This is a genomic window from Micromonospora sp. NPDC004540 (assembly GCF_040610095.1).
Taxonomy (GTDB): Bacteria; Actinomycetota; Actinomycetes; order Mycobacteriales; family Micromonosporaceae; genus Micromonospora.
The window spans coordinates 1-47,696 of the sequence record NZ_JBEXLR010000047.1 but is presented as its reverse complement, the minus strand read 5'-3'; the positions used below and the strand labels follow the sequence as shown (position 1 = coordinate 47,696).

Sequence of the window (47,696 nt, the reverse complement as noted above, 5' to 3'; positions counted from 1 at the left end):
CAGGACATGCCGCTGACCGAGGCCGCGCAGACCGTGCAGGTCTCGGCCTACCCGGACGCCTACGCCCAGTGGGAGCAGCAGGCCGCCGACATCGTTGCCCACAACTGGAACAGCTGAGCCAAGAACCGCTGGCCGGCACCCCGCAACATGGGGTGCCGGCCAGCGGCGTCTCAGCGGACGATCTTGAAGTTGAAGGTGGCGGTGCCGAGATGGCCGTAGAGCCGCAGCCAGACGGGTAGCAGCATCTCTGTGCCGCGGGCGGTGGTGATGTCGCCCAAGTCGATCACGTCGGTGTGACCGAAGCTGGTCAGCAGCTCGGTGACCAGCTTCTTGGCGTCCGCGTCATCGCCGGAGACGAAGACGCTGTGGTCGCCGTCGGCGAGCCGCCGGGGGTACGCCATCAGATCGGCGGTGAGCGTGTTGAGCGCCTTCACCACCCGGGTGCGCGGGAACGCCCGCTGGATCCGCTCGCCGAGCGAGTCGTCGTTGAGCACCGACAGGGTGGGCGGGAAGCCCTTGCCGAAGTCGAGTGGGTTGGCGATGTCGAGCAGGATCTTGCCGGCCAGGTTCTCGTCGCCCGCTGCGGTGAGCGCGGGAAGTGAGCCGTCGCCGCTGGTGGCGTTGACGACCAGCTCGGCCTCGGCGGTGGCCTCGGCGTAGCCGGCAAGGCCGACCTGCGGGTGGGACGCGGCCCAGTCGGCCCAGTCACCGGCCCGGGTGGCCGCCGCGTCGCGGGTGCCGACGACGACCTCGTGCCCCAGCTCCGCCGCCCGGGCGGCGATCGTCCGGCCGACCATGCCGGTGCCCAGTACTGCGATGCGCATGTCGTTTCCGTCCTCCCGTGTTCGCGCGGCGCCGATGCACCACGCTCGATTCGGTCAGGCTAACAGACAGGTCTGTCTACTGCGCCAGCTCGAACTCAGGTGAGCGCCATCACGCGCTGTCGGAAGGGTGGACGGACCAGTCTGTAGACTCTGCTGGTCACCGAGGGAGGACTGATGACGCGTACGCCCGCCGGGTCCGCCCGGGAGCGCATCCTGGACACGGCGTTCCGGCTCTTCTACGCGCACGGGCCGCGCGGGGTCGGCGTGGACACCGTGATCGCCGAGTCGGGGGTCGCCAAGGCCACGCTCTACAAGCACTTCCCGAGCAAGGACGACCTCGTGCTGGCCTACCTGGACAAGGTCGATCAGGCGTGGTTCGGGGCGCTCCGGGCCGCCGCCCGGGACGCCGGCGACAATCCCCGGGAGCAGCTCGTCGGCATGTTCGACGCGCTGGTCGGGGCCTGCCGCCGGGAGGGGTACCACGGGTGCGCCTTCATCAACACCGCCGCCGAGTCACCCACCGGCAGCCCAGTGCACGCCCGCACGGTCGAGCACAAGAACGTGGTCCGGGCCTGGGTGACCGACCTGGCCCGGAGGGCCGGGGCGGCCGAGCCCGAGCTGCTGGCCCGTCAGCTCACCCTGCTGCTCGACGGCGGGCTGGCCGGCGGGGTGCTCGACGGGGACCCGGCGCTCGCCGAGGCCGCCAAGCGTTCCGCCCGGGCCCTGGTCGACGCCGCGCTCGGCTGAGCCCGCTGCCCCCACAGCTACGCCGTCAGGCCAGCCAGGTGTAGCGGCGCTCGGGGCGGCCGGCGGCGCCGTACTTCAGGGTGACCTCGGCCCGCCCCGTCCCGGAGAAGTGCTCCAGGTAGCGGCGCGCGCTCACCCGGGAGATGCCGACCCGGTCGGCGCACTCGCTGGCCGAGAGCGTCCCCGCGTGCTCGCGCAGGGCGCGCTCGACCAGCTCGGCGGTTTCCGGGCTGAGGCCCCGGGGCAGGGTCGCGGTGGCGGCCGGCGAGCCGCTGCGCGACAACACCCGGTCGACGTCGGCCTGGTCGGCGACGACCGTCGCGCGGAGCGCGGTACGGCGGGCGGCGTACTGCTCCAGCCGGGTGCGCAGCTCGTCGAAGCCGAACGGCTTGAGCAGGTAGTTGACCGCGCCGTAGCGGACCGCCCGGCGGACGGCCTCGGCCTCCCGGGCGGCGCTGATCACGAGCACGTCGCAGTCGTGCCGGGCGGCCCGGATCCGGGTCACCACGTCGAGGCCGAACATGTCGGGCAGGTAGAGGTCGAGCAGGACCAGGTCGGGGCGGAGCCGGTCGACCGCGGCCACCGCCTCCTCGCCGGTGCTGGCGGTGCCGACCACCCGGAAGCCGTCGATCCGCTCGACGAAGCCGCGGTGGATCCGGGCCACCATGAAGTCGTCGTCGACGACGAGTACGTCGATCATCGCGCCCCCTCCGGCACGCCGCCCGGCACCGACATCCGGGCGGTGAACATGGCGCCCTCGTCGGTGTTGGTCACCGCGACCTCGCCGCCGCGGCGGTGGCAGACCAGCCGGGTGAGCGCCAGTCCGATGCCGCGCTCGCCGGTCTCGGCCGCCTTGGTGGTGAAGCCGTGGGTGAACACCTCCTGTGCCAGCTCCGGCGCCACCCCGGGGCCGGAGTCGCGGACCACGATCTCCACCGAGGCGGCGTCCTGGCGCAGCTCGGCCTCGACCCAGGCGGGGCGGCCGGACGAGTGGCCGGCCACCGCCTCGATCGCGTTGTCCAGCAGGTTGCCGAGCACGGTGGCCACGTCCGCGGCGAGCTCCGGCGGCAGCCGGTCCAGCCCGGTCCGTTCGGAGATCCGCAGCTCCACCCGGCGCTCGGCGGCCACTGCCGACTTCGCCATGAGCAGCGCCGCGACCGCCGTGTCGTGGATCCGGCTGGTCACCGTGAGGTCGAGCGAGGCGCGGTGCCGGCTGAGCGCGTCGACGTAGCGGACCACCTCGTCGTGCTCGCCGATCTGGATCAGCCCGGAGATGGTGTGCAACTGGTTGGCGAACTCGTGGGTCTGCGCCCGGAGCAGCTCGGTGGTGCTGCGGAACCCGCCGATCTCCTGCTCCAGGCGGGCCAGCTCGGTCCGGTCCCGCAGGGTGGTGACGGAGCCGAGCGGGCGGCCGTCCTTGCGGACCGTCATGCGGTTCATCACGAGCACCCGGCCGCCCCGGACCACCACCTGGTCCCGGGCCTCCGGTCCGCTGCCCGCGCCGGCCAGCACGTCCCGCAGCCGGCCGTTGATCCGCAGCTCGGCGAGGCTGCGGCCGAGGCTGTGTTCGGGCAGGTCGAGTAACCGCCGGCCGACCGCGTTGACCAGGGTGATCCGGTGCTGCGGGTCCAGCGCGATCACCCCCTCGGCGATGCCGTGCAGCAGCGCCTCCCGGTGCTCGGCCAGCCCGGCGATCTCGCGGGGCTCCAGGCCGAGGGTCTGCCGTTTGATCCGACGGGCCAGCAGCCACGACCCGACCACCCCGAGGCCGCAGGCGATGCCCAGGTAGGTGAGCAGGTACGACGACGCACCGACGAGCCGCTCCGACCAGGTCGGGGAGGCCTCGCCGACCACCACCACGCCGAGGTACCGGCCGAGGTTCTTCTTCGTCTTCGGGTCGTCGCCCAGCACCGGCACCTGGGCCACCAGTTCCCGCGACCCGTCGATCTCCAGCTCGCCGAACCAGCTCCGGCCCTCCGCCACCTCGGGGTCGCCGAGCCGCACCCGGCTGCCCACCAGCGTCGGGTTCGTCGAGGCGACCACCCGACCCCGGGCGTTCGCGACGGTCACCGACGTGACGCCGTACTGGTCGGGGATGGTCTGCACCAGCGGGGCGATCGCCTCGCCGGGTGCGGGCTGGTCGAGCTGGTCGCGGAGCAGGGGGCTGCCGCCGAGCCGTTCGCCCAGGGCGGCGACGCGGCGCCCCTCGACCCGGTCGAAGGTCGCCGCCGACTGCGCCAGCGAGACAGCGGCCACCGCCACCAGCACCACGACGATGATCGCCAGCTGGAGGACGAGCAACTGCCCGGCGAGCGTACGGCGCCGGGACGTGACCGCGACCACAAAGACCTCAACTTCCGCTGGTGACACAACGCAGACAAGCTGCCCGGGTGGAGGCCACCATCTTGCCGCTGGACTCATTCGAAACGGAAGAGAAACAAGATGGCAACTAGGAGAAACGTGCTGGTCATGGGGGTCGCCGCCGCCACGGCGCTGGCCCTGGCTGCCTGTGGCGCCACCGCCGACAAGAACGAGGGCGGCTCCAGCAACGACGGCAAGCCGGTCAGCGGACTGCGGATCATGGTGCCGAACACCCCCGGTGGCGGATACGACACCACCGCGCGGACCGCCGCGAAGGTGATGGAGGACGCCAAGATCGCCACCGGCGTGCAGGTCTTCAACCTGCCCGGCGCGGGCGGCACGGTCGGCCTCCAGCGGACCGTGAACGAGAAGGGCAACGGCAAGCTGGCCATGCAGATGGGCCTGGGCGTGGTCGGTGCCTCGTACACCTCCAAGTCGGCGGCGACGCTCACCCAGACCACCCCGCTGGCCAAGATGATCGAGGAGGCCGGCGCCATCGTGGTGCCGAAGGACTCCCCGTACAAGACCATCAACGACCTGGTCGCGGCGTGGAAGGCCAACCCGAAGGGGATCGCGGTCGGCGGCGGCTCGTCGCCCGGCGGCCCGGACCACCTGCTGCCCATGCAGCTCGCGAAGACCGTCGGCATCGACCCCAAGCAGGTCAACTTCGTCTCGTACGACGGCGGCGGCGAGCTGCTGCCGGCCGTGCTCGGCGGCAAGGTGGCCTTCGGCGCCAGCGGCTTCGGCGAGTTCCTCGACCAGGTCGAGGCCGGCCAGATCCGGGTCCTCGCGGTGACCAGCGAGGCCCCGATCGAGGCGCTCAAGGACGTGCCGACGCTCAAGGCCTCCGGCATCGACCTGGTCTTCACCAACTGGCGGGGCATCGTCGCGCCGCCCGGCATCAGCGACGCCGACAAGAAGGTCTGGATCGACGTGCTGACCAAGATGCACGACTCGGACGAGTGGAAGGCCGAGCTGAAGAAGCGCGGCTGGACCGACGCCTTCGTCACCGGCGACGAGTTCGGCACCTTCCTCACCGAGCAGGACAAGGCCGTGGCCGACGTGCTCAAGCAGCTCGGGTTGGCATGAGCGGCATGACGACGCGACCGGACCGGGGCGGCGACCCGCCGCCCCGGCCCCCGGCCGTACCGGCCATCCCGGCGCAGCCGGTCCCGGAGGCCGCCGCGGCCGGACCGCCCCCCGCCCCGGCGACGGCGCCGGCAGCGGAGGAGCCACCGGCCGCCGACCCGGCGGTGGACGCCGTGGCGGAGCCGGCCCCGCGGCCCGACCGGGCGCAGTACGGCGTGGTGGCGTTTCTCGCCCTGGTCGGCGGGCTGGTCATCTTCGACGCGACGACCCGGATCGGGAGCGCGATCAACACGGCCGACCCCATCGGCCCGAAGCCGGTGCCGATCCTGCTCGGCGTGCTGCTGCTCGTCATCGCGGTGATCTACGCGGTGGACGTGGCCCGCGGCGGCGCCGGCGAGCCGGAGGCCGGCGAGGACGTCGACCTGAGCCTTCCGATCGACTGGCGCACCGTGCTGCTGCTGGTCGGCGCGTTCCTGGTCAACGCCGTGCTCATCGACCGGCTCGGCTGGGTGATCAGCGGGACGATCCTCTTCTGGGGTTCGGCCTACGCGCTGGGCAACCGGCACTACGTGCGCAACCTGCTGATCGCCGTCGCGCTGTCGTTGATCACGTTCTACACCTTCGCCATCGGGCTGGGTGTCGACCTGCCCGCCGGCGTGCTGCAAGGGATCCTGTAGATGGACAACTTCGCCAACCTGCTCGACGGGTTCGCCCACGTGCTGACCCCGATGAACCTGCTGTTCGCGCTGATCGGGGTGACCATCGGCACCGCCGTCGGCGTGCTGCCCGGCATCGGCCCGGCCATGACCGTGGCGCTGCTCCTGCCGGTCACCTACGGGATGGAGCCGGCCCAGGCCTTCATCATGTTCGCCGGCATCTTCTACGGCGGCATGTACGGCGGTTCGACCACCTCGATCCTGCTGAACACCCCCGGCGAGTCCTCGTCGGTGGTGACCGCGATCGAGGGCAACAAGATGGCGAAGGCGGGCCGGGCGGCCCAGGCACTGGCCACCGCCGCGATCGGCTCGTTCGTCGCCGGCACCATCGCCACCGTGCTGCTGGTGGTGGTCACCCCGCCGGTGGTGCAGTTCGCGATCAGCCTCGGCGCACCCGACTACTTCGCGCTGATGCTGCTGGCGTTCGTGTCCGTCACCGCGGTGCTCGGCGCGTCCCGGGTACGCGGCTTCGCCTCGCTGCTGCTCGGCCTGGTGATCGGTGTGATCGGCATTGACCAGTCCGGCCAGCAGCGGCTCACCTTCGGGCTGCCGCAGCTCGCCGACGGCATCGACGTGGTCGTGGTGGCGGTCGGCATCTTCGCCGTGGGCGAGGCGCTCTGGATCGCCGCGCACCTGCGCCGCAAGTCCGGCGAGGTGATCCCGGTGGGCCAGCCGTGGATGGGGAAGCAGGACTGGAAGCGGTCCTGGAAGCCGTGGCTGCGCGGCACGGCGTTCGGGTTCCCGTTCGGCGCGGTGCCGGCGGGCGGGGCGGAGATCCCCACCTTCCTGTCGTACGTCACCGAGAAGAAGTTGACGAAGCACCCGGAGGAGTTCGGCCGGGGGGCGATCGAGGGCGTCGCCGGGCCGGAGGCCGCGAACAACGCTTCGGCCGCCGGCACCCTGGTGCCGATGCTGGCGATCGGCCTGCCGACCAACGCCACCGCCGCGGTGATGCTGGCCGCCTTCGAGGGGTACGGCATCCAGCCCGGACCGCTGCTCTTCACGCGGGAGTCCAGCCTGGTCTGGACGCTGATCGCCAGCCTCTTCGTGGGCAACCTGCTGCTGCTGGTGCTCAACCTGCCGCTCGCCCCGGCCTGGGCGCGGCTGCTGCGGATCCCGCGCCCCTACCTCTACGCCGGGATCCTCTTCTTCGCCTCGATGGGCGCGTACGCGGTCAACGCACAGCCGTTCGACCTGTACCTCCTGCTCGCCCTCGGCCTGCTCGGCTTCGGCATGCGCCGCTTCGGGCTGCCGATCCTGCCGCTGATCGTCGGCATCATCCTCGGCCCGCGCGCCGAGCTGCAGGGCCGGCGCGCGTTGCAGCTCTCCGGCGGCGAACTGCACGGGCTGCTCGGCGGCTGGGTGTCCTGGCTGATCTACGCCACGATCGCCGTGGTGCTCCTCTGGCCGCTGATCGGCCGGTTCGTGGTCCGTCCGCTGCGCGGAAGGTTGGTGACGGCATGACGGTGCTGGTGGGGTACGTCCCCTCGCCGCTGGGCGAGGCGGCCCTGCGGGCCGCGATCGAGCAGGCCCGGTTCCGCGACGAGCCGGTGCTGGTGGTGAACACCTCGCGCGGCGACGCGTACGCCGACCCGCGGCTCGCCCCGGAGCCGGACCTGGACCGGGTGGTCCGCGAGCTGGTCGCCGCCGGGGTGCCGCACAACGTCCGGCAGCTCATGCGGGGGCGGGACGCGGTGGAGGAGATCGCCGAGATCGCCGAGACGGAGGACGTGTCGCTGGTCGTGATCGGCATCCGGCACCGCACCCCGGTCGGCAAGCTGATCATGGGCTCGACCGCGCAGGAGATCCTCCTCCGGGTGGCCTGCCCGGTGCTCGCCGTGAAGGCCGACTGAGTGGCGCCCGGGGACTCCGCGGTCCCCGGGCGCGCCCAGACCGGCCTGCTGCTCACGCACACCGTCGCCGTGCAGGCGGTCACCTTCATGCTCCGGCCGGCGTCCGCGTACCGGGCGTTGGAGCTGGACGTGCCGGGGGCCTGGCTGGGCGTGCTCGGGGCCAGCTTCGCCGTCGTACCTCTGGTGCTGGCCGTGCCCTCCGGGCACGCCGTGGACCGGCTCGGCGAGCGCCGCATCGCGCTCGCCGGGTCGGCCCTGCTGGTCGCCGCCGGCCTCGGCTTCGTGCTGCTCGCCGGCTCGGTGGTCGGCCTGGTCCTGGCCAGCATGGCGCTCGGCACCGCGCACCTCTGCGCGGTGGTCGCCCAGCAGGCGCTGGTCGCCAACCGCACGCCGGCCGACCGGTACGACGCCGCGTTCGGCTACTACACCTTCGCCGCCTCGCTGGGGCAGGCGCTCGGCCCCGGCCTGATCGTGCTCTTCGGCGGGGACCGCACGATCCCCGACACCCGGGCCATCTTCCTCGGCGCCGCGGTGGTGGCGCTGCCGCTGCTGGTCGTCGCGCTGTTCCTGCGCCCGTCGGGACACCACCGGCAGGCCGCCGACGCTGCCGGCGCCGGTGGGCTGCGCGACCTGCTCCGCCAGCCCGGCCTGGTCCGCGCCCTCACGGTGAGCTGCGTCGTCCTGGCGGCGGTCGACATCACCCTGGTCTACCTGCCCGCGCTCGGCGCGGAACGCGGCATCGCCGCCGGTTCGATCGGCATCCTGCTCGGGGTCCGGGCGGTCGCCTCGATGGCGTCCCGGTTGCTGCTCGGCCGGCTGGTGGCGGCCCTCGGCCGGCGGGTCGTGCTGGTCGGCACCGTGGCGCTCTCCGCCGTCGGGCTGGCCCTGCTGCTGCCCCCGCTGCCGTTCGCGGTCCTGCTGGTCGTGGTCGCGGTCGCCGGGCTCGGGCTGGGCGCGGGCCAGCCGCTGACCATGTCGTTCCTGGCCGAGGTGGCCCCGCCCGGGCTGCGCGGCCGGGCGATGTCGCTGCGGCTCACCGGCAACCGGCTCGGCCAGGTGCTCATCCCCAGCGCGGCCGGCGCGCTCGCGGCCGGCACCGGCGCGGCCGGCGTCCTCGCCTGCACCGCGGCCGGCCTGGCCGGCGCGGCCGCCGCCGCCACCCGCCTGCACCGCCCCGCGGATCCGAATCCCTGAGTGAGAGAAGGACGACCATGGAGACCCCCACCACCGCCGACCTCTACGACCGGCACGGCGACGCCCTCGGCTCGTGCGACACCCAGCTGCGCCAGTTCGGCGGGGTCCGGGACTTCGCCGGCCCGGCCGTCACGGTGCGCTGCTTCCAGGACAACGCCCTGGTCAAGTCGATCGTGGCCGAACCGGGGGAGGGCCGGGTGCTGGTGGTGGACGGCGGCGGCTCGCTGCACACCGCCCTGATGGGTGACCTCATCGCCGGCACGGCGGCGGAGAACGGCTGGGCCGGCGTGGTGATCAACGGCGCGGTCCGCGACGTCGTCGCCCTCGGTGCTTTGCCGATCGGCATCAAGGCGCTCGGCACGAACCCGCGCAAGAGCGCCAAGACCGGCGCCGGCGAGCGGGACGTGCCGGTGTCGTTCGGCAACTGCGTCTTCGCGCCCGGAGCGGAGGTGCACAGCGACGACGACGGCGTCGTCGTGCTGCCGGTCGCCGGGCGGGACTAGCCCTCGGTGGCCGGGTGCGGGGCGACCTGGCCCTGGCGGAGCCGGGCCGCGCAGAGCTCGGCCAGCTTCGCGTATGCCGGGGCACCGATCAGCGCGGTCAGCTCCGGGCCGTAGGAGATGTACATCGGCTCGGCGCCGACGTGCGCGTCGGTGGAGGAGGTGCACCACCAGTCCAGGTCGTGACCGCCCGCGCCCCAGCCGCGCCGGTCGAACTCGGTGAGCGTGGAGATCAGCACCTTGGTGTTGTCCGGCCGCTTGTGCCAGTCCTGGTCGCGGCGGATCGGCAGCTGCCAGCAGACGTCCGGCTTGTATTCCAGCGGGTGCACGCCGTCGCGCAGTGCCTGGGCGTGCAGCGCGCAGCCGCCCCCGCCGGGGAAGTCCGCGTCGTTGAGGAAGACGCAGGGCGCGTCGACGGCGCGGGTGGCCGTCCGCCGGGCCGGGTTCTTCCCGTCGATGGTGTCGTTCTCGGTCCAGTTCTTGAAGCCCCGGCGGAAGTGCTGCCAGGTCTCCGGGGTGAGCCGCCTGACCGCCGCCCGGACCCGCTTCTCGTCGTCGCCGTCGGTGAAGAACGCCCCGTGCGAGCAGCAGCCGTCCGCGGCGCGGCCGGCCACGATGCCGTGGCAGCCCCGGCCGAAGATGCACGTCCAGCGCGACAGCAGCCAGGTGAGGTCGGCCCGCACGACGTGCTTCGCGTCGGCCGGGTCGACGAACTCGATCCACTCCCGGGGGAAGTCCAGCCCGACCTCGCGGCTGCGCGGGTCGTCGGGGTCGTCCACCAGCACGTGAAGCTCGGTCTGCCCTGTCACCCGGACCAGCGTACGCGGGGTGACCCCGCCCGGCCGGCGAGCCGACGAAACGTGTTGGCCCTAGTGTCGTCACCATGCGACTGGGTGTCCTCGACGTCGGTTCCAACACGGTGCACCTGCTGGTGGTCGACGCCCACCACGGCGCCCACCCGTGGCCGGCGCACTCGGAGAAGGTGGTCCTCCGGCTGGCCGAGCAGATCGGCCCGGACGGCGCGCTCACCGACGCGGGCGCGGACGGGCTGGTCAAGGCCGTCGGCATGGCCCGGGCGGCGGCGGACGGGCTGGAGGCCGACGACCTGCTGGCCTTCGCCACCAGCGCGGTCCGCGACGCCACGAACGCCGGCGAGGTGCTGGCCCGGGTCCGCGACGAGTCCGGCGTACGCCTGGAGGTGCTCTCCGGCGCGGACGAGGCGCGGATGACCTTCCTGGCGGTGCGGCGCTGGTTCGGCTGGTCCGCCGGCCGGCTGCTCGTCATGGACATCGGGGGCGGCTCGCTGGAGCTGGCCGCCGGCATCGACGAGGGCCCGGACGTGGCGGTCTCGCTGCCACTGGGCGCGGGGCGGTTGAGCCGGGAGCGGCTGGAGGTCGACCCGTCCGGCACCGTGCCGCCGTCGCACGAGGCCGTCGAGGAGCTGCGGGAGTACGTCGACGCCCAGCTCGACCCGGTGGTCGAGCAGCTCACCGAGGTGGGCTGGGAGCGCCCGGTGGCCACCTCGAAGACGTTCCGGATGCTCGCCCGGCTGGCCGGCGCGGCGCCCTCCGGCGCGGGGCTCTGGGCCCGGCGCAGCCTGACCCGCACCGGGCTGCGGCAGGTGCTCGGGTTCATCCGGCACATCCCGCCGGCCCAGCTGCCCGAGCTGGAGGGGGTCAGCGCGCAGCGGGCCCACCAGCTCCTCACCGGGGCGGTGGTGGCGGAGGCGGTGATGCGCCGGCTCGACGTGGACTGCCTGGACATCTGTCCCTGGGCACTGCGCGAAGGGGTCATCCTGCGCCGCCTGGATCAGCTCACGCCGATGTGATCCCGGTCGGCTGTTTCAGGTGGTTTGCGGGTGCTCGTCCCGATGCTCGGTGGCGGGTACGGCTACCCTGAGGGGTGTGACTTCCCGCGTTCCGGTGCTCCTGTCCACGTCCTCGGTCTTCCCTGAGCGGACGGCGGCGGCGTTCCAGCTGGCCTCGACGCTCGGATACGACGGCGTCGAGGTGATGGTCTGGACCGACCCGGTCAGCCAGGACCCGGGCGCGCTGCGCGGCCTGGCCGACCACTACGGCGTCCCGGTCCTCTCGGTGCACGCGCCCTGCCTGCTGGTCACCCAGCGGGTGTGGAGCCCCGACCCGTGGGAGCGGCTGCGCAGGGCCGCCGAGCTGGCCGAGACGCTGGAGGCGCCCACCGTCGTGGTGCACCCGCCGTTCACCTGGCAGCGCGACTACGCCCGCAACTTCGCCGACGGGCTCGACAAGATCGCCGGCCGCTTCGGCGGGCTGCGCTTCGCCGTGGAGAACATGTACCCGGTGCGGATGGCCGGCCGGCAGTTCGTGCCGTACGTGCCGGGCTGGGATCCGACCGACACCGGCTACGCCGCCTACACGCTGGACCTCTCGCACTGCGCCGCCTCGCACACCGACGCGCTGGCCATGGCCGACCGGATGGGGTCCGGCCTGGCCCACGTGCACCTGGGCGACGGCACTGGCGAGGGGCGCGACGAGCACCTGGTGCCCGGGCGTGGCGGCCAGCCCTGCGCCGAGCTGCTGCGCTCGCTGGCCGGCCGGGGCTTCACCGGCTCGGTGGCGGTCGAGGTGACCACCCGGGGCGCGAAGAGCCGCGCCGTCCGCGAGGCGGACCTGCGCGAGTCGCTCGAGTTCGCCCGGGCCAACCTGACGGCCCCCTCCCCGGTCGACGCCTAGCTGACCGGGGCGAGCGGTTCGGGCTGCGCCGGCACGGTCACCTGCTCGCCGACGGCGGCCCGCTTGCGCGCCCGGTGCGCGGCCACGTGCGAGCGGGTGGCGCAGCGCTCCGAGCAGAACCGCCGGCAGCAGTTCGACGAGGTGTCCAGGTAGACGTTGCCGCAGCGCTCGTCGGCGCAGACCCCGAACCGGGCGCTGCCGTATTCGCAGAGCCAGACCGACAGGCCCCAGACCGCGCCGGCCAGGTATTCGGAGCTGACCGAGGCGCCCCGGCTGGTCACGTGCATGTGCCAGTCGGAGGAGTCGTGGCCGGAGATGCGCGGCTGCACGGGGAACGCCTCCAGCAGCGCGTTCAGCTCCGTCACCGCCTCGGCGTCCCGGCCCGAGGTGCCGTACTCGAAGACGTCGCGCAGGCGCTTCTGCGCCCGCCGGAAGATCGCCAGGTCCCGGTCGGCGACCTCGTCGCGCATCCACGCGTTGTCGTCGGGGAAGATGGCCCGCAGGTCGTCGAGGTCGTCCAGACGGGCGTTGACGAGATCAACGCCGGTCCGGGCGTACGCGTCGAAGTTCACGACACCAACGGTAGACGACTCACGGGGTGCGCGGCGCGTCGATGTAGTGGGGCAGGAACCGCGCGTAACCGTCCGTGATGAGGCTCTCGCTCTCCCGTAGGCCCGCGCCGGCCGACTCGCCGTCCACGACCCAGCTCCCCAGCACCATCCGGCTGCCCGCGAACTCGGGCAACGCGCGGAACTCCTGGAAACAGAAGCCCTCGTCGCCGTAGATCCCCGGGTTCGTGAACTCGGTGCCCGCGGTGACGATGCGTACCGAGCCGCCCTCCCGGCCGAGCAGCGGCTTCGCCACGTACTCGGTCATCCCGCGCGGCGAGTCCAGGTATGCGGGCAGCAGGTACTCGTGGCCCGGGTAGAGCTCCCAGAGCACCGCCAGCAGCGCCTTGTTCGACAGCAGCAGCTTCCAGGCCGGCTCGATCCAGGTGGTCGGGGTGCCCGGCTCCAGCGCCGGCGGCCCGTACGGCTCGGCGAGCATCCACTCCCAGGGGTAGAGCTTGAAGCAGGTGGTGACCGGCCGGTCCTCGGCGTCGACGAAGCGCCGCCCGTCCCAGCCGACCCGCTGGATCGGCAGGAGGGTGACGTCCAGCCCCGCCTGCCGGGCGGTCTCGGCCAGGTAGCCGGCGGTGATCTGGTCCTCGCCCGACTCCTCCTCGGCGGACCACACCACGTGCACCCGCGGGTCGTGCAGGCCGGCGCCGATCTTGGCCCAGGCGCCGACCAGCCGCTCGTGCAGGCTGTTCCACTGGTCCGCGTCCGGTCGGGTGTGCTCCAGCCAGTACCACTGCACGATGCTGGCCTCGACCAGCGCGGTCGGGGTGTCGGCGTTGTACTCCAGCAGCTTCGGCGGCCAGGTGCCGTCGTACCAGAGGTCGAAGCGGCCGTAGAGGGTCGGCGGGGCCTCCCGCAGCGACCGGGCGACCGCCTCGGCGGCCCACCGCGGGATGCCGAACTCGGCGTACCGGTTGCGGGCCACGACGTGCTCGGCGGCGGCCACCGACATCCGGTGCAGCTCCTCCGTCGCCTCCTCCAGCCGGAGCACCTCGTCCAGCTCGAAGGCGTACGCGGCGGTCTCGTCCCAGTACGACATGATCCCGCCGTCGGGCAGTTCGGTGTCGACGTACACCAGGCCCTGCGCGCGGACGGTGGCGTCCCAGTCGGGGCGTGGGGTGCTGGCCTCGCGCCGCACCTCAGCCTCCGCAGGAAGCGAGGTGGGTGCCGAAGCCGCCGCGCTCGGGCAGCGCCGCGGCGACGGGAGCCGGAACGTCCCGGGCAGCGGCCGGGGCGGGGAGCCGCAGGGCCACGGCGACGGTGTCGCCGCCCCCGCCGGCCGGGCCGAGCGCGCAGTCATCATCGTCGTCGTCGTAGCCGTTGTTGCAGCCGGAGAGGGCCAGGGCCAGCGCGGTCAGGGCGCCGAGCTGCACGGTGGCCGACCGGAGCCGGCGTCGGGGGCGTCGTTCCACGTGATCGTTGTAGCGGATCCCCGCCAGCCGGGCCGCCCCGCGGTCCCCGCCGGAACGCTGCGTGACGTTGGCCGCCGCCCCCCGGCGCGGGCCCACCGCCGGGCGTTACGCTCGGCTCATGCTCCGTTCCGTCATCCTCGCCGCCTCCCGGTCATCCCAGGTCGAGCGGCTCGTCGCGACGGCCCCGTTCACGCGGGACGTCGTCCGCCGGTTCGTCGCCGGCGCCGGCACCGACGACGCGCTGCGCGCGACCCGCGCACTCGTCGCCGACGGCCAAGCGGTCACCCTCGACCACCTCGGCGAGGACACCGTCACCCCGGAGCAGGCGAACGCCACCCGGGACGAATACCTCAAGCTGCTGCGCCTGCTGGGCGCCGCCGGGCTCACCCCGGCCGCCGAGGTCAGCGTCAAGCTCTCCGCGCTCGGGCAGATGTTCGACGAGCAGCTCGCGTACGACAACGCGCGGGCGATCTGCGCGGCGGCCGATGCGGCGGGCACCACGGTCACCCTGGACATGGAGGACCACACCACCACCGACTCGACGCTGGACATCCTGGCCAAGCTGCGCAAGGACTACCCGTCGACCGGCGCGGTGCTCCAGGCGTACCTGCGGCGGACCGAGTCGGACTGCCGCGAGCTGTCCGGCGCCGGCTCCCGGGTGCGGCTCTGCAAGGGCGCGTACAAGGAGCCCGAGTCGGTGGCGTACCAGTCCACCACCGAGGTGGACAAGTCGTACGTGCGCTGCATGAACGTGCTCATGTCCGGGGACGGCTACCCGATGCTGGCCACCCACGACCCGCGCCTGATCGCCATCGGCGAGGACCGGGCCCGCTGGTTCGACCGCGGCCCGGAGCGGTTCGAGTTCCAGATGCTGTTCGGCATCCGCCCCGAGGAGCAGAAGCGCCTCGTCGGCGACGGCTACACCGTGCGCACCTACGTCCCCTACGGCGACCAGTGGTACGGCTACCTGATGCGCCGGCTGGCCGAGCGCCCGGCCAACCTGATGTTCTTCGGCCGCGCGCTGATGTCGAAGAAGTGAGTCAGGCGTTCGACCAGGTCCGGGTGCAGAGCACCAGCCGGTAGCCGTCCGGATCGGCGAACGTCATCCCCCAACGGTCCCAGTACGGGCCGGCGGAGACCCTGGTCCCGCCGGCCCGTTCCAGTCGGTCGGCCAGTTCGTCGTCGACCGGCCCGTCGAGGTAGAGCACGAACAGGTCCTCCTCGGTGGGGCGCGGCGCGACGGCCGGCTGCCCGCCGCCGACCAGTTCCAGGTGCCAACCCGCGCCGGGCCAGCCGACCATCACCAGGTCGTGCTCGCCGGGCCCGTCGGCGGCGCCCCGGTAGAGCACGTCCAGACCCAGGCCGTCGGCCCAGAACCGTTCGGCGGCGGCCAGGTCGCGGCTGGGGCGGGCGAGGCGTACGTGGGTGTCTGCGGAGAGCGGCATGTGCAAGATCCTCCGACCTCCACTCGACTTGAGGTCAACCCTTGACCGCGAAAGCTAATTGGGTTAGCTTTATGGCTATGACGATTAGCCAGGTGGCGCGGGACGGCGGAACCATCGCGTACGAGGTGCACGGGGAGGGGCCGCTCGTGGTCCTCTCGCACGGCATGGGGGAGAACCGGGCGAGCTTCCGCCACCTGGTGCCCCGGCTGGTCGCGGCGGGCTACCGGGTCGCCTCGGTCGACGTCCGCGGGCACGGCGACTCCAGCCCACGCTGGCCCGGCTACGCCCCGGCCGAGGTCGGCGGCGACCTGCTCGCCGTGGTCCGGGCGCTCGGCGGCGGCCCGGCCACCCTGGTCGGCAGCTCGTCCAGCGCCGCCGCCGTGGTCTTCGCCGCCGCCGACGCCCCCGCGCTGGTCAACGGCATCGTCCAGGTCGGTCCGTTCGTCGCCCCGCCCAGGCCGAACCCGGTGCTGCGGGCGGCCCAGGCGCTCGTGCTGCGCAGCCCGCGACTGTTCGGCATGTTCCACCGCACCCTCTTCCCGTGCGGGCGGCCGGCCGACGACGCCGCGTACCGGAAGGAGATGGTCGCCAAGCTGCGCGGCCGGATGGCCGCGGTGCGCGGCGTGGTCGCACCGGTCGACCCGCACTGGAGCGAGCGGGCCCGGGAGGTGCGGCAGCCGGTGCTGGTGCTGATGGGCACGAAGGACCCGGACTTCCCGGACCCGGGCGCCGAGGCCCGGGCCGCCCGCCGGCTCTTCGCCACCGCCGAGGCCCGCATGATCGCCGACTCCGGCCACTACCCGCACGCCGACCAGCCCGATGCGACCGCCGCCGACCTGGTCGAGTTCCTGGCGGTGACCTCCGGTGCCTAGGGCCGGCCTGACCCCGCAGACCGTGGTCCGGGAGGCGGCCGTGCTCGCCGACGAGGTCGGCCACGACCGGCTCACCCTGGCCGCGCTCGCCGCCCGGCTCGGTGTCGCGCTGCCCAGCCTCTACAAGCACGTCAGGGGAGTGGACGCGCTGCACCAGAAGCTGGCCGTGCTGGCCACCGCGGAGGTCGCCACCGAGCTGACCACCGCCGTCGCAGGCCGGGCCGGCGGCGACGCGCTGCGGGCCGCCGCCACCGCCTTCCGGGAGTACGCCCGCCGGCACCCCGGCCGCTACCCGGCCACCCAGCGGGCGCCGGACCCCCACGACCCCGAGCACCTGGCCGCCGCCGAGCGGGCCGTCGGCGCGATCTACGCGATCCTGCGCGGATACGACCTCGACGGCGACGCCGCGGTCGACGCCACCAGGATGTTCCGGGCCGCCGTGCACGGGTTCATCACCCTCGAGGCGGCCGGCGGGTTCGGGCTGCCCCGGGACATCGACCGTTCCTTCGACGAGATGGTGGCCGCGCTGGACACCGCGTACCGCAACTGGAGGTCTCGGTGAAGGCCGCCCTGCTCACGCTCATCTTCCTGCTGGAGCTGGCCCTGCTCGCGGCCGCCGGCTGGTGGGGTCTCACCCTCGACGCCGGCTGGCCGGTCCGGCTGCTCGCCGGCCTCGGCGCACCGCTGGCAATCGCCGTGGTCTGGGGGCTGTTCTGCTCGCCCCGGGCCACCGTGGCGCTGCCCGCGCCGGCCAAGCTGGGCGTGCAGGCCGCCTGCTTCGTCACCGGCGGCGTACTGCTCGCCCTGGCCGGGCGGCCGGTTCCGGGCGCGGTGCTGGTCGCCCTCTGGGCGCTCGACAAGACCCTCCTGACCCTCTCCGGCGAAAAGATCTGACCCCGCCACCCAAGACATTCCTGGATCTTGGACGAATTCGGCCCCAATGGGGGCCGCTTCGTACCAAGATCTCGGCCGGGCGGGGTGAGTCGTCTGCGACATCAGGTTTGTCGGCGGCGAAACAGGGACCGCGGCGGGCTCGGGTCGGGCGGCGCACGGGGGACTCTTTCCGGATCGCCCGATTGGTCGTACCCTTCGCCGGTGACCGACGGTGACGAGCGGCCCGCCGGCGCGGCGGCGAGCGGCGACGAGCAGCCGGCCGCCGCCCCGCCGGCTCCGGCCCGGCGGCGGCGCTGGCGGCTCTGGGCCGTGGTCAGGCTGGTCCTCGTGCTGGTGGCGTGCGGCGTGCCCGGCGTACTCCTGGTGGGGCTGGTGCGCGACGCGGCCGGACGGCCGGCGGCGGGCCGGGACGACCGGGGCACGGCGGCCGAGCGGCAGCTGCGCGAGCGGATGGCGGCCCAGCTCGACCGGCAGGCCGCCGCGCTGCTCAACGGTGACCGGGCCGGCTTCCTCGCCGTCGCCGAGCCCGCCGCCCGACCCGCGCTCACCCGGCGGTACGCCGCGCTGCGCGCGCTCCGGGTCAGCGCGTGGCGACCGGCGGCGGACGGGGTGCCGGCGGCGGTGGACCGGCGGCCAGGGGAATGGCGGCTGACGGTCACGGTCGGCTACTGCTTCGTGGTGCCCGGCTGCACGCCGAGCAGCGTCGAGCTGGGCACCCGGTGGCGGGTGGCGGGCGACGCGGAACCCCGGCTGACCGCGGTCGAGGAGTCCCGGGCGACGCCGGCCGGCGCGCGGCCCTGGGAGGTCAGCGACCTGGCCGTGGCGGTCGGGAAGCGGGCGGTCGTCGCCACCACGCCGGCGCTGCGGGGCAAGCTGACCGGCCTGCTCGCCCAGGCCGAGGCCGCCGCCAGGGTGGCTGACCTGTACGCGGTGGACGGCTCCCCGCCGGACCGCTACCTGGTCTACTACGCGGGCCGCGCCGAGTGGCAGCGCTGGTACGGCGGCGGCCGGCCGAAGTGGACCGCCGGGTACGCGGTCGGCGTGGGCGGCGGGCACCACGACGTCGTGCTCAACGCGCAGAGTTTGACCCCGACCGGCGTCGACGACCTGCTCCGGCACGAGCTGACCCACGCCGCGTCGCTGCCCGACCGGGGCTACGCGGACCGGTCGAGCTGGTGGCTGGTGGAGGGGCTGGCCGAGTACGCGGGCTCCGACGGCCAGCCGGTGGCCCGCTACGAGGGCCTGGCCGAGGTGCGCAGGCTCGTCCGGGGCGGGTGGAACGGCCGGCTCGACGCGCTGGCCCCGGCCGACGACGCGGCCGACGACCGGGTCGGCGGCGCCTACGGCATCGGCTACCTGGCCGTGCGCCACCTGGTCGACCGGTTCGGGGAGCAGCGGGTGCTGGACTTCTTCCGGGTCGTGGTGCACGAGCGCCGGTCGATGGCCGAGGCCGCCGACGAGGTGTTCGGCGAGCCCTGGTCGGGGCTGCACGACGACTGCGTCGCCTACCTCCGTGCGGTCGCCGGCTGAGGCGTCGACGCTGGTCGACGGGTCGTAGCATGGGCCGGGTGGCCCGCACCCCCTCGCCGCGGCTGCCCGCGGCCCGCCGCCGTCGCCTCCGCACCGCCCTGCTCGCCGTCGTCGCGCTGACCGGCGCCACCGCCGCCTCCTGCGGCGACGACACCTCCGCCGTCACCGTGGCCCAGGTGGGCCGCTCCGCGGTCACCGAGGTGATCGACGCGCCGGCCACGGTCACCGCCCGGGCCGCCGCCACCCTCACCGCCCCCGCCGACGGCACCCTGGCCAGCCTGCGCGTCCAGCCCGGACAGCGGGTGTCCCGCGGCCAGGTGCTCGCCGTGATCGACTCCCCGTCCGCCCAGGACCGGCTGAAGCAGGCCCGCGCGGCGCTCCGCGCGGCGAAGCGGGCGGGCCGGGGCGTCGGCGCCGGCGACCTGGGCGGCCGCCGGCGGGACACCGACCGGGCCGCCGATGAGGCTTTCGCCGCCGCCCGCAAGGCCGCCGGGAAGATCGGCGATCCTCAGCTCCGGTCCGCGCTGCTCCTCCAGGTCGAGTCGGCGCAGCAGCAGTACGCGTCGGCCGCCCGCGCCGCCGACCGGGCGGTCAGCGCGGTGCAGCGCGGGGTGGCCGGGCTGAACAGCGCCGTCGGCGCGCTGTCGACCGCGCAGCGCCTCCAGGCCCAGCAGGCGTACGACCTGGCGAAGGCGACGGTCGACGCGCTGACCCTGCGCGCCCCGGTCGCCGGGGTGGTGCAGCCGGGCGGCACCCGGGCGGCCACCCCGACCGATCTCACCGGGCTGCTCGGCGCGACCGGGGGCGCGGTGCCCGGCCTCGACCCGTCGGCCCTCGGCGCGGGCGGGCAGGGCGGCCCGCCGGCGGGGGTGGACGACGCGGTGCCGGCCGGTGGCCGGGTGACCGCCGGCACGCCGGTGCTGACCGTGGTGGACACCGGGCAGCTCGGCCTGCTCGCCGAGGTGGACGAGACCGACGTGCTGCTGGTCCGGGCCGGGCTGGCCGCCGCGGTCGAGCTGGACGCGGTGACCGGCGCGACGTACGACGCCACGGTCCGCTCGGTGGACGTGCTGCCGACCAGCTCGGCCCGGGGCGGGGTGACCTACCGGGTCCGGCTCGCCCTCGGCGCCGGGCGGCTCGGCGAGGGGGAGGCCGCGCCGGCGCCCCGCCCCGGCATGAACGCCGTGGTCCACCTCCGGGTCCGCGAGGCGGCCGACGCGGTGGCCGTGCCCGCCTCCGCGGTCTTCTCCGCCGACGGGCGGGACACGGTCTGGCTGCTGCGCGACGGCAGGGCCGACCGGGTCCCGGTGACCGTGGGCGTGCAGGGGCAGGACCTGGTGCAGATCGTCAGCGGGGTGCGCGCCGGCGACCGGATCGTGGTGCGCGGCGCCGACCAGGTCCACGACGGCCAGGAACTCCCGTGACCGTCGCCGCGATCGAGGCGGTCGACGTGTCCCGCACGTACGAGCTGGACGGGGTGTCGGTGCCCGCGCTGCGCGGGGTGTCGCTCACCATCGACCAGGGCGAGTACGTGGCGGTGATCGGCCCGTCCGGCTCGGGCAAGTCCACCCTGATGCACCTGCTCGGCGGGCTGGACCGGCCGACCGGCGGCCGGCTGGTGATCGGTGGCCGGGACGTGGCCACCCTGACCGCGCCGGAGCTGGCGACGCTGCGCAACGAGACCATCGGCTTCGTCTTCCAGGCGTTCCACCTGCTGCCCCGGACGTCCGCGGTGGACAACGTGGCGCTGCCCCTGGTCTACCGGGGCGTCGGGGCGCGGCAGCGGCGGGAACGCGCGGCGGCGATGCTCGGCCGGGTCGGGCTGGGGCACCGGCTGGGCCACCGCCCCAACCAGCTCTCCGGGGGCGAGCAGCAGCGGGTGGCGATCGCCCGGGCCCTGGTCACCGACCCGACGGTGCTGCTCGCCGACGAGCCCACCGGCAACCTCGACAGCGCCACCGGCGACGCGGTGCTGGAGCTGCTGGAACGGTTGAACGCCGAGTCCGGGGTGGCGCTGGTCATGGTGACCCACGACCCGGAGGTCGCGGCCCGGGCCCGCCGGCGGATCGCCGTCCGGGACGGGCTGATCCGGTCCGACACCGTTCATGATCGACCGCTGTCGGGCGGCGACGGTCGACCTGAGACACTGGACGCCGCTCCCAGCGCGGAGCCCCGGTCCGCGTCCGGAAGCGGTCCGGGGCACCCGTCCGGTGGCTTCGGTGGCGCCACCGGAGCCACCGGACGCCTTCCGCTCAGCGGGGGGCAGAGCGCGCCCGGGGGTGCCGGGTGAGGGTGGCCGAGGCCTGGCGGGTGGCGCTGGACGCGCTGCGGGCCAACCGGATGCGCAGCGCGCTGACCATGCTCGGCGTGATCATCGGGGTCGCCTCGGTGGTGCTCCTGGTGGCCATCGGCACCGGCACCAAGCAGAAGGTCGAGCAGCAGGTGGAGGGGCTCGGCTCGAACCTGCTCCTGGTGGTGCCCGGCAAGCTCGACGTCGGCACCGCCCCGGTGGTCTCGCCGCTGGACCTCAAGGACGTGGACGCCGTCTCCCGGGTGGTGGGCGACCCCGGCCGGGTGGCCGTCACCATCGCCTCCGGCGCGACCGCCCGGGCCGGTACCCGGTCCGACTTCACCACCGTCCAGGGGGTGCTGGAGACCACCCCTTCGGTCTTCACCCGCACGCTGGCCCGGGGCCGTTACCTCACCGGGGCCGACGTGGACACCAGCCGCCGGGTGGCGGTGCTCGGCGCGTCCGTGGCCCGGGCGCTCTTTCCCGACCGGGACCCGCTCGGCCAGCAGGTCACCCTGGCCGGGGTCCGGTTCCGGGTGATCGGCGTCTTCACCCCGCTCGGGCAGAGCCTCGGCGTGGACCGGGACGACGAGGTGCACATCCCGGTGACCGCCGCGCAGCGACTCTGGGGCACCCAGCGGATCGACGGCATCGCGGTCAAGGCGCCCGACCGGGAGCAGATCGACCAGCTCGGCGAGCGGATCGTCGCCGAGCTGTCCCGCCGGCACCCGGACACCGAGTTCAGCGCGGTCACCCAGCAGCAGATCCTCGGCGTGCTGGGCGACATCCTCGGCGTGCTCACCGGTGTGCTGGCCGCCATCGCGGGCATCTCGCTGCTGGTCGGCGGCGTCGGCGTGTCCAACATCATGCTGGTCTCGGTACGCGAGCGGACCCGCGAGATCGGCCTGCGCAAGGCGGTCGGGGCGCGGCCCCGCGACATCGGCGTGCAGTTCCTGCTGGAGGCGGTGCTGCTCACCTCGATCGGCGGGCTGACCGGGATGGCGCTCGGGGTGGGCGGCGCGCTGCTGGTCGACGCGGTCTCGCCGATCCCGGCGGCGATCACCTGGTGGTCGTTGGCGCTCGCCTTCGGGGTCTCGGCGGCGGTGGGCATCGTCTTCGGGGTGGTGCCCGCCCAGCGCGCCGGCCGGCTCGACCCCGTGGTGGCGCTGCGCGCCGAGTGAACCGGACAGGCCACCCGTCCGGGCGAAAAACACCAGCTCAACGGGGAGTGAACCGGGGCCTGTCCATGATCAAACGGAGGAAGGGATCGCGCCGGTCACAGCCGCCCCGCTACCGTACTGGTAACACGCGCGTCGCTCGTCGTGGCGGGAAACAACCTGCTCGGCGGCACGCGCCGGGCATGGGAATGGGTCGGTGAGCCATGGCCGGGTCGCAGTCCGACGCTCGACTGTCGGATGTCAGGTTCCTGACCGTCGCCGAGGTGGCGACGGTCATGCGGGTGTCCAAGATGACGGTCTACCGTCTCGTGCACAGCGGTGAGCTGACCGCGGTGCGGGTCGGCCGGTCGTTCCGGGTGCCCGAGCACGCGGTGCACGAATACCTCCGGGGCGCTTTCCAGGAAACCGCCTGACACGTCGCCGGCCAGGCCGGCGAGTGCGACGTAACGGGCATCGACGGGGTCGCGTTGGTCCTGCTGACGCACTCCGGCTACCCTGGACCCCGACCGTGACCGCACCCTGGTGTGCCCTGCCCACCACGCTGGTCCGGTCCGTTGTCCGCAAGCGGTCACCGACGCCACCCCCCGTGGCGTCTCCCGGTCCGCCCCGCACGTTGCATCGAAAGGCTGTCGTATGGGCTCGGTGGTCAAGAAGCGCCGCAAGCGCATGGCTAAGAAGAAGCACCGCAAGCTGCTGCGCAAGACCCGCGTCCAGCGTCGCCGTCTCGGCAAGTGACCCGGGCCGGGCTCCGGCCCGGCACCCGGCACCACTTGCCTACTGTCGACCCTCGGAGGCTCAGGTGATCAGGCCGTGGACGTCCCGGCTCGATCCCGCCTGCCGGCACAGGCGCACGACATGACCCCCGGTGGCACCTCAGGTGCTCCGGGGGTCGTCGTCGTGACCGGGGTCGGCCGCTATCTCGGCGCCCACGTCGCCGCCCGGCTCGCCGCCGATCCGCGCATCGACCGCGTCATCGGGGTCGACCCGGCCACCCCCAACCCGGAGCTCACCGACCTGCTGTCCGGGGTCGAGCGGGTCCGCCTCGACCTCGACTCGCTCGGCGGCCTCCTGGTCGACCTCGACGTCGACGCCGTGGTGCACCTGGCGCTGGTCACCGCCCCCGACCCCCAGCAGGGCGGCCGGGCGGCGATGAAGGAACAGAACGTCATCGGCACCATGCAGCTCCTCGCCGCCTGCCAGCGAGCGCCCCGGCTTCGCAAGCTCGTGGTCCGCTCGTCGACCGCCGCCTACGGGGTGTCGTTCCGGGACCCGGCCGTCTTCACCGAGGAGACCGAGCCGCGCGAGGTGCCGCGCGGCGGTTTCGGCCGCGACATCCTCGACATCGAGGGATACGTCCGCGGGTTCCGCCGCCGTCGCCCCGACGTCACGGCGACCGTGCTGCGCTTCGCGCCGTTCATCGGCTCGACCGCCGACACCACGCTCACCCGATACTTCTCCCAGCCGGTGGTGCCCACCGTCTTCGGCCGGGATCCGCGGTTGCAGTTCGTCCACTTCGACGACGCCCTCGAGGTGTTGCACCGGTCGGTCGCCGAGGAGCACGCCGGCACCTACAACGTCGCCGGGCCGGGGGTGCTCTCGCTGTCCCAGGCCATCCGCCGGGCCGGCCGGGTGGCCGTGCCGGTGCTGGAGCCGGGCCTGTCCGGGGCCGCCGCGATCGCCCGGAGCCTGGGCTTCGGGCGCTACGGACTGGACCAGGTCGACCTCTTCGTGCACGGTCGGGTGGTGGACACCACCAGACTGGAGCGCGAGTACGGCTTCACGCCCCGCTCGACCGCGGCCGCCTTCGACGACTTCATCCGCGCCCACCACGGCGGCGTGGTGGTGACCCGGGACCAGCTCGCCACGGCCGAGCAGCTGGTGCTGGAGGGCATCCGGCAGGTCCGGGCGGCCGTGCGGGAGCGCTCGTGAGCGCCGGCGAGGAGCGGGGCGAGGCGCGGTACGACGTACCGCTCGCCGTGCCCGGGCCGGACGCGGAGCCGGCGCGGCGCAACGGGCACCGGCGGGCCACGGCGGCCGCCGCCGAGCCGACCATGAAGGCGGCGCCGGCGGCCACCGACGAGCCGGACACCTCCACCGACGAGCCGGCGCCGGCCCCGCGGACGGGCGAGCCGGGCGACGCCCCGAAGAAGACCATGGCGAAGAAGGCCGTCGCCAAGAAGGCCGTCGCCAAGAAGGCCGTCGCCAAGAAGGCCGTCGCCAAGAAGGCGGTGACGAAGAAGCCGGCGGCCGAGGAGCGGCAGGGCGACGTGACCCCGCCCGGGCCGGCGGTGGCGGACCGGCCGGGGGACCACTGGGACCGGAAGGTCGCCAAGGGGCTGGCCTTCCTGCGGCGGCGGCTGGCCGGCGACTACGAGGTGGACGAGTTCGGCTTCGACCCGGACCTGACCGACGCCGTCTTCCACCCGCTGGTCCGGCTGCTCTACCGCGACTGGTTCCGCACCGAGGTCGGCGGCGTCGAGCACGTGCCCGCCGAGGGCGCCGGCCTGGTGGTCGGCAACCACTCCGGCACGGTGGCGCTGGACGCCCTGGTGCTCGCCACCGCGCTGCACGACCGGCACCCGGCGCGCCGCTACCTGCGGCTGCTCGGCGCCGACCTGGTCTTCCGGATGCCGGTGGTCTCCGAGATCGCCCGCAAGACCGGCGGCACGGTGGCCTGCAACCCCGACGCGGAACGGCTGCTCGGCAACGGCGAACTGGTCGGCGTCTTCCCGGAGGGTTTCAAGGGCGTCGGCAAGCTCTACGCCGACCGCTACAAGCTCCAGCGCTTCGGGCGGGGCGGCTTCGTCTCGGCGGCGCTGCGGACCGGCACGCCGATCGTGCCGGTGGCGATCGTCGGCGGCGAGGAGATCTACCCGATGCTCGCCGACATCAAGCCGCTGGCCCGGCTGCTCAAGCTGCCCTACTTCCCGGTCACCCCGACCTTCCCCTGGCTGGGGCCGCTCGGCATGGTGCCGCTGCCGAGCAAGTGGCTGATCGAGTTCTGCCCGCCCATCCCGACCGCGCACCTGCGCGACTCGGCCGACGATCCGCTGGTCGTGTTCAACCTCGCCGACCAGGTGCGGGAGACCATCCAGCAGACCCTGCACCGGCTGCTCGAACGCCGCCCGGACCCGTTCGGCCCCTGACCGCAGGGGCTCCCGTCAGTCGACGCGCTGGCGGCGGCGGTGCAGGGCCAGCCCCGCGGTGACCGCGCCGGCGACCAGCCCGGCGGCGGCCGTGGACGGCACGGCGATCTTCATGGCGCGGCGGCCGGTGCGGAAGTCGCGGACGTCCCAGCCCCGCTCGCGGGCCCGCCGGAGCAGCGCCGGATCCGGGTTGACGGCCACCGGTCGCCCCACCGTGGAGAGCATCGGCAGGTCGTTGGCGGAGTCGCTGTAGGCCGCGCAGCGGCTCAGCTCCAGCCCCTCCACGGCGGCGAGCTGGGTGACCGCCTCGGCCTTGGCCGGGCCGTGCATGAGGTCGCCGACCAGCCGGCCGGTGTACGCCCCGTCGACCACCTCGGCCACCGTGCCGATCGCCCCGGTCAGGCCGAGCCGGGTCGCGATCACCCGGCCGATCTCCACCGGGGCGGCACTGACCAGCCAGACCCGCTCGCCCGCGTCGAGGTGGCGCTGGGCCAGCTTGCGGGTGCCGGCGAAGATGCGCGGGGCCATCAGCTCGTCGAAGATCTCGTCGGCGAGGCGCTCCACGTCGTCCACCCGCCAGCCCTCGATGAAGGCGAGCGCCGCCTCCTTGGCCTGCGACATGTCCCCGGCGTGCTCGGTGGCGAGCAGCCGGAACTTCGCCTGCTGCCAGGCGAACCGGGCCAGGTCGCCGGTGGTGAAGTAGTTCCGGGCGGCCAGCCCGCGGGCGAACCAGTAGATCGACGCGCCCTGCATCATCGTGTTGTCCACGTCGAAGAACGCGGCGGCCGTCGGATCGGGGGTGGCGGTGGCCGGGGGCGCCTCCGGGGTCTCCGACCAGCCGGCGGTGTGCCCCTGGACGTCGGTGCTGACCGTCACCTTCCGGCTCCGGGTCACGACGATCTCCCCTCGACAACCGCGTACGCCCTCCGAACCGAGCCTATCCGGCACCGTGTGACGGGCGGATGTCCGGCGCGAGAAGTGTGGCGTGGACGGCTGTCCGGGCGGGTTCAGCGGTCGCCGGGGCAGGTGGACGGTGCGGGCCCGAGCGCGTCGCTGGCCGCCGGGGCCGGCAGCCCGCAGGCGATCGCCTCGCGGAGGGCGTCGGCACGCTGGCCGGCCGCGTCGAGCAGGGCGAGCGAGCGGCGGGTGCGGTCGCGGTCGGCGTGGTCCGGCCGGTCGAGCAGCCCGCTGACCGCCCGGCGCTGGCCGCCGAGGAACGTGTCGACGGCGTCCAGCGCCGCCGGGTCGGAGCGCTGCGCGGCCACCGTGGTCAGCAGGCGTACGCCCTGCCGGGTGTCGGCGTCCATGTCGTCGAGCACGGCGCTGAAGCCGAGCCGGTCGTCGCGGACCGTGGCGGCCTCGTCGAGCCGGGTCCGGGCGAAGTCGAGGAAGAGCTGGCCCCGGCTGATGTCGGAGCTGGCCAGGGCGAGCTGGGCGCGCTCGGTCGAGCGCTTCATGCCGTAGAGGGCGTCGCCGGGCAGCGCGTTCTCGCTGGCGGCGGAGATGCCGGAGAGGGCGATCGCGCCGGCGGCCACGCCGACCAGGATCGCGCCCCGGGCCCGGGCCCGTCGCCCGGTCAGGGCCGGCAGCAGCGAGCCGCGCACGCCGGTGGCGGTGCCGGCCTTCGCCGGGGCGCCGACGCCCTCACGTTCGGCGGTGGCCACGAGCATCGCCCGCAGCCCGGTGCGGAATTCGGTGTCCACCTCGACGTCCGGCCGGTCGGCGGTGAGCCGCCGGCTCACCGCGACGAGTGTGGCGAGTTCGTCGTCGGCACGGGATCGGGCGTGGTGCCGTCGGCCGCCGTTGGCCTCGTCGAGGAGTTGCGCGAAGCGCTCGGCACGCCGACGGGAGAAGAGGTCGCTGTCCACCGCGGGCACCCCCTCTCGCTGGTCACGGCCGCGCTGGCCGTCGTCGTCACCAGCGACCGGTGGCAGCGTGCGGCCGACGGCCGACCGGGACGGCCGACCTGACCCACCGGACCGGGTGGCCCGGGGGACGCCGGGACAACCACTGGTCGCACCCGGAGAAACGGTTCGCGCCGGTCGCCGGTTACGGCCCGGTCGGTGTCGAAATCACCAAGAGTGATCGCGGTCACGGGGTGTCACGGGTGCGCACAGCCGCGCCCGCCGGGGTCGCCGGGTGGGTGGGGCGGGCCGGGTCAGGGCTGGAAGCCGTCGGGCAGCAGCCGGGCCAGGGCCCGGACCGCCCGGTACTGCAACGCCTTGATGGCACCCTCGTTCTTGCCCATGGCGCGGGCCGTCTCGGCCACCGAGAAGCCCTGGAGGAAGCGGAGCACGATGCACTCCTGCTGCTCCGGGTTGAGCTGCTTGACGGCGGTGAGCAGGGCGACGTTGGTGATGTGCTCGACGACCGCGGCCTCCGGGCTGCCCTCGGGCCCCCGGTCCTCCCGGTCGGCGTCGAGCACGTCCCCGGTGGTCACCTCCAGCCGGTAGCGGCCGGACTTGAAGTGGTCGGCGACCAGGTTGCGGGCGATGGTGACCAGCCAGGCGCCCAGGTCGCGCCCCTGCCAGGTGAAGCTGCCGATCCGCTTGAGCGCCCGGAGGAACGTGTCGGAGGTGAGGTCCTCGGCGAGCTGGCGGTTGCCGACCCGGAAGTAGACGAACCGGAAGACGGTGTCGACGTACCGGTCGTAGATCAGGCCGAACGCCTCGGCCTCGCCGGCCTGGGCCCGCTCGACCAGCGCCCAGACCTCGGTGGCCGGGTCGGACGGGTCGGGGCGGCTCGGGAAGCCGGTGGCCGGCGCGGCGGTCGCCGGGACGGCCGGCAGCACCGCGGTGTCGCCGGTGGTCACCGCGGGCAGGATTGCGGTCTCGGCGGCCGAGGGCTCGCTGTTCGCCGCGGCCTCGCCGCGCCGGCCCTGGGCGGGCATGGCCGGCCGGGACGGTGCGCCGAGCCGGCCGGCGGCGGGCTTCGCGTTGCCGCCGGGCACCGCCGGGCGCGGCGGCGCCTCGTTGTGGTGCGTGCGGTTGCGGATCCGCCGCCCCTCGCCACGCACCGCGAGACCGCGCATCCCGTCGGCGGCGGCCCGTGGCGCGGGCTCCAGGCGCTCGTTGACCGGTGTTCGCTGGGTCGGGCCGGTCACCCCGGCCGGCCGGTCCGCGTAACCGAAGGTGGTCACCGCACCTCCCCGATCGAGGCGGGGCGCGGCCGCACCGGTTGCCGCGGCGTCGCGGCGGGACCGGGTACGCCCCGACCGGGCGCGGCCGTTCCGGGACGTGCCGACGGGCGGCAGGTCCCCTTGAGGTGCTGGTCCAATGCGCTCACAGGCACGGGGGCCTCCTCGGGCTGAGGGGTGTCGACTCACGGCAAATGGGGTGAGCCGACCCGAGTGATGATAGGGCCAACGTCACCCGCGCGTGGCAAGTCCGTTACACAGAGCGGAAGTATTTCCGGTCCCGTCGCACAAATGGCGGACGCCTTGTCCGTCGTGTGCGGTTGACTTTCACGCCGGCACCTGGTCCGGAGTGGAAAGTCCTGGTCGGAGCCAATTTTGTTACGCCCTCGGCGTGTCGCGGCGGCGGCCCGGCCGGGTCGTTTCCGGCTGCCCGGACGATCCCGTCCGCCGATCGGTGGAGGGCACCTTCCCACGTTCGAGAATCCCGCTTGCCGGGTGGACAGTCCCGTGGAGGGGACGCGGCCCGGCGTGTCCGGTGGGCGGCGGCTGGCCGCCACGCGGCGCGGTCCGGCGTTCAGGCGTGGCCGGGCGGATCCGGCTGTGCGAGACTCAGCCACCGTGCAGGACGCAGCCGACAGCTCCGCGCCGAACCTCGCCGACCGGCTCCGCCGGGCGGCCGCCGTCCACGGTGACCGTCCCGCGCTGCACTGGCGCGACCGGACGCTGACCTGGTCGGCCCTGGACGCCGCGGTCACCGCGACCGCCCGCGCGCTGGCCGCGGCGGCGCCACCGTCCGCTCCGGACGGCCACCCGTCCCGGGTGGCGATCGCCTTCGGCAACACCCCGGACTTCGTGGTCACCTACCTGGCCGCGCTCCGGGCCGGCCTGGTGGCGGTGCCGGTCAACCCGGGCTTCACCGCCCGCGAGCTGCGGCACGTGCTCGCCGACTCCGGGGCCGCCGTGCTGGTCGGCGCGGCGGAGGTGGCGGGCCGGGTGGCCGGCGGCGACCTGCCCGCGCTCACGGCCGTGCACACCGCCCCGCCGGTCGCCGACGGTGACGGGGCGGCCGGGTTCCCGGCCCGGGGCGGGGACGACCTCGCCGTCCTGCTCTACACCTCCGGCACCGAGGGCCGGCCCAAGGGCGCCATGCTGTCGCACCGGGCCCTGGCCGCCAACCACGCCCAGGTCGACCGGATCGACCCGCCGGTGGTCGGCCCCGACGACACCGTGCTGCTCGCCCTGCCGCTCTTCCACGCGTACGGGTTGAACTCCGGGTTGGGTGCCGTGGTGCATCACGGCGCGACCGGGGTGCTGGTCGACGAGCCGGGCCCGACCGGGGCGCTCGACGAGATCGCCCGGCACCGGGTCAGCGTGCTGGTCGGCGTACCGTCGATGTTCCTGGCCTGGGCCGACGCGGCGGGCGACGCCACCGGGGCGCTGGACTCGGTGCGCGTCGCCGTGTGCGGCGCGGCGCCGCTGCCGCCGGCCGTCGGGGCGCGCTTCACCGAGGTGACCGGGCACCCGGTGCACGTCGGGTACGGGCTCACCGAGACCGCACCGGTGCTCACCTCCACCCTGGTGGGCGGCGAGCCGAAGCCGGGCTCCATCGGCCGCCCGCTGCCCGGCGTCGAGCTGCGCCTGGTCGGGTCGGACGGCGCGGAGCTGTGGCGTGACGGGGTGCCGGCGGCCGAGGAGGACGCCGACGAGCTGCACCTCTCCGACGACCCGGCGGGCACCGACCCGGGGCAGATCGTGGTGCGCGGCGCCAACCTCTTCGACGGCTACTGGCCGGACGGGCGCGGCGGTCCGGACCCGGACGGCTGGTGGCCCACCGGCGACGTGGCGTACGCCGACTCCGACGGCGACCTCTTCCTGGTCGACCGGCTCGGCGAGCTGATCCTGGTCAACGGCTTCAACGTCTACCCGCACGAGGTGGAGTTGGTGCTCCAGGCGCATCCCGGGGTGGCCGAGTCGGCCGTCCTGGGGGTGCCGCACCCGCGGACCGGCGAGACTGTCCGGGCGTACGTGGTGCGGGCGGCCGGCTCGACGGTGACGACGGAGGAGCTGCTCGGCCACTGCGCGCGTAACCTGGCCCGGTTCAAGTGCCCGTCCGCCGTCGAGTTCGTCGACCAGCTGCCCCACTCGGCGATCGGCAAGGTACGCAAGACCGAGCTCCGCCCGGCGGCGCCCCCGGTGCCCGCGCCCGCGCCGCCGACCGAGATCCGCACGGAGGTATCCGATGTCCAGTGACGCCCGGCTCACCCTGATCACCCGGCCCGACTGCCACCTCTGCGAGGACGCGAAGGCGGCGCTCGACCGGGTGGTGGCGGTGACCGGCGACCGCTGGGTCGAGAAGGACGTGACGGGCGACCTCGAGCTGGAGCGGGAGTACGGCGACCGGCTGCCGGTGGTGCTGCTCGACGGCAAGGAGCACGGCTACTGGCGGGTCGAGGAGGATCGGCTGCTGCGGGACCTGACCACCCCGCAGCTCTGATCCGCCCCTTACAGTGCAGCGATGACCGCTGCGCGCCGCCACCTCGTGTGGGACTGGAACGGAACCCTCCTCGACGACCTCGACCTGGTGGTACGCGCCACCAACGTCGCCTTCGCCAGCGCCGGAGGGCCCGAGGTCACGGCCGACGAGCACCGCGTCGGGTTCCGCCGCCCGATCGCCGACTACTACGCCGAGATGCTCGGCCGGGCGATCGACGACGAGGCGTTCGGCCGGCTCGACCGGATCTTCCACGAGGCGTACCGGGCCGGGTTGACGAGCTGCGCGCTGGCCGCCGACGCCACCGCCGCGATCGCCGCCTGGCCGGGCAGCCAGTCGCTGCTGTCCATGTGGTTCCACGACGAGCTGGTCCCCACGGTGCACACCTACGGGCTGACCCCGCACTTCACCCGGGTGGACGGGCTGCGCGCGGCGGTCGGCGGCGGCCCGAAGGCGGAGTGGCTGGAGAAGCACCTCGCCGAGCTGGGCCTCGACGGCCCGCACGTGGTGCTCATCGGCGACTCGCTCGACGACGCGGACGCCGCACTCTCCGTCGGCGCCCGCTGCGTCCTCTACACCGGCGGCCTCTCCGACCCCGCCCGGCTGCGCACCTCCGGCCACCCGGTGGCCGACACCCTCACCGAGGCGGTCACCCTCGCCCGGGCGCTCTGATCGACGCCCCCGGCCTCAGGCGCGGAGGTGGGTGAGGACCGCCAGGACTCGGCGGTGGTGGTTGGTGGCGTCGGGCGGCAGGTCCAGCTTGGTGAAGATGTTGCGGACGTGCTTCTCGACGGCGCCGTCGCTGACCACCAGGGCGCGGGCGATGGCGGTGTTGGAGCGGCCCTCGGCCATCAGGGCGAGCACCTCGCGTTCGCGCGGCGTCAGCTCGGCCAGCGGGTCGTTGCGGCGGCGCCGGACCAGGAGCTGGCTGATCACCTCGGGGTCCAGCACCGTGCCACCGGCGGCCACCCGGGCCAGCGCGTCCAGGAACTCGTCGATCGCGGCCACCCGGTCCTTGAGCAGGTAGCCGATCCCGCCCCCGCCGGCCCCGCCGCCGGTGGTGGCGAGCAGGTCGTCGGCGTACGACACCTCGACGTACTGGGAGAGCACGAGGACCGGCGTACGCGGCACCCGCCGGCGGGCCTCCACGGCCGCCCGCAGCCCCTCGTCGGTGTGCGACGGTGGCATCCGCACGTCCACCACCGAGACGTCCGGCCGGTGCGTCACCACCGCCTCGACCAGGGCGTCACCATCACCGACGGCGGCCACCACCTCGTGTCCCGACTCGGTCAGCAGCCGGACCAGCCCCTCCCGGAGCAGTACGGCGTCGTCCGCGATCACCACCCGCATGGGTCCGGTGTCTACCACGTCCTGGACCCACAGAGGGAACGTCACCGGGGGAGTTCCGCGTGGATCCGGGTCGGCCCGCCGGTCGGGCTGGCCACCTCCAGCGTCCCGCCGGCGGCCCGGACCCGGTCGGCGATGCCGCTCAGCCCGTGCCCCTTGGCCAGGTGGGCGCCGCCGATCCCGTCGTCGGCCACGGTGATCTCCAGCCGGCCGACCTTCCGGGTCACCTCGACCCGGCACGCGGCGGCGCGGCTGTGCTTGGCGACGTTGGTCAGCGCCTCGGCCACCACGAAGTAGGCGGTGCTCTCCAGCGCCGGGTCGAGCCGCCCGCCGGCGGTGCCCAGCTCGTCGTCGATCATCAGCTCGGTGGGGACCAGGGCGCGGGCGGCGAGCGCGGCCAGGGCGCTGGGCAGGCCCCGGTCGACCAGGATCGGCGGGGCGATGCCCCGGGACAGGGCGCGCAGCTCGTCGAGGGTGTCCCGGGTCTGGCTGACCGCCTCGTCCAGGGTGCGCCGGGCCGCCTCCGGGTCGGCGGCGAGCTGCTGGCGGGCCCGGCTCAGGTCCATGGCGAGGCGGACGAGGCGCTGCTGTGGGCCGTCGTGGATGTCCCTCTCCAGCCGGCGCAGGGCGGACGCCTCGGCGGACGCGGCGGCCCGCTTCTGCTCCTCCAGCGTGGTGATCCGCTGCCGCATCTCGGCCACGCCGGTGAGCAGCGAGTAGGCCAGGGCGGCCTGGATCCGGGCGCAGGCCCGGGCCACCAGGGGCAGGGTGAGCAGGGCGAACAGCCCGATCGCTGTGTTCAGGGCGACGCGCGCCCCGGTCCCGTCGCCCATCCCGAGCAGCTCGCTCAGGTCCTGGTCGTCGGGGCCGCGCGGGATGGCCCAGTCGTACGCGCCGTAGAGCGTGCCGGTGAGAGCCAGCGCCCACCAGACCAGCACCACCACGAAGGTGGGCAGGGTCACCAGCAGCCGGACGAAGGCGTGCAGCAGGTCGAGCCAGGACTGCGGGTCGCGCATCGGGGTGAGGACCCGCCGCCAGAAGCCCGCGCCCCGCTCGGGCGCCAGGTAGACCGGGCGGACCCGGGGCTGGCGCAGCACGGCGGGCAGCCGCAGCCGCTCCAGGTCGGCCAGCCCCCGGGCCGCGTACAGGGTGCCGGCGAGCACCGGCAGGCCGAGCGTGGTGACGAGCAGCCCGGCGGTGAGCGAGATCCCCGCCACGGCGAGCACGAAGCCGACCAGCGCCAGCGGGAGGCCGAAGAGCACGTAGCCGGAGTCGGCCAGGAGTTGGCGGACGAGGCCCCGGACGGGTGTGGTGGGGGTGGGCGCGGTGCCCAGCGGTACGGCGGTCATGCTCCGAGGCTATGGGCCGGGGGCGGCCCGACCCATCCCGTGCGCGGGCCTCTCCGAGGTGGGGTTCTCCCTACCGCCGGAGTGACTCGCGCCTCTCCCGGACGGTGACACACCGCTATCGGGCGCGCGCGATTGGTCAGAGAAGTCGGGATTGAGCAATAATCGTCACGCGGCGCCGAGGGAGCTCCGTCTATCGATCTTGTTGGAATGGAGTGGCAGGTGGAGGCGCGTCGCGAACTAGCAAGATCGCGATTTGTGCACCTCTTCACAAGCGCCTACTCTGTAGTTCCGACGCGCCCCGCTAGCACAGCCGGCAACATCGGTCGCCAGCGGGAGTCCCGGAACGACCGGTCACCGTCGCTGGTCGAGGATCGCACCGCACGGAGTCTCATGAGTCAGCACCGTCACCCTGGCGCGCCCGGCCGCGCCGGTGCCGTACCGGCGCTTCCGGACCTGCCCGAGGCGACCGTCGCGCGGCTCCCGGAATACCTCCGTGCCCTGCACGCGCTCTCCGAGGCCGGCCACGACACGGTCTCCAGCGAGGGGCTGGCCAACGCCGCCGGGGTCAATTCGGCGAAGCTCCGCAAGGACCTCTCCCACCTCGGCTCGTACGGCACCCGGGGCGTCGGCTACGACGTCACGCTGCTGATCGAGCAGATCGAGTCGGTGCTCGGGCTCACCCAGTGCCGCTCGGTCGCGCTGGTCGGCGTGGGTAATCTCGGTCACGCCCTGGCCGGCTACGACGGCTTCGCCAGCCGCGGCTTCCGGATCGCCGCCCTCTTTGATGCCGATCGCGCCCGGGTCGGCGAGGAGATCAACGGGCTGGTCGTCCGGCACGTCGACGAGCTGGCCCGGGTCGCCGTCGAGGAGTCGATCTCGATCGGCGTCATCGCCACCCCGGCGCCGGCCGCCCAGGCGGTCGCCGATCAGCTCGTCGCCGTCGGCGTGACGAGCATCCTGAACTTCGCGCCCTGCGTACTCTCGGTTCCGGAGGGGGTCGACGTGCGCAAGGTCGATCTCGCGATCGAGCTGCAGATCCTGTCCTTCCACGAGCACCGCAAGGCGTCGCTGACCGCGCTCCCCGGCGGGCTTGTGGCGACCGACACCCAGGAGGCGATCGGCACGTGAAACTGCTCGTCGTCGGCGCGTCCTACCGCACCGCCCCGGTCGCCACGCTGGAGCAGCTGGCGGTCCCGCCCGCGGACCTCACCCGCACCCTGGACCGCCTGGTCGCCCAGCCGTACGTCGCCGAGGCCGTGCTCGTCTCCACCTGCAACCGCGTCGAGGTGTACGCGGCCGTCTCCGGCTTCCACGGCGGCCTCGGCGACATCTGCGCGGTCCTGGCCGAGCAGGCCGGCGCCCCGCCGGCGGCGCTCGCCACCCACCTCTACGTGCACTACGACGCCGCCGCCGTGGACCACGTCTTCCGGGTGGCCACCGGGCTGGACTCGATGGTGGTTGGCGAGGCGCAGATCCTCGGCCAGCTCCGCGACGCCTACCACTCGGCCAGCGGCGCCGACTCCGCCGGCCGGCTGCTGCACGAGCTGATGCAGCAGGCACTGCGGGTGGGCAAGCGCGCGCACGCCGAGACCAACATCGACCGGGCCGGGCAGAGCGTGGTCACCGCCGCCCTCGACCTGGCCGCCGACCTGCTCGACGGCGACCTGACCGGCCGGCCCGCCATGGTGGTCGGCGCGGGGGCGATGGGCTCGCTGGGCGTGGCCACCCTCTCCCGGCTGGGCGCCGGCCCGATCACCGTCACCAACCGGGGCGCCGAGCGGGCCGTCCGGCTGGCCGAGTCCTACGGCGCGACCGCCGTGCCGTTGGCCGGGCTGGTCGACGCGCTCACCACGGTGGACATCGTGGTGGCCGCCACCGCGGCCACCGAACCGGTCCTCTCCCGCGACGTGGTGACCCGGGCGCTGGCCCGCCGGGACGCCGCCCGGGGCCCGCTGGTCCTGCTCGACCTGGCCGTCCCGCGCGACGTCGAGGAGGGCGTCGCCGCGCTGCCCGGCGTCGAGGTGATCGACATCGACCGGATGGCGGCGATCCTCGCCGACGGCCCGGCCGCCGCCGACGCCGCCGAGGTGGCCCGCATCGTGGCCGGCGAGGTCGAGGCGTTCCTGAGCTGGCTGCGCGGCGCCGACGTGGCGCCCACCGTGGCGGCCCTGCGCGGCCGCGCCGACGACGTGGTCGCCGCCGAGCTGCGCCGGCTGGCCCAGCGCCGCCCGGACCTCACCGACGACCAGCGCGCCGAGGTCGCCCGCACGGTGCACCGGGTGGTGCAGCGGCTGCTGCACCAGCCGACCGTCCGGGTCCGCCAGCTCGCCGCGGAGCCCGGCGGCGACCAGTACGCCGCCCTGCTGCGCGAGCTGTTCGACCTCGAGGTGCCGCAGACCTCCCCGGTCGACACCGTCCCCGACGTGATGGAGGCGGAGATCGCCATGCCGGCCGACACCACCCCGCCCACCGGAGGTGTGCGATGACCGCCCCCCTGCGCCTCGGCACCCGGGGCAGCGCCCTGGCGATGGCCCAGTCCGGCCACGTCGCCGAGGCCCTCACCGCGGCCACCGGCCGGCCGGTCGAGCTGGTCGAGGTGGTGACCGCCGGCGACCGCTCCACGGCCCCGGTGCACCGGCTCGGCGTCGGCGTCTTCGTCTCCGCGCTGCGGGACGCGCTGACCGCCCGGAAGATCGACTTCGCCGTCCACTCGTACAAGGACCTGCCCACCGCGTCGGCGCCCGGCCTGCACATCGCGGCCGTGCCGCCCCGGCAGGACCCGCGGGACGCGTTGGTCGCCCGGGACGGCCGGACCCTCGCCGAGCTGCCGCCCGGCGCGCGGGTCGGCACCGGCGCGCTGCGCCGCATCGCCCAGCTGCACGCTCTCGGCCTGCAGCTGGAGGTCACCCCGATCCGGGGCAACGTCGACACCCGCCTCGGCCGGGTGCTCGGCCCGGACGCCGACCTCGACGCCGTCGTGCTGGCCCGGGCCGGGCTCACCCGCCTCGGCCGGGCCGACGTGATCACCGAGACGCTCGATCCGATGCTCATGCTGCCCGCGCCCGCCCAGGGCGCGCTGGCGGTCGAGTGCCGGATCGACGATCAGGACCTGGTCGAGCTGCTGGGCGCGCTCGACCACGCACCGTCCCGTGCCGCGGTCGTCGCGGAACGGGCACTGCTGGCCACCCTGGAGGCCGGGTGCAGCGCACCCGTCGCCGCCTACGGCGAACTCGCCGAGGGTGACGCCGGTGAGGAGATCTACCTGCGCGGGGCGGTGATCAGCCCGGACGGCACCCGTGACCTCCGGCTGTCCCGCACCGGAACGCCCGCCGACGCGGCGGAGATCGGCAAGGCACTCGCCGCCGAACTCCTCGAACTCGGCGCCGACTCGATCCTCGGCCAAGAAGGACACACCGGCCCGGGGACCCAGCAATTTGGGAGCACAGAATGACCCGCACCCGTAAGCCCGTAGGCCGGATCGCGTTCGTCGGGGCCGGTCCCGGCGACCCGGGCCTGCTGACCCGCCGGGCGCTGGACGCCCTGGTCGACGCCGACCAGGTGGTGTACGACCGGGGAGTCCCCGAGTCGCTGCTCGAGCACGTCCGCGCCCAGGCCAGGCCCGACGCCGAGTTCAGCCCCGCCGAGGGCGTGCCGGGGGACGTGGCGAAGGTGCTGATCTCCGCGGCCCGGTCCGGCCAGAATGCCGTGCACCTGGTCGCCGGTGACCCGTTCGGCCACGACTCGGTGGTCAAGGAGGTGCAGGCGGTGGCGCGCACCGCCGCGCACTTCGAGGTGGTGCCGGGCGTCGGCCAGGCCGAGGGCGTGGCCACCTACGCCGGCGTGCCGCTGCCCGGGGTACGCACCGCCGCCGACGTCGAGGACGTCACCACGCTGGACTTCGACGCGCTGGCCGCGGCCGTGGCCCGGGGCTCGCTCGCCATCGCGGTGGACGCCGGTGACCTGGCCGCCGTCCGGGACGGCCTGCTGGCCGCCGGGGTGGAGGGCACCACCGCCGTCGGGGTGACCGGCGACGGCACCGGCGAGACGCAGTACACCACCACGTCGACCGTGGACTCCTTCGTCGCGGCGGCGCTCGGCTTCACCGGCCGGGTGGTGCTCACCGTCGGCGCGGGCGTCACCGACCGCGACAAGCTGAGCTGGTGGGAGAACCGGCCGCTGTACGGCTGGAAGGTGCTCGTCCCCCGGACCAAGGAGCAGGCCGGCGCCATGAGCGCGCGGCTGCGCGCGTACGGGGCGATCCCGTGCGAGGTGCCGACCATCGCGGTCGAGCCGCCGCGCACCCCGGCTCAGATGGAGCGGGCGGTCAAGGGCCTGGTTGACGGCCGGTACGCCTGGGTGATCTTCACCTCGGTGAACGCGGTTCGGGCGGTCTGGGAGAAGTTCGCCGAGCACGGCCTGGACGCCCGCCACTTCGGCGGCGTCAAGATCGCCTGCATCGGCGAGGCCACCGCCGAGGCGGTCCGCGCCTTCGGCATCCAGCCGGAGCTGATCCCCTCCGGGGAGCAGTCCTCTGAGGGCCTGCTGGCCGAGTTCTCGCCGCACGACGAGATCCTCGACCCGGTCGGTCGGGTGCTGCTGCCGCGCGCCGACATCGCCACCGAGACCCTGGCCGCCGGGCTCACCGAGCGGGGCTGGGAGGTCGACGACGTGACCGCGTACCGGACCGTCCGGGCCGCGCCGCCGCCGGCCGAGATCCGCGATGCGATCAAGTCGGGCGGGTTCGACGCGGTGCTCTTCACCTCGTCCTCCACCGTCCGGAACCTGGTCGGTATCGCCGGGAAGCCGCACGCGCGTACCGTTGTTGCCGTTATCGGGCCCAAGACGGCGGAGACCGCCACGGAGTTCGGCCTGCGGGTCGACGTGCAGCCGCCGCACGCCTCGGTGCCCGACCTGGTGGAGGCGCTCGCCGCCTACGCCGTCGAGCTGCGCGAGAAGCTCGCCGCCATGCCGGCCAAGCAGCGCCGGGGCTCGAAGGTGCAGGGGCCGACCGCCCTGAGGTTCCGCTGACAGGAGGCCCCCCATGTCGTACCCCGATTTCCGGCCCCGCCGGCTGCGGCGCACCGCGGCCGTGCGGCGGCTGGTCTCCGAGACCCGCGTCGACCCGGCCGAGCTGGTCGTGCCGATGTTCGTCAAGGAGGGGCTGAGCGAGCCGCGGGCCGTGGCGTCGCTCCCGGGGGTGCTTCAGCACTCCCGGGACTCGCTGCGCAAGGCCGCCGTCGAGGCGGTCCAGGCCGGCGTCGGCGGGATCATGCTTTTCGGGGTGCCGGCGACGCGGGACGAGTCGGGGTCGGGCGGCATCGACCCGGACGGCATCCTCAACGTGGCCATCCGTGACGTGATCGCCGAGGTCGGCGACGCCACCGTGGTGATGAGCGACCTCTGCCTGGACGAGTTCACCTCGCACGGGCACTGCGGCCTGCTCACCCCGGACGGCGCCGTGGACAACGACGCCACCCTGGCGGCGTACGCCCGGATGGCGGTCGCCCAGGCCGACGCCGGGGTGCACGTGGTCGGGCCGTCCGGGATGATGGACGGCCAGGTCGGCGTGGTCCGCCGGGCCCTGGACGGCGCCGGGCACCAGGACGTCTCGGTGCTCGCCTACGCCGTCAAGTACGCCTCCGCCTTCTTCGGCCCGTTCCGCGACGCCGTCGAGTCGGCCCTGGAGGGGGACCGGCGCACCTACCAGCAGGACCCGGCGAACCTGCGGGAGTCGCTGCGCGAGGTCGAGCTGGACGTGGCCGAGGGCGCCGACATGGTGATGGTGAAGCCGGCCCTGCCCTACCTCGACGTGGTCGCGGCGGTCCGGGCCGCCGTCGACGTGCCGGTCGCCGCCTACCAGGTCTCCGGCGAGTACGCGATGGTCGAGGCGGCCGCCGCGAACGGCTGGATCGACCGCGAGCGGACCATCCTGGAGACGCTCACCTCGATCCGCCGGGCCGGCGCGCAGATCATCCTCACCTACTGGGCGGTCGAGGCGGCCCAGCTGCTCCGCCAGCGCTACTGAACGCCGACGGTCACCACCCGGGCCAGCTCCGCGACGGAGTAGACCTTCCGGGGCGGGTCCGGTAGCTGCGCCCAGACCACACGCACGGTGGTGTGGTCGACCCAGGCCGTACCCCACGTCCCGCCACCCGGCAGGCCGTAGCTCGCACCGGCCGTCCCGATCGGCTGGTCGGCCCGGCGCTGCCCGGTGGCGGTGTCCAGAATCGCCAGCCGGTACTCCAGCTTCCGCCCGACCGGCCGGCGGTAGGGGACCGCGACCAGCGTGCCGTCCGGAGAGAGCCGGATCGTCGGCGCGCAGTCGCCGGCCACGGTGAGGCGGGACAGCCGGCTTCCGCCGGCCAGCCGACGCACGTCGAGCTGGCAGCGCGTCATGTCGGGCGGGCCGGTCACCGACACCACCAGGCCCGCCCCCAGCGCCGCGTCGCGGAACGGCAGCTCGTCGTCGGCGCTGGCCGGAACGGGGATCAGCGTCTTCTCCCGGCCGGTGGTCAGCTCGTGAGCCACCAGGCCCACACCACCTCGGACCAGGTAGGCGTACCGCGCGTCCGCGCCGGCCAGCTTCAGGCCCTGCCCCTTGATCCGGACCTCCCGGCTGATGTCGACCTGGTCGTCCGCGCCCAGCACCACGAGCCGGATCGAGAGGCCCGCCACGTCCGGGCCGTCCGTCCGCGGCGTACCGGGCATGAGGTCGGTGAGCTTGAGGCCGACCAGCCGTCCGTCGGGCAGCGCCACGGTCTCCTGCCAACCGGCGGGAACCCGGTGCCGGACCACCGAGCCGTCGCTGCGCAGTTCGTCCGCGACGCCGCCGAGCAGACCGATCTCCGGGCCGGCCCGGTGCGGTCGCACGGTGCCGCCCTCGCCGCTGAGCAGCAGCCGCTGCGCCGGTGCGGGGGTCGGCGGCGGCGAGCCGGGAACGGTCGGCGACAGCGAGGGCGGCGGCTGCGACGGCGCGGCCAGCGGTGCGGCGGGCCGGTGCTCGCCGACGAGCAGCGGAACGGCGCCGCCGGTGAGCGCGACCAGGACCACCAGGCCCGCCACGGCCGTCGCGGTCCGCCGGCGCCGCCGGGCCCGGGCCCGGCGGCGTAGCGTCGCCAGATCCGCCGGGTACGGCGCGGTCGCGCGGGCGGCGCGGTGGACCAGTTGAGCCAGGTCCTCGGGTACGACGTCCACGGTCACTCCTCCTCGGCCAGCACGGCCCGCAGTTCGGCCAGCCCCCGGGAGAGGCGGCTACGGACGGTGCCCTCGGTCAGGTCCAGCACGGCGGCGGTCTCGGCGGTGGAGAGATCCAGCAGCACCCGACAGACGATCACGGTGCGCTGGCCGGCGGGCAGCCGCTCCAGGGCCGAACGGGCAGCCAGCCCGGCGGGATCCGGGGCGGCTGTCGTCGGATGCCGGTCCTCGGCCGGTGGCCGTTCCCGGCGCACCTTCCGCCACCAGGAGGTGGCCCAGTTCAGTCCGACCCGGAAGACCCAGCCACCCGGGTTGTCCAGCCGGCGCACCCGCTCCCACCGGGCGTACGCCCGGGCCATCGCCTCATCGGTCGCCTCCCGGGCCACCGCGGTGTCCCCGACGGCCAGCGCGAGCGCGCGGTGGATCCGGTCCACGTGGTCCCGGTAGAACTGCTCGAACGGCAGGTGCGGGGACGTGTCGCGCTCGCGCGTCAGCACGTCCGGGGGACCGGGCGGTGCCGAGAGGTGGCTTCCCATGTCCGGTACACGCTCCGGAGGCGGATTTCGTTCCCGGATCGCCGCGGGGACGGATCGACCGGTGCCCGCATCCGAGCCGGTCGCCTCGGCGCCCCGGCCCGGAACACGCGGCCGCCCGTTTTCACTCTGCGTCCCGATCACCTGCGCCCCCGACCCTCACCCACGCCCGCTTTGCTCTGCAGCCATCGGCGCAGCGGCAACCCTCCGTGCCCGGTGCGTATGTGGCTGCAGAGCAAAGCGGGTTGGAGAGGGTGGGGCCGCCGCGGCGAAGGCGCCTCCTTTGTCCACATAGAGGATTTCGCCACCCGGAGTTGTCCTGACGGGCGGCCAAGTTGAGTCGCGTTGAGTAACGCACCGCATTCTTCACGCTCGGTCACGGTCGCCGGCGTTGAGGCAGGGGGATGCCACCGACCGCCGCGAGGCGTGGCCTGTCCACAGGCGTCGTGGCTGTCCACAGCCGGACCGGTCGGGGTTGCCGCCTCCCCGGGCGACGGAAGAGGGTGGCCCGATGAGCGCCCCGGCCACCCCTGACGAGCCGGCGGTCACGACCGATGAAGCGGTCGAGCCGCCCACGATGCTCACCGAGCCCTTCGACGTCCCGTGGCCCGCCCCGGGCATCGTTCGGGCGGTCCGCCGCCGGGCCGACGTCAGCCAGCGGGAACTCGCCCGAGTCGCCCGGGTCCATCCGACGACCATCGGACGGATCGAGGCCGGCACGCTCACCCCGAGCATCGCCATGCTGCGTCGCATCATCGGCGTGGCCGGGTTCCGACTCGCCGTGGTCGACGAGTTCGGCCGGGTGCTCGCGCCGATGCGGGACCGCGACGACCTGCGCGACGGCGCCGAGCGTCGATACCCGTCCCACCTGGACGTGATCGCCGACCCGGAGCCGGGGGAATGGTGGGCCGACCGGTACGGGCTGGCCCGCCCGCCGGAGACCTTCTACCGGGACCGGGCATACCGCGACGCACTCCGCCGGCGCAGTCAGTGGGAAGTACGGGTGGCCAAGTACCGGGGGGTACCGCCGCCGCGCGACCCGCAGCGGTGCGGTTACCGCAACGGCCCGCCGCCCGGCTGGTGAGCCGGGTGGCGGGCCGCTTCGCGGTACAGCCGTCAGTCGTCGTTGCGGATGGTGCCCACGCCGGTCACGTCCGCGAGCCGGAGCCCCGGCACGCCCGCGACGTACAGCTTGATCTGCTCGTCCGCCTCGCGCTTCCGGTCACCGCGGACGGTCACCGGGAAGGTCAGCGAGGTCTGGCCGGCGGCCAGGGTCTTGCAACCCACGTACGGGTCGTAGTCCGAGCCGGCCTGCGCCGTGGTGCCGTAGGTGCTGGCGCAGATCAGCGCCGGCTCCGAGAGCGGGCGGGAGACGGTCACCGTGAACGTCATGGTGCTGTCGCCCTTGTCGCCCTCGGCCACCGCGGCGTCGGAGACGCTCAGGGACGCGCGGGAGCGGAACCGTGCCACCTGCGGGTCGTGGTCGCTGGCCCCCCGGTCACCCAGGCCCTCGGCGTCGGTGGGGTAGTCGGCGTTGATGTGCGCCGTGCGTACCTGCACCAGGTCCTCGTGCAGCGGGTCGTTGACGAAGAGGTTGTCCAGCGTCTGCGCCTGCCCGTCGTAGGTGTACGAGTAGGCCGCCGCCGGCACGTCCGCCACGAGGTCGTCCCAGAGGTTGTGCAGGCCGGCCTGGTACAGCGGGGCGAGCTGGTCCGACGGCGTCGGGTTCGCCGCCGTGGCGATCGGGTCGTCCGGGCGCGGGAAGACGTTGAGGTCACCGCCGTAGATCACCCGCGCGTCCGGGTCGGCCGCCTCGACGGCCTGCACCAGCGCCGCCCCGTACGCGGCCTGCTCCCGCCGCTGCCCGACCCGGCTGTCCGGACCGGACGAGAAGTGGTTGGTGGCCGCCCAGAGCGTGAAGTGCTCCGCCGAGCCGGGCGCCGCCGCCACGGTGAACCTGGCCAGCTGGACCGCCCGGGTGTAGACGTTGCTGCCGTCCACCCCGGTCGAGCGGTCGACGTCGGCCGGGAGCACGGCGTTGAACCCCTTCGGGTTCTGCACGTCGGCATTCGACGGCAGGGCCGCCGAGCGGTACTGCACGGTCGGCGCCGAGCCCAGCAGCGGGTCGCTGGCGGTCGCCTCGGCCAGCGTCAGCCGGTCGGTCCGGTAGAGGAACGCCGAGGCGATGCCCCGGGCGTCCGCGCCGGTCCGGTCGTACGCCGCCGCGTAGGCGGGGCCGCCGGCGGCCGCGATGGCCAGCGCCAGCTCCTGGACGGTGTCCGGCGCGCCGTCGGCGTTGTTCGTGTCGCCGCAGACCAGCTTGCCGTCGGCCACCGTGCAGATGTCCTGGTCCTCGGCCTCCTGCACGAGCACCAGGTCCGGGCTGTGCAGGGCGCCGGTGATCTGCCGCGCCTGCACGCCCAGCTTCTCGGTGTACGCCGCCTCGCTGGCCGGCACGTAGTCGAACGGCGGGGAGACCCCGGCGCAGCCCGAGTTGCCGGCGAAGTCGCAGCCGTCGAACGGGTCGTCCCGGTAGTCGTACAGGTTCTCCACGTTGTAGGTGGCGACCGCGACCTCGCTGCTCCGGTCGGCCGGCTGCGGCGGGTTGTTCTCCGCCGGGTCCGCGCCGCCGGTCAGCGTGAGCTGCTCGGGCTGCACGCTGTACTTGCTGAACGCGTATGAGATGGCGCCGTAAACGTCCTCGGTCAGCGTGTCGAAGGTGCGGGCCTCGGGCAGCAGCGCGGTCGAGTCCCCGGCGGTCGCCTTCACGCCACCGGCGCCCAGCAGGATCCGCTGGCTGTTGCCGTTGTCGAAGAGCGTGCCCGGGATGTCGTCCAGCGGGTGCGCGTCCCGGAACACCCGGCGGGCGTACGGGTCGGACCGCTTCATGATCGGGTCCTCACGGTCCAGCACGTAGACCTCGGAGTCCAGGGTGGACGCGAAGATGTGCCGCGGGGCGGAGACGCCGCTGCCGGACCGGACCCGCATCCGCTCGCCCTCGTGCCGCTCCCAGAACAGGCCGGCGGCGGCCGCGTCGGCCGGCGGCCGGGCGTCGTCCACCCGGACGGCGGTGTCCACGTCCAGGCCGGAGTCGAGCTTGCGCACCAGCGAGGCGCTGGAGAGCTGGGTCTGGTTGAAGTACTCGGAGACCCGGCCGCGCAGCACCACCTCGTCGCCGACGGTCGGGGCGTAGCCGCCGATCAGCGTGGTGAACGAGCCCATGAAGACGAAGATGCCGTCCGCGGTGAGCGCGTCGCCGTCCTCGGCGCCGGCGCGGCTCTGCAGGTAGAAGCCCCACTGGTCGGCCCCCGCCGAGCTGCGGGTCAGCGACTTCTGGGTGATCACGCCGCGCACGTCGTAGAGCATGGAGCTGGTGCCGTTGCCGCTGGCCGGGGCGAGCGGCGACCGGTCGGTGCGGCCGTTCTCGTCGTCACCGGTGCGGCCCTGCACCTCGCCCACCGACAGCACGGCGGTGGCCTGCACGGTCAGCGTGCAGGTCGCGGTGCCGCCCTCGGCGTCGGTCGAGGTGACGGTGACCGAGTAGGCGCCGGCCGGGAGGCCGGTGGCCGTCAGCGTGGCGGTGGCCGTGCCGCCGGCCGCGGTGGCCGGGGTGAACGCGGTACGGCTGATCGAGCCGCTCGCCGGCGCCGGGTTGACCGCGGTGACCGCGAGGTCGGTGACGGTGTCGTCGGCGTCGGTGGCGGTGACCTGGCGGGTCGCGGTGGCGCCCGCCTCCAGGGTCAGCGTGCCGCCGCAGGTCAGCGTCGGCGCCTGGTCGACCGGGCCGCCACCGTCGATGCTGTGGCTGCCCAGCCCGTCGAAGGTGTCGGTGGCGAAGCCGGCCCACTGCACGGCCGGGTCGAACGCGTCCGCCGGGTCGGTGTCGCCGGCGCTCACCGAGGGAAGCCGGCGCAGGGTGTTGTCGGCCGTGCTGGTGAGCCCGGTGCCCCACTCGCTGCCCGGGTCGACGCCGACCTGGCCGATCGAGTCGACCACGGTCGTGCCCTTGCGCAGCACGATCGCGTCGTCGCCGTTGTAGAGCGAGCCGCCGTAGGTCTGGTCGGCCTGGGCGAGGATCGCCGGCGCGGCCGTCGAGGCGGCGAAGACGAAGACGTCACCGGCGGCGACCGTGCCGGTCAGCGGCACGTTGGTCGACGTGGTGGCGCCGTTGAAGAAGAGTTGGAGCTGGTAGCCGGCGGTGGCCAGGTCGACGGGGGCGCCAGTGCCGTTGTAGAGCTCGACAGCCTTGTTGTTGGACAGGCCCTCGACGTACTCGGAGATGAACAGGTCGGTGGGCGCGGCGCTGGCCGCGGGGGGTGCGATCCCGATGGCCGTGACAGAGACGGCGGCGGTGGTCGCGAGCGCGGCGAAGGTGCGGCGCGGGCGCATGGAGCCTCCACGATGGGTGGACAGGAACTAACGCACGTTAAGTGCCCTTCCGGTCCGCCGTCCATCCCCCGGGCAGCCGTTTGATGAATATCTGTCAGCGCTGGTTGTCCAGCCGGTGCACCAGCTCGGCCACGTCCACGCCGTATTCGCACCAGTCCCGGTCGGTGCGGTAGCCCAGCTCGGCGTTGACCTTCAGCATCGCCTCGTTGGCCTGCGCGTTCCAGGTCTGCACCTCGGCCAGCTCGGGCTCGGCCGAGCGCAGCTCCAGCAGCATCCGGGCCTTGATGGCCCGGTCGATGCCGTAGCCCCGGTGGTCGCGGACCACGATGGTGTCGTACTGGTCGGCCCGGGTCGGGTGCTGCGCCGGCACCACCACCTCGGTCAGCCCGGCCACCTCGCCGGTCTGCTCGTGCAGGGCCAGCACGATGTAGGGCTTCATGCCCCGCCGGTGCAGCGTGTCGAGGCTGTCCCGCAGCCGCTGCGGGTCGTAGGAGCTGGGCCGCAGCTCGCCGTCGTCCACGTCGCGCACCTCGGCCTTGGCCCGCGCGTACGCCTCGATCAGGTCGTCCGGCGGCCCGCCCGGGCAGAACTCGACGTGGTAGCCGGCGCCCACCTCGGTGGCCATCTCGGCCAGCGCCGGCCACTCCACCGCGCCCAGGTCGAGCACGCTGCGGGTCTCGACGTATTCCCGGGTGAAGCCGAGCGCCTCGTAGAACGCCACGGCCGGGGTGTCGCCGACCACCTCGACACCGATCGACTGGAAGCCCTCGTCCCAGACCCGGCGGGCGGCCACCCGGACCAGCTCGCGGCCGAGCCGGCTGCGCCGGACAGTCGGGTGCACCAGCACCTCGAGCACGCCGATGCCGCCGAGCAGCAGAACGTTCACGTGGCCGAGGATCGGGCCCGGAGTGCCGTCGGGGGCCGGATCGGCCTGGGCGACCCAGGAGATCCGGCGCTCACCGGGCATCACCTCGGAGAGGTATTCCCGCAGGGAGCTCTCCCGCCAGGGTGGATCGTGCGGCAGGTCGGCCGCCAACACCGCGTTCAGCGTGTCAAGCAGCGACGCGATCTCGGCGGACGACGCGGTCCGAGGGTCCCACTCGCGCACCATCACCCGTCTAGCTTGCCGCCAACGGCAGCCCGGGGGAAGGGTTCAGTCCGTGAATGTATTTGATCCGTCACGTCACGTGCCGCTGAGCCGTCCGTATTCGTCGGCCTTGTCGAAGACGTCCTGCGCGTAGCGACGTACATCGTTGTAGGAGAGGATGGCGCCCCACCAGTCGCCCGGGATGGTCATGTTCCGGCCGCCCTTGCACAGGTATCGGCCGGCGGCCAGGGCCGCGTCGTCGATGTCGTGCGGGTTCTTGACCCCGTCGTTGTCGGCGTCCGCGCCGATCTCCTGCCAGGTGCTCGGGATGAACTGCATCGGGCCGAGCGCCTTGTCGTAGACCCGATCGTGGTCGAGCTGCCCCTGGTCGGTGTCGACGATCCGGGAGCGGCCGCCCTGCCCGTCCAGCGGGGCGCCGAGAATCTCCGGCGCGGCGACGCCGTCGGGCCGGAGGGTGGCGTTGTTGGCCGACCCGTGCGCCGATTCGACGTAGCCGATCGCGGCCAGCGTGGTCCAGCTCAGCTGGCAGCTGCGCTGCGTCTGGGCGAGCACCAGCTCGGCGTAGCCGTACGCCTGCACGGCGACCAGCGGGATGCCGGTGGTCGCGCTGACCTGCTGCGCCCAGCCGGACAGCGCGTCGGCCGGCCGGCCGGGGATCGCGGGGCCGACGACCGGGCCGGTGGCCGTGCCGCCGGGGGTGGCCGTGCCGGTCGGGCCGAGCGTGCCCGGCAAGCCGGTCGCGCCGGGGCCCACCCGCACGCCGGGCG

At 74.2% G+C, this 47,696-nt stretch carries 48 protein-coding genes; 30 read left to right on the top strand and 18 right to left on the bottom strand.

Going from position 1 to position 47,696, the window contains the following annotated elements; genetic code table 11:
• Positions 1-170: 170 nt before the first annotated feature.
• Positions 171-824 (bottom strand): NAD(P)-binding domain-containing protein, encoded by a 654-nt coding sequence (locus ABZV78_RS17535; protein ID WP_355639699.1) that lies wholly within the window; start codon positions 822-824, stop codon positions 171-173.
• A gap of 174 nt (positions 825-998) precedes the next feature.
• Between ABZV78_RS17535 and ABZV78_RS17530 the strand changes: the two genes are divergently transcribed.
• Positions 999-1,571, top strand: a complete 573-nt coding sequence (locus ABZV78_RS17530; protein ID WP_355639697.1) for a TetR/AcrR family transcriptional regulator — start codon at positions 999-1,001, stop codon at positions 1,569-1,571.
• Between the two features lie 25 nt (positions 1,572-1,596).
• Here the strand turns inward: ABZV78_RS17530 and ABZV78_RS17525 are convergent, their stop codons facing one another.
• The gene (locus ABZV78_RS17525; RefSeq protein WP_355639695.1) at positions 1,597-2,271 is read right to left on the bottom strand and encodes a response regulator; all 675 of its coding nucleotides are present in this window, start codon (positions 2,269-2,271) and stop codon (positions 1,597-1,599) included.
• Entirely contained in the window at positions 2,268-3,914 is a 1,647-nt protein-coding gene (locus tag ABZV78_RS17520) for an ATP-binding protein (RefSeq protein ID WP_355639694.1), read from the bottom strand. The genes ABZV78_RS17525 and ABZV78_RS17520 overlap by 4 nt, the downstream gene beginning before the upstream one ends.
• A 99-nt stretch (positions 3,915-4,013) precedes the next feature.
• Here ABZV78_RS17520 and ABZV78_RS17515 point away from each other — a divergent pair, with 99 nt between their 5' ends.
• The 6 genes from ABZV78_RS17515 to rraA are packed head-to-tail and all read left to right on the top strand — an operon-like array spanning position 4,014 to position 9,287.
• Positions 4,014-5,021 carry a tripartite tricarboxylate transporter substrate binding protein gene (locus tag ABZV78_RS17515; protein WP_355639692.1) on the top strand — a complete coding sequence of 336 codons (1,008 nt, stop codon included), beginning with the start codon at positions 4,014-4,016 and terminating at the stop codon, positions 5,019-5,021.
• Positions 5,022-5,026: 5 nt separating this feature from the next.
• On the top strand, positions 5,027-5,698 hold the full coding sequence (locus ABZV78_RS17510; RefSeq protein WP_355639690.1) for a tripartite tricarboxylate transporter TctB family protein: 672 nt from the start codon (positions 5,027-5,029) through the stop codon (positions 5,696-5,698).
• Entirely contained in the window at positions 5,699-7,201 is a 1,503-nt protein-coding gene (locus ABZV78_RS17505) for a tripartite tricarboxylate transporter permease (protein WP_355639688.1), read from the top strand.
• The gene (locus ABZV78_RS17500; RefSeq protein WP_355639686.1) at positions 7,198-7,590 is read left to right on the top strand and encodes a universal stress protein; all 393 of its coding nucleotides are present in this window, start codon (positions 7,198-7,200) and stop codon (positions 7,588-7,590) included. Before ABZV78_RS17505 ends, ABZV78_RS17500 begins: the two co-directional genes overlap by 4 nt.
• Positions 7,591-8,784 (top strand): MFS transporter, encoded by a 1,194-nt coding sequence (locus ABZV78_RS17495; protein WP_355639684.1) that lies wholly within the window; start codon positions 7,591-7,593, stop codon positions 8,782-8,784.
• A 17-nt stretch (positions 8,785-8,801) separates the two neighbouring features.
• Positions 8,802-9,287 (top strand): ribonuclease E activity regulator RraA, encoded by a 486-nt coding sequence (rraA, locus tag ABZV78_RS17490; protein WP_355639682.1) that lies wholly within the window; start codon positions 8,802-8,804, stop codon positions 9,285-9,287.
• On the opposite strand, the gene ABZV78_RS17485 is transcribed toward rraA, so the two are convergent.
• The gene (locus tag ABZV78_RS17485; protein ID WP_355639680.1) at positions 9,284-10,093 is read right to left on the bottom strand and encodes a hypothetical protein; all 810 of its coding nucleotides are present in this window, start codon (positions 10,091-10,093) and stop codon (positions 9,284-9,286) included. The two genes, rraA and ABZV78_RS17485, sit on opposite strands and share 4 nt — an antisense overlap.
• Positions 10,094-10,167: 74 nt before the next feature.
• On the opposite strand from ABZV78_RS17485, the gene ABZV78_RS17480 reads away from it, so the two are divergent.
• Positions 10,168-11,112: a Ppx/GppA phosphatase family protein gene (locus tag ABZV78_RS17480; RefSeq protein ID WP_355639678.1), complete on the top strand. Its 945-nt coding sequence runs from the start codon at positions 10,168-10,170 to the stop codon at positions 11,110-11,112.
• Positions 11,113-11,188: 76 nt separating this feature from the next.
• Positions 11,189-11,995: a sugar phosphate isomerase/epimerase gene (locus ABZV78_RS17475; RefSeq protein WP_355639676.1), complete on the top strand. Its 807-nt coding sequence runs from the start codon at positions 11,189-11,191 to the stop codon at positions 11,993-11,995.
• On the opposite strand, the gene ABZV78_RS17470 is transcribed toward ABZV78_RS17475, so the two are convergent.
• Genes ABZV78_RS17470 through ABZV78_RS17460 form a run of 3 tightly spaced genes read right to left on the bottom strand, consistent with a single transcriptional unit; the run spans position 11,992 to position 14,027 of the window.
• Complete coding sequence (locus ABZV78_RS17470) at positions 11,992-12,567, bottom strand: CGNR zinc finger domain-containing protein (protein WP_355639674.1); 576 nt, start codon at positions 12,565-12,567, stop codon at positions 11,992-11,994. The genes ABZV78_RS17475 and ABZV78_RS17470 overlap by 4 nt on opposite strands.
• Positions 12,568-12,586: 19 nt before the next feature.
• Positions 12,587-13,753: a glutathionylspermidine synthase family protein gene (locus ABZV78_RS17465; RefSeq protein ID WP_355639672.1), complete on the bottom strand. Its 1,167-nt coding sequence runs from the start codon at positions 13,751-13,753 to the stop codon at positions 12,587-12,589.
• A 1-nt stretch (position 13,754) separates the two neighbouring features.
• Positions 13,755-14,027, bottom strand: coding sequence for a hypothetical protein (locus ABZV78_RS17460; RefSeq protein WP_355639670.1), 273 nt, complete (start codon positions 14,025-14,027; stop codon positions 13,755-13,757).
• A gap of 118 nt (positions 14,028-14,145) precedes the next feature.
• On the opposite strand from ABZV78_RS17460, the gene ABZV78_RS17455 reads away from it, so the two are divergent.
• On the top strand, positions 14,146-15,066 hold the full coding sequence (locus ABZV78_RS17455; RefSeq protein ID WP_355639668.1) for a proline dehydrogenase family protein: 921 nt from the start codon (positions 14,146-14,148) through the stop codon (positions 15,064-15,066).
• 1 nt (position 15,067) lies between these two features.
• Here ABZV78_RS17455 and ABZV78_RS17450 read toward each other — a convergent pair whose 3' ends face one another.
• Entirely contained in the window at positions 15,068-15,472 is a 405-nt protein-coding gene (locus ABZV78_RS17450) for a VOC family protein (protein ID WP_355639666.1), read from the bottom strand.
• 77 nt (positions 15,473-15,549) lie between these two features.
• On the opposite strand from ABZV78_RS17450, the gene ABZV78_RS17445 reads away from it, so the two are divergent.
• The 11 genes from ABZV78_RS17445 (at position 15,550) to ABZV78_RS17395 (ending at position 25,382) form a co-directional block, all read left to right on the top strand.
• Entirely contained in the window at positions 15,550-16,344 is a 795-nt protein-coding gene (locus ABZV78_RS17445) for an alpha/beta hydrolase (RefSeq protein ID WP_355639664.1), read from the top strand.
• Positions 16,337-16,906: a TetR-like C-terminal domain-containing protein gene (locus ABZV78_RS17440; protein ID WP_355639662.1), complete on the top strand. Its 570-nt coding sequence runs from the start codon at positions 16,337-16,339 to the stop codon at positions 16,904-16,906. Before ABZV78_RS17445 ends, ABZV78_RS17440 begins: the two co-directional genes overlap by 8 nt.
• Positions 16,903-17,238: a YrdB family protein gene (locus ABZV78_RS17435; RefSeq protein WP_355639660.1), complete on the top strand. Its 336-nt coding sequence runs from the start codon at positions 16,903-16,905 to the stop codon at positions 17,236-17,238. The genes ABZV78_RS17440 and ABZV78_RS17435 overlap by 4 nt, the downstream gene beginning before the upstream one ends.
• 201 nt (positions 17,239-17,439) lie before the next feature.
• Positions 17,440-18,768: a hypothetical protein gene (locus tag ABZV78_RS17430; protein ID WP_355639659.1), complete on the top strand. Its 1,329-nt coding sequence runs from the start codon at positions 17,440-17,442 to the stop codon at positions 18,766-18,768.
• Between the two features lie 29 nt (positions 18,769-18,797).
• Positions 18,798-20,192 (top strand): HlyD family efflux transporter periplasmic adaptor subunit, encoded by a 1,395-nt coding sequence (locus tag ABZV78_RS17425; RefSeq protein ID WP_355639658.1) that lies wholly within the window; start codon positions 18,798-18,800, stop codon positions 20,190-20,192.
• Positions 20,189-21,058 (top strand): ABC transporter ATP-binding protein, encoded by an 870-nt coding sequence (locus ABZV78_RS17420; RefSeq protein ID WP_355639656.1) that lies wholly within the window; start codon positions 20,189-20,191, stop codon positions 21,056-21,058. The genes ABZV78_RS17425 and ABZV78_RS17420 overlap by 4 nt, the downstream gene beginning before the upstream one ends.
• A complete protein-coding gene (locus ABZV78_RS17415) occupies positions 21,055-22,239 on the top strand; it encodes an ABC transporter permease (protein WP_355639654.1) in 1,185 nt (394 codons plus the stop codon). The genes ABZV78_RS17420 and ABZV78_RS17415 overlap by 4 nt, the downstream gene beginning before the upstream one ends.
• Before the next feature lie 200 nt (positions 22,240-22,439).
• Positions 22,440-22,649, top strand: coding sequence for a helix-turn-helix domain-containing protein (locus ABZV78_RS17410; RefSeq protein ID WP_046564428.1), 210 nt, complete (start codon positions 22,440-22,442; stop codon positions 22,647-22,649).
• Positions 22,650-22,869: 220 nt separating this feature from the next.
• The gene (locus ABZV78_RS17405; RefSeq protein ID WP_007465623.1) at positions 22,870-22,971 is read left to right on the top strand and encodes an AURKAIP1/COX24 domain-containing protein; all 102 of its coding nucleotides are present in this window, start codon (positions 22,870-22,872) and stop codon (positions 22,969-22,971) included.
• Positions 22,972-23,091: 120 nt separating this feature from the next.
• Complete coding sequence (locus ABZV78_RS17400; RefSeq protein ID WP_355639652.1) at positions 23,092-24,165, top strand: NAD-dependent epimerase/dehydratase family protein; 1,074 nt, start codon at positions 23,092-23,094, stop codon at positions 24,163-24,165.
• Positions 24,166-24,503: 338 nt separating this feature from the next.
• Positions 24,504-25,382, top strand: coding sequence for a lysophospholipid acyltransferase family protein (locus ABZV78_RS17395; RefSeq protein ID WP_355639702.1), 879 nt, complete (start codon positions 24,504-24,506; stop codon positions 25,380-25,382).
• 15 nt (positions 25,383-25,397) lie between these two features.
• Here ABZV78_RS17395 and ABZV78_RS17390 read toward each other — a convergent pair whose 3' ends face one another.
• From ABZV78_RS17390 to ABZV78_RS17380, 3 genes are all read right to left on the bottom strand, one after another.
• Complete coding sequence (locus ABZV78_RS17390) at positions 25,398-26,276, bottom strand: HAD-IB family hydrolase (protein WP_355639650.1); 879 nt, start codon at positions 26,274-26,276, stop codon at positions 25,398-25,400.
• A 113-nt stretch (positions 26,277-26,389) separates the two neighbouring features.
• A complete protein-coding gene (locus tag ABZV78_RS17385; RefSeq protein ID WP_355639648.1) occupies positions 26,390-27,250 on the bottom strand; it encodes a DUF5667 domain-containing protein in 861 nt (286 codons plus the stop codon).
• A 290-nt stretch (positions 27,251-27,540) separates the two neighbouring features.
• Complete coding sequence (locus tag ABZV78_RS17380; protein WP_355639646.1) at positions 27,541-28,521, bottom strand: ECF subfamily RNA polymerase sigma factor, BldN family; 981 nt, start codon at positions 28,519-28,521, stop codon at positions 27,541-27,543.
• Between the two features lie 615 nt (positions 28,522-29,136).
• On the opposite strand from ABZV78_RS17380, the gene ABZV78_RS17375 reads away from it, so the two are divergent.
• Genes ABZV78_RS17375 through ABZV78_RS17365 form a run of 3 tightly spaced genes read left to right on the top strand, consistent with a single transcriptional unit; the run spans position 29,137 to position 31,681 of the window.
• Complete coding sequence (locus tag ABZV78_RS17375; protein WP_355639644.1) at positions 29,137-30,768, top strand: AMP-binding protein; 1,632 nt, start codon at positions 29,137-29,139, stop codon at positions 30,766-30,768.
• Positions 30,758-31,012: a glutaredoxin family protein gene (locus tag ABZV78_RS17370; protein WP_355639642.1), complete on the top strand. Its 255-nt coding sequence runs from the start codon at positions 30,758-30,760 to the stop codon at positions 31,010-31,012. The genes ABZV78_RS17375 and ABZV78_RS17370 overlap by 11 nt, the downstream gene beginning before the upstream one ends.
• Before the next feature lie 21 nt (positions 31,013-31,033).
• Positions 31,034-31,681: an HAD hydrolase-like protein gene (locus tag ABZV78_RS17365; RefSeq protein ID WP_355639640.1), complete on the top strand. Its 648-nt coding sequence runs from the start codon at positions 31,034-31,036 to the stop codon at positions 31,679-31,681.
• Positions 31,682-31,696: 15 nt separating this feature from the next.
• Here ABZV78_RS17365 and ABZV78_RS17360 read toward each other — a convergent pair whose 3' ends face one another.
• Entirely contained in the window at positions 31,697-32,359 is a 663-nt protein-coding gene (locus ABZV78_RS17360; RefSeq protein WP_355352697.1) for a response regulator transcription factor, read from the bottom strand.
• A 41-nt stretch (positions 32,360-32,400) separates the two neighbouring features.
• Entirely contained in the window at positions 32,401-33,705 is a 1,305-nt protein-coding gene (locus ABZV78_RS17355; RefSeq protein WP_355639638.1) for a sensor domain-containing protein, read from the bottom strand.
• 390 nt (positions 33,706-34,095) lie between these two features.
• Here ABZV78_RS17355 and ABZV78_RS17350 point away from each other — a divergent pair, with 390 nt between their 5' ends.
• Genes ABZV78_RS17350 through hemB form a run of 5 tightly spaced genes read left to right on the top strand, consistent with a single transcriptional unit; the run spans position 34,096 to position 39,730 of the window.
• Positions 34,096-34,833 (top strand): redox-sensing transcriptional repressor Rex, encoded by a 738-nt coding sequence (locus ABZV78_RS17350; RefSeq protein ID WP_355639636.1) that lies wholly within the window; start codon positions 34,096-34,098, stop codon positions 34,831-34,833.
• Complete coding sequence (locus ABZV78_RS17345) at positions 34,830-36,191, top strand: glutamyl-tRNA reductase (RefSeq protein ID WP_355639634.1); 1,362 nt, start codon at positions 34,830-34,832, stop codon at positions 36,189-36,191. The genes ABZV78_RS17350 and ABZV78_RS17345 overlap by 4 nt, the downstream gene beginning before the upstream one ends.
• Positions 36,188-37,156: a hydroxymethylbilane synthase gene (gene hemC, locus ABZV78_RS17340; RefSeq protein WP_355639633.1), complete on the top strand. Its 969-nt coding sequence runs from the start codon at positions 36,188-36,190 to the stop codon at positions 37,154-37,156. The genes ABZV78_RS17345 and hemC overlap by 4 nt, the downstream gene beginning before the upstream one ends.
• Complete coding sequence (locus ABZV78_RS17335) at positions 37,153-38,733, top strand: uroporphyrinogen-III synthase (protein WP_355639631.1); 1,581 nt, start codon at positions 37,153-37,155, stop codon at positions 38,731-38,733. Before hemC ends, ABZV78_RS17335 begins: the two co-directional genes overlap by 4 nt.
• Positions 38,734-38,746: 13 nt before the next feature.
• Positions 38,747-39,730 (top strand): porphobilinogen synthase, encoded by a 984-nt coding sequence (hemB, locus tag ABZV78_RS17330; RefSeq protein ID WP_355639629.1) that lies wholly within the window; start codon positions 38,747-38,749, stop codon positions 39,728-39,730.
• Here the strand turns inward: hemB and ABZV78_RS17325 are convergent.
• A complete protein-coding gene (locus tag ABZV78_RS17325; protein ID WP_355639627.1) occupies positions 39,724-40,899 on the bottom strand; it encodes a hypothetical protein in 1,176 nt (391 codons plus the stop codon). The two genes, hemB and ABZV78_RS17325, sit on opposite strands and share 7 nt — an antisense overlap.
• A 2-nt stretch (positions 40,900-40,901) precedes the next feature.
• Positions 40,902-41,435, bottom strand: a complete 534-nt coding sequence (locus ABZV78_RS17320) for a sigma-70 family RNA polymerase sigma factor (RefSeq protein WP_355639625.1) — start codon at positions 41,433-41,435, stop codon at positions 40,902-40,904.
• A 508-nt stretch (positions 41,436-41,943) separates the two neighbouring features.
• Here ABZV78_RS17320 and ABZV78_RS17315 point away from each other — a divergent pair.
• Positions 41,944-42,516: a helix-turn-helix domain-containing protein gene (locus ABZV78_RS17315; RefSeq protein ID WP_355639623.1), complete on the top strand. Its 573-nt coding sequence runs from the start codon at positions 41,944-41,946 to the stop codon at positions 42,514-42,516.
• A 32-nt stretch (positions 42,517-42,548) separates the two neighbouring features.
• Here the strand turns inward: ABZV78_RS17315 and ABZV78_RS17310 are convergent, their stop codons facing one another.
• The 3 genes from ABZV78_RS17310 to ABZV78_RS17300 all read right to left on the bottom strand — a co-directional run.
• Positions 42,549-45,821, bottom strand: coding sequence for a lamin tail domain-containing protein (locus ABZV78_RS17310; RefSeq protein ID WP_355639622.1), 3,273 nt, complete (start codon positions 45,819-45,821; stop codon positions 42,549-42,551).
• A 94-nt stretch (positions 45,822-45,915) separates the two neighbouring features.
• The gene (locus tag ABZV78_RS17305; RefSeq protein ID WP_355639700.1) at positions 45,916-46,932 is read right to left on the bottom strand and encodes a GNAT family N-acetyltransferase; all 1,017 of its coding nucleotides are present in this window, start codon (positions 46,930-46,932) and stop codon (positions 45,916-45,918) included.
• A 72-nt stretch (positions 46,933-47,004) separates the two neighbouring features.
• Positions 47,005-47,696: lytic murein transglycosylase (locus tag ABZV78_RS17300; RefSeq protein ID WP_355639620.1), on the bottom strand; the 692-nt coding region annotated here is incomplete at its 5' end.

Coding starts and splice junctions, on each gene's coding strand:
- ABZV78_RS17360 (WP_355352697.1), bottom strand. CDS start 32,359: ATGCGGGTGGTGATCGCGGACGACGCCGTACTGCTCCGGGAGGGGCTG.
- ABZV78_RS17305 (WP_355639700.1), bottom strand. CDS start 46,932: ATGGTGCGCGAGTGGGACCCTCGGACCGCGTCGTCCGCCGAGATCGCG.
- ABZV78_RS17350 (WP_355639636.1), top strand. CDS start 34,096: ATGAGTCAGCACCGTCACCCTGGCGCGCCCGGCCGCGCCGGTGCCGTA.
- ABZV78_RS17365 (WP_355639640.1), top strand. CDS start 31,034: ATGACCGCTGCGCGCCGCCACCTCGTGTGGGACTGGAACGGAACCCTC.
- ABZV78_RS17505 (WP_355639688.1), top strand. CDS start 5,699: ATGGACAACTTCGCCAACCTGCTCGACGGGTTCGCCCACGTGCTGACC.
- ABZV78_RS17535 (WP_355639699.1), bottom strand. CDS start 824: ATGCGCATCGCAGTACTGGGCACCGGCATGGTCGGCCGGACGATCGCC.
- ABZV78_RS17480 (WP_355639678.1), top strand. CDS start 10,168: ATGCGACTGGGTGTCCTCGACGTCGGTTCCAACACGGTGCACCTGCTG.
- ABZV78_RS17335 (WP_355639631.1), top strand. CDS start 37,153: ATGACCCGCACCCGTAAGCCCGTAGGCCGGATCGCGTTCGTCGGGGCC.
- ABZV78_RS17320 (WP_355639625.1), bottom strand. CDS start 41,435: ATGGGAAGCCACCTCTCGGCACCGCCCGGTCCCCCGGACGTGCTGACG.
- ABZV78_RS17500 (WP_355639686.1), top strand. CDS start 7,198: ATGACGGTGCTGGTGGGGTACGTCCCCTCGCCGCTGGGCGAGGCGGCC.
- ABZV78_RS17510 (WP_355639690.1), top strand. CDS start 5,027: ATGACGACGCGACCGGACCGGGGCGGCGACCCGCCGCCCCGGCCCCCG.
- ABZV78_RS17370 (WP_355639642.1), top strand. CDS start 30,758: ATGTCCAGTGACGCCCGGCTCACCCTGATCACCCGGCCCGACTGCCAC.
- ABZV78_RS17310 (WP_355639622.1), bottom strand. CDS start 45,821: ATGCGCCCGCGCCGCACCTTCGCCGCGCTCGCGACCACCGCCGCCGTC.
- ABZV78_RS17315 (WP_355639623.1), top strand. CDS start 41,944: ATGAGCGCCCCGGCCACCCCTGACGAGCCGGCGGTCACGACCGATGAA.
- ABZV78_RS17530 (WP_355639697.1), top strand. CDS start 999: ATGACGCGTACGCCCGCCGGGTCCGCCCGGGAGCGCATCCTGGACACG.
- ABZV78_RS17410 (WP_046564428.1), top strand. CDS start 22,440: ATGGCCGGGTCGCAGTCCGACGCTCGACTGTCGGATGTCAGGTTCCTG.
- ABZV78_RS17515 (WP_355639692.1), top strand. CDS start 4,014: ATGGCAACTAGGAGAAACGTGCTGGTCATGGGGGTCGCCGCCGCCACG.
- ABZV78_RS17400 (WP_355639652.1), top strand. CDS start 23,092: ATGACCCCCGGTGGCACCTCAGGTGCTCCGGGGGTCGTCGTCGTGACC.
- ABZV78_RS17425 (WP_355639658.1), top strand. CDS start 18,798: ATGGGCCGGGTGGCCCGCACCCCCTCGCCGCGGCTGCCCGCGGCCCGC.
- hemB (WP_355639629.1), top strand. CDS start 38,747: ATGTCGTACCCCGATTTCCGGCCCCGCCGGCTGCGGCGCACCGCGGCC.
- ABZV78_RS17355 (WP_355639638.1), bottom strand. CDS start 33,705: ATGACCGCCGTACCGCTGGGCACCGCGCCCACCCCCACCACACCCGTC.
- ABZV78_RS17445 (WP_355639664.1), top strand. CDS start 15,550: ATGACGATTAGCCAGGTGGCGCGGGACGGCGGAACCATCGCGTACGAG.
- ABZV78_RS17455 (WP_355639668.1), top strand. CDS start 14,146: ATGCTCCGTTCCGTCATCCTCGCCGCCTCCCGGTCATCCCAGGTCGAG.
- hemC (WP_355639633.1), top strand. CDS start 36,188: ATGACCGCCCCCCTGCGCCTCGGCACCCGGGGCAGCGCCCTGGCGATG.
- ABZV78_RS17450 (WP_355639666.1), bottom strand. CDS start 15,472: ATGCCGCTCTCCGCAGACACCCACGTACGCCTCGCCCGCCCCAGCCGC.
- ABZV78_RS17525 (WP_355639695.1), bottom strand. CDS start 2,271: ATGATCGACGTACTCGTCGTCGACGACGACTTCATGGTGGCCCGGATC.
- ABZV78_RS17405 (WP_007465623.1), top strand. CDS start 22,870: ATGGGCTCGGTGGTCAAGAAGCGCCGCAAGCGCATGGCTAAGAAGAAG.
- rraA (WP_355639682.1), top strand. CDS start 8,802: ATGGAGACCCCCACCACCGCCGACCTCTACGACCGGCACGGCGACGCC.